49 protein-coding genes and 1 tRNA gene (2 of these 50 only partly in view) are annotated in these 57,671 nt (G+C 43.4%); 21 read left to right on the forward strand and 29 right to left on the reverse strand.

Annotated features, from left to right (window positions below; genetic code table 11):
- Positions 1 to 212, forward strand: partial view of a LysR family transcriptional regulator gene (locus tag SWOO_RS21150; protein ID WP_012326709.1) — the end only. It extends 700 nt beyond the left edge of the window; only the last 212 of its 912 coding nucleotides appear in the window; its start codon lies beyond the left edge, outside the window; its stop codon occupies positions 210 to 212.
- A 91-nt stretch (positions 213 to 303) separates the two neighbouring features.
- Here SWOO_RS21150 and SWOO_RS21155 read toward each other — a convergent pair whose 3' ends face one another.
- From SWOO_RS21155 to SWOO_RS21180, 6 genes are all read right to left on the reverse strand, one after another.
- Positions 304 to 1,614, reverse strand: a complete 1,311-nt coding sequence (locus SWOO_RS21155; RefSeq protein ID WP_012326710.1) for a transporter — start codon at positions 1,612 to 1,614, stop codon at positions 304 to 306.
- Between the two features lie 208 nt (positions 1,615 to 1,822).
- A complete protein-coding gene (locus SWOO_RS21160; protein WP_012326711.1) occupies positions 1,823 to 2,539 on the reverse strand; it encodes a hypothetical protein in 717 nt (238 codons plus the stop codon).
- Positions 2,540 to 2,547: 8 nt separating this feature from the next.
- Positions 2,548 to 3,255, reverse strand: a complete 708-nt coding sequence (locus tag SWOO_RS21165; RefSeq protein WP_012326712.1) for a C39 family peptidase — start codon at positions 3,253 to 3,255, stop codon at positions 2,548 to 2,550.
- 55 nt (positions 3,256 to 3,310) lie between these two features.
- The gene (locus tag SWOO_RS21170) at positions 3,311 to 4,375 is read right to left on the reverse strand and encodes a hypothetical protein (protein WP_012326713.1); all 1,065 of its coding nucleotides are present in this window, start codon (positions 4,373 to 4,375) and stop codon (positions 3,311 to 3,313) included.
- Between the two features lie 25 nt (positions 4,376 to 4,400).
- Complete coding sequence (locus tag SWOO_RS21175; RefSeq protein WP_012326714.1) at positions 4,401 to 4,985, reverse strand: hypothetical protein; 585 nt, start codon at positions 4,983 to 4,985, stop codon at positions 4,401 to 4,403.
- A gap of 165 nt (positions 4,986 to 5,150) precedes the next feature.
- Positions 5,151 to 6,491 carry a sigma-54 dependent transcriptional regulator gene (locus tag SWOO_RS21180; protein ID WP_012326715.1) on the reverse strand — a complete coding sequence of 447 codons (1,341 nt, stop codon included), beginning with the start codon at positions 6,489 to 6,491 and terminating at the stop codon, positions 5,151 to 5,153.
- A 451-nt stretch (positions 6,492 to 6,942) separates the two neighbouring features.
- On the opposite strand from SWOO_RS21180, the gene SWOO_RS21185 reads away from it, so the two are divergent.
- From SWOO_RS21185 to SWOO_RS21210, 6 genes are all read left to right on the forward strand, one after another.
- Complete coding sequence (locus tag SWOO_RS21185) at positions 6,943 to 8,109, forward strand: C15 family peptidase (protein ID WP_012326716.1); 1,167 nt, start codon at positions 6,943 to 6,945, stop codon at positions 8,107 to 8,109.
- 17 nt (positions 8,110 to 8,126) lie between these two features.
- Positions 8,127 to 8,765: a SprT family zinc-dependent metalloprotease gene (locus tag SWOO_RS21190; RefSeq protein WP_012326717.1), complete on the forward strand. Its 639-nt coding sequence runs from the start codon at positions 8,127 to 8,129 to the stop codon at positions 8,763 to 8,765.
- A 146-nt stretch (positions 8,766 to 8,911) separates the two neighbouring features.
- Positions 8,912 to 9,649, forward strand: a complete 738-nt coding sequence (locus SWOO_RS21195; RefSeq protein WP_049774500.1) for an endonuclease — start codon at positions 8,912 to 8,914, stop codon at positions 9,647 to 9,649.
- An 8-nt stretch (positions 9,650 to 9,657) separates the two neighbouring features.
- A complete protein-coding gene (gene rsmE, locus SWOO_RS21200) occupies positions 9,658 to 10,389 on the forward strand; it encodes a 16S rRNA (uracil(1498)-N(3))-methyltransferase (RefSeq protein ID WP_012326719.1) in 732 nt (243 codons plus the stop codon).
- A 66-nt stretch (positions 10,390 to 10,455) separates the two neighbouring features.
- Positions 10,456 to 11,406 (forward strand): glutathione synthase, encoded by a 951-nt coding sequence (gene gshB / locus SWOO_RS21205; protein ID WP_012326720.1) that lies wholly within the window; start codon positions 10,456 to 10,458, stop codon positions 11,404 to 11,406.
- Positions 11,407 to 11,417: 11 nt separating this feature from the next.
- A complete protein-coding gene (locus tag SWOO_RS21210; protein ID WP_012326721.1) occupies positions 11,418 to 12,848 on the forward strand; it encodes an alkaline phosphatase in 1,431 nt (476 codons plus the stop codon).
- Positions 12,849 to 12,925: 77 nt separating this feature from the next.
- Here the strand turns inward: SWOO_RS21210 and SWOO_RS21215 are convergent, their stop codons facing one another.
- The 3 genes from SWOO_RS21215 to SWOO_RS21225 are packed head-to-tail and all read right to left on the reverse strand — an operon-like array spanning position 12,926 to position 16,980.
- On the reverse strand, positions 12,926 to 15,352 hold the full coding sequence (locus SWOO_RS21215) for a putative bifunctional diguanylate cyclase/phosphodiesterase (protein WP_229377260.1): 2,427 nt from the start codon (positions 15,350 to 15,352) through the stop codon (positions 12,926 to 12,928).
- Between the two features lie 58 nt (positions 15,353 to 15,410).
- Positions 15,411 to 16,583: a hypothetical protein gene (locus tag SWOO_RS21220; protein ID WP_012326723.1), complete on the reverse strand. Its 1,173-nt coding sequence runs from the start codon at positions 16,581 to 16,583 to the stop codon at positions 15,411 to 15,413.
- Positions 16,567 to 16,980: a type 2 periplasmic-binding domain-containing protein gene (locus SWOO_RS21225; protein ID WP_012326724.1), complete on the reverse strand. Its 414-nt coding sequence runs from the start codon at positions 16,978 to 16,980 to the stop codon at positions 16,567 to 16,569. The genes SWOO_RS21220 and SWOO_RS21225 overlap by 17 nt, the downstream gene beginning before the upstream one ends.
- 472 nt (positions 16,981 to 17,452) lie before the next feature.
- On the opposite strand from SWOO_RS21225, the gene SWOO_RS21230 reads away from it, so the two are divergent.
- The 6 genes from SWOO_RS21230 to SWOO_RS21255 all read left to right on the forward strand — a co-directional run bounded on the left by SWOO_RS21230 (position 17,453) and on the right by SWOO_RS21255 (position 27,205).
- On the forward strand, positions 17,453 to 18,490 hold the full coding sequence (locus SWOO_RS21230; RefSeq protein ID WP_012326725.1) for a methyltransferase: 1,038 nt from the start codon (positions 17,453 to 17,455) through the stop codon (positions 18,488 to 18,490).
- Positions 18,491 to 18,696: 206 nt separating this feature from the next.
- Complete coding sequence (locus tag SWOO_RS21235; protein WP_012326726.1) at positions 18,697 to 20,367, forward strand: DUF342 domain-containing protein; 1,671 nt, start codon at positions 18,697 to 18,699, stop codon at positions 20,365 to 20,367.
- A gap of 127 nt (positions 20,368 to 20,494) precedes the next feature.
- A complete protein-coding gene (locus tag SWOO_RS21240; RefSeq protein WP_012326727.1) occupies positions 20,495 to 21,637 on the forward strand; it encodes a site-2 protease family protein in 1,143 nt (380 codons plus the stop codon).
- A gap of 380 nt (positions 21,638 to 22,017) precedes the next feature.
- On the forward strand, positions 22,018 to 23,049 hold the full coding sequence (locus SWOO_RS21245; RefSeq protein ID WP_012326728.1) for an efflux RND transporter periplasmic adaptor subunit: 1,032 nt from the start codon (positions 22,018 to 22,020) through the stop codon (positions 23,047 to 23,049).
- A complete protein-coding gene (locus SWOO_RS21250) occupies positions 23,046 to 24,143 on the forward strand; it encodes an efflux RND transporter periplasmic adaptor subunit (protein WP_012326729.1) in 1,098 nt (365 codons plus the stop codon). The genes SWOO_RS21245 and SWOO_RS21250 overlap by 4 nt, the downstream gene beginning before the upstream one ends.
- On the forward strand, positions 24,140 to 27,205 hold the full coding sequence (locus SWOO_RS21255) for an efflux RND transporter permease subunit (protein ID WP_012326730.1): 3,066 nt from the start codon (positions 24,140 to 24,142) through the stop codon (positions 27,203 to 27,205). The genes SWOO_RS21250 and SWOO_RS21255 overlap by 4 nt, the downstream gene beginning before the upstream one ends.
- Before the next feature lie 200 nt (positions 27,206 to 27,405).
- Here SWOO_RS21255 and SWOO_RS21260 read toward each other — a convergent pair.
- Positions 27,406 to 27,490 (reverse strand) — tRNA-Leu (locus SWOO_RS21260).
- A gap of 355 nt (positions 27,491 to 27,845) precedes the next feature.
- On the opposite strand from SWOO_RS21260, the gene SWOO_RS26130 reads away from it, so the two are divergent.
- The gene (locus tag SWOO_RS26130) at positions 27,846 to 27,974 is read left to right on the forward strand and encodes a DUF3149 domain-containing protein (protein WP_012326731.1); all 129 of its coding nucleotides are present in this window, start codon (positions 27,846 to 27,848) and stop codon (positions 27,972 to 27,974) included.
- A 108-nt stretch (positions 27,975 to 28,082) separates the two neighbouring features.
- Here the strand turns inward: SWOO_RS26130 and SWOO_RS21265 are convergent, their stop codons facing one another.
- Positions 28,083 to 28,694, reverse strand: a complete 612-nt coding sequence (locus tag SWOO_RS21265) for a superinfection exclusion B family protein (protein WP_012326732.1) — start codon at positions 28,692 to 28,694, stop codon at positions 28,083 to 28,085.
- A 235-nt stretch (positions 28,695 to 28,929) separates the two neighbouring features.
- On the opposite strand from SWOO_RS21265, the gene SWOO_RS21270 reads away from it, so the two are divergent.
- Positions 28,930 to 30,570 (forward strand): ATP-binding protein, encoded by a 1,641-nt coding sequence (locus tag SWOO_RS21270; protein WP_012326733.1) that lies wholly within the window; start codon positions 28,930 to 28,932, stop codon positions 30,568 to 30,570.
- A gap of 51 nt (positions 30,571 to 30,621) precedes the next feature.
- Here SWOO_RS21270 and pepT read toward each other — a convergent pair whose 3' ends face one another.
- The gene (pepT, locus tag SWOO_RS21275; RefSeq protein WP_012326734.1) at positions 30,622 to 31,854 is read right to left on the reverse strand and encodes a peptidase T; all 1,233 of its coding nucleotides are present in this window, start codon (positions 31,852 to 31,854) and stop codon (positions 30,622 to 30,624) included.
- 209 nt (positions 31,855 to 32,063) lie between these two features.
- Entirely contained in the window at positions 32,064 to 32,870 is an 807-nt protein-coding gene (gene tcdA / locus SWOO_RS21280) for a tRNA cyclic N6-threonylcarbamoyladenosine(37) synthase TcdA (protein WP_041418337.1), read from the reverse strand.
- 730 nt (positions 32,871 to 33,600) lie between these two features.
- Between tcdA and SWOO_RS21285 the strand changes: the two genes are divergently transcribed.
- The gene (locus SWOO_RS21285) at positions 33,601 to 34,647 is read left to right on the forward strand and encodes a porin (protein ID WP_012326736.1); all 1,047 of its coding nucleotides are present in this window, start codon (positions 33,601 to 33,603) and stop codon (positions 34,645 to 34,647) included.
- Positions 34,648 to 35,051: 404 nt separating this feature from the next.
- The gene (locus tag SWOO_RS21290; RefSeq protein WP_012326737.1) at positions 35,052 to 36,080 is read left to right on the forward strand and encodes a porin; all 1,029 of its coding nucleotides are present in this window, start codon (positions 35,052 to 35,054) and stop codon (positions 36,078 to 36,080) included.
- A 73-nt stretch (positions 36,081 to 36,153) separates the two neighbouring features.
- Here SWOO_RS21290 and SWOO_RS21295 read toward each other — a convergent pair whose 3' ends face one another.
- Both SWOO_RS21295 and SWOO_RS21300 read right to left on the reverse strand, forming a co-directional pair.
- Positions 36,154 to 36,825 carry a thiopurine S-methyltransferase gene (locus SWOO_RS21295; protein ID WP_012326738.1) on the reverse strand — a complete coding sequence of 224 codons (672 nt, stop codon included), beginning with the start codon at positions 36,823 to 36,825 and terminating at the stop codon, positions 36,154 to 36,156.
- 142 nt (positions 36,826 to 36,967) lie between these two features.
- Entirely contained in the window at positions 36,968 to 37,312 is a 345-nt protein-coding gene (locus SWOO_RS21300) for a hypothetical protein (RefSeq protein ID WP_012326739.1), read from the reverse strand.
- A gap of 322 nt (positions 37,313 to 37,634) precedes the next feature.
- Here SWOO_RS21300 and SWOO_RS21305 point away from each other — a divergent pair, with 322 nt between their 5' ends.
- Entirely contained in the window at positions 37,635 to 39,506 is a 1,872-nt protein-coding gene (locus SWOO_RS21305) for a serine/threonine protein kinase (protein ID WP_012326740.1), read from the forward strand.
- A gap of 40 nt (positions 39,507 to 39,546) precedes the next feature.
- On the opposite strand, the gene SWOO_RS21310 is transcribed toward SWOO_RS21305, so the two are convergent.
- Positions 39,547 to 40,110, reverse strand: coding sequence for an FxsA family protein (locus SWOO_RS21310; RefSeq protein ID WP_012326741.1), 564 nt, complete (start codon positions 40,108 to 40,110; stop codon positions 39,547 to 39,549).
- A gap of 273 nt (positions 40,111 to 40,383) precedes the next feature.
- Here SWOO_RS21310 and cutA point away from each other — a divergent pair, with 273 nt between their 5' ends.
- A complete protein-coding gene (cutA, locus tag SWOO_RS21315; protein ID WP_012326742.1) occupies positions 40,384 to 40,707 on the forward strand; it encodes a divalent-cation tolerance protein CutA in 324 nt (107 codons plus the stop codon).
- 91 nt (positions 40,708 to 40,798) lie between these two features.
- Positions 40,799 to 42,628, forward strand: coding sequence for a protein-disulfide reductase DsbD (locus tag SWOO_RS21320; protein ID WP_012326743.1), 1,830 nt, complete (start codon positions 40,799 to 40,801; stop codon positions 42,626 to 42,628).
- A 325-nt stretch (positions 42,629 to 42,953) separates the two neighbouring features.
- Here the strand turns inward: SWOO_RS21320 and SWOO_RS21325 are convergent, their stop codons facing one another.
- Together SWOO_RS21325 and SWOO_RS21330 are read right to left on the reverse strand one after the other, a co-directional pair.
- Positions 42,954 to 45,437, reverse strand: coding sequence for a S9 family peptidase (locus tag SWOO_RS21325; RefSeq protein WP_012326744.1), 2,484 nt, complete (start codon positions 45,435 to 45,437; stop codon positions 42,954 to 42,956).
- Positions 45,438 to 45,623: 186 nt separating this feature from the next.
- The gene (locus tag SWOO_RS21330) at positions 45,624 to 46,196 is read right to left on the reverse strand and encodes an anthranilate synthase component II (RefSeq protein ID WP_012326745.1); all 573 of its coding nucleotides are present in this window, start codon (positions 46,194 to 46,196) and stop codon (positions 45,624 to 45,626) included.
- A 131-nt stretch (positions 46,197 to 46,327) separates the two neighbouring features.
- Here SWOO_RS21330 and SWOO_RS25640 point away from each other — a divergent pair, with 131 nt between their 5' ends.
- Positions 46,328 to 47,428, forward strand: coding sequence for a GGDEF domain-containing protein (locus tag SWOO_RS25640; protein ID WP_012326746.1), 1,101 nt, complete (start codon positions 46,328 to 46,330; stop codon positions 47,426 to 47,428).
- Positions 47,429 to 47,474: 46 nt separating this feature from the next.
- Here SWOO_RS25640 and SWOO_RS21340 read toward each other — a convergent pair whose 3' ends face one another.
- The 11 genes from SWOO_RS21340 to mutL form a co-directional block, all read right to left on the reverse strand.
- On the reverse strand, positions 47,475 to 47,939 hold the full coding sequence (locus tag SWOO_RS21340) for a ClpXP protease specificity-enhancing factor (RefSeq protein ID WP_012326747.1): 465 nt from the start codon (positions 47,937 to 47,939) through the stop codon (positions 47,475 to 47,477).
- Positions 47,940 to 48,569 carry a stringent starvation protein SspA gene (gene sspA, locus SWOO_RS21345; protein ID WP_012326748.1) on the reverse strand — a complete coding sequence of 210 codons (630 nt, stop codon included), beginning with the start codon at positions 48,567 to 48,569 and terminating at the stop codon, positions 47,940 to 47,942.
- Between the two features lie 108 nt (positions 48,570 to 48,677).
- Positions 48,678 to 49,379, reverse strand: a complete 702-nt coding sequence (locus tag SWOO_RS21350; protein WP_012326749.1) for a cytochrome c1 — start codon at positions 49,377 to 49,379, stop codon at positions 48,678 to 48,680.
- Positions 49,379 to 50,593 (reverse strand): cytochrome b, encoded by a 1,215-nt coding sequence (locus tag SWOO_RS21355; protein WP_012326750.1) that lies wholly within the window; start codon positions 50,591 to 50,593, stop codon positions 49,379 to 49,381. The genes SWOO_RS21350 and SWOO_RS21355 overlap by 1 nt, the downstream gene beginning before the upstream one ends.
- Complete coding sequence (gene petA, locus SWOO_RS21360; RefSeq protein ID WP_012326751.1) at positions 50,593 to 51,183, reverse strand: ubiquinol-cytochrome c reductase iron-sulfur subunit; 591 nt, start codon at positions 51,181 to 51,183, stop codon at positions 50,593 to 50,595. Before petA ends, SWOO_RS21355 begins: the two co-directional genes overlap by 1 nt.
- Positions 51,184 to 51,506: 323 nt before the next feature.
- A complete protein-coding gene (hflC, locus tag SWOO_RS21365) occupies positions 51,507 to 52,385 on the reverse strand; it encodes a protease modulator HflC (RefSeq protein WP_012326752.1) in 879 nt (292 codons plus the stop codon).
- A gap of 2 nt (positions 52,386 to 52,387) precedes the next feature.
- On the reverse strand, positions 52,388 to 53,527 hold the full coding sequence (hflK, locus tag SWOO_RS21370; protein WP_012326753.1) for an FtsH protease activity modulator HflK: 1,140 nt from the start codon (positions 53,525 to 53,527) through the stop codon (positions 52,388 to 52,390).
- A 43-nt stretch (positions 53,528 to 53,570) separates the two neighbouring features.
- Complete coding sequence (hflX, locus tag SWOO_RS21375) at positions 53,571 to 54,869, reverse strand: ribosome rescue GTPase HflX (protein WP_012326754.1); 1,299 nt, start codon at positions 54,867 to 54,869, stop codon at positions 53,571 to 53,573.
- 22 nt (positions 54,870 to 54,891) lie between these two features.
- A complete protein-coding gene (hfq, locus tag SWOO_RS21380; protein WP_012326755.1) occupies positions 54,892 to 55,176 on the reverse strand; it encodes an RNA chaperone Hfq in 285 nt (94 codons plus the stop codon).
- Positions 55,177 to 55,269: 93 nt separating this feature from the next.
- A complete protein-coding gene (gene miaA, locus SWOO_RS21385; protein WP_012326756.1) occupies positions 55,270 to 56,160 on the reverse strand; it encodes a tRNA (adenosine(37)-N6)-dimethylallyltransferase MiaA in 891 nt (296 codons plus the stop codon).
- A 31-nt stretch (positions 56,161 to 56,191) separates the two neighbouring features.
- Positions 56,192 to 57,671, reverse strand: the 3' portion of a protein-coding gene (gene mutL, locus SWOO_RS21390) for a DNA mismatch repair endonuclease MutL (RefSeq protein WP_012326757.1). It continues 365 nt past the right edge of the window; only the last 1,480 of its 1,845 coding nucleotides appear in the window; the start codon falls outside the window, past its right edge; the stop codon is at positions 56,192 to 56,194.

A 57,671-nucleotide genomic window follows, 5' to 3' on the forward strand; every position in this document is an offset into this window, starting at 1 on the left:
TTGGCATCGCCATGCTATCTAATTCTGTGTGTAAAAATGAGCTAGCCAGTGGCTCACTGGTTCCCCTATTGCAAGAGTGGCCAATTGAGCCAATTAAGGTCTATGGAGTCTATTCCAGCAGGCGACAGCTGGCTGCTAATATCAGTGTTTTTCTCGACTTTTTTACCAAACGTTTCAATAGCCATGAGTCACTGCAGTCGTTAATGATGTAATACTGCTCCTATAAACATAGCTATCCCATAGATAGCAGATACAAAAAAGACGCAACAAACTAGTGCGCCTGAGACGAAAATGCCAAAGTCTCTAAAAACGATATGGGAAGCGTAAACTCACCTGATAATCGGGAGAGTCTTCAGTTAAACCAGCACCAATATTAGTCACCATTGAGAGTGAGTCACTCAATGCCAGTGTCGCCCCGATACCTAAGGTCGCAGTATTCGTATCTGAGCGCGGAATATCTTCCCAAGCAAATCCTTGCGTCCTCTGTTTTGTTTTAGAGTAAAACCTTTGATTAAAACTCATGCCTAAACTCATCTTCTCCGACACGGCAAAGGCTAGACCTACGCTGTAGTCGATATAATCCCCCAGATCTATCTCACCGGGAGAGTTCCCCTCAAGTCCTGACAGATCACCAAACTCACCCGGCAGAGACCAACCGTAATTGAGGTTGAAGAAGACGATGGCAGGATCATAGGTCTTAGCAATACTAAACCCTGTGGAGATCCCCCACACTCCTGACCCTGTAGCTATCTCAGTTGGATAAGTTAAATTGGCTGTTGGAGATGACGCTAGCGGAATACCAAAAGGGTGTTTCCCAGTAGGCGCCTTAACCCTGACATTCCACACCAAATCTGGCCAGCCACTCCCCTCTTTGACTAAACGATAGTAAGCCGCAACGCTCATATCACCAATCTCACCACCATCAGTTTCTGCGGTCTCGTAGCGCTGACTTGAGTTCCCCTCGCCAACAGAGTCATATTGATTCCAGCGATACATAACGGGAATATTCATCTCAAACTGCCAACGATCTGTTGCGCTATAACGAGTCACCAGATCCATCTGTATCGTATTGGAACGGATCCTGTCTAAATTAAGGTTGCCAAGAAAGATCGCATCTAGCGCCAGAAATCCCCTTAATACCAGATCTTTTCGGCTGTAGTAACTGTAAGTAAATGAGGTCTCAACAGTGAGAGGACGGTCAAACACATTATGGGCCTCCTGAAGTACATCCTCTGTACTACGCCCCCTGTCTGGTGCTTTTTTCTTGGTAGAACTTTGACTGGAAACTGTTTCAGCTCCAGTGCTAACTTGTGCTTTGGCTACAGGCTGGCGTTGAATACTTGCATCTCTACTACCCACTGGCTTTTGATTGGCATCACCACTTTTCAAGTTAGCCTCTTTGGTCAAAACCTGTCTGGCAATATGGTTTATCGCTTGTTGTTGCTGTTTTAGCTGCTTATTAAGCATGATGAGTTGACGTTTTAACTGAGCTATCTCTTGCTCTTCTGTCACTGTTTTTTGTACTTCAACACCCTGTGCAAAACTCAAGTTAGTGAGTAAGCATAGAGGTGAAAAAGTAACTAAAATCCCGGCATTTATCCTTGTAAGTTTCATCAGACTATTCCTTTAGCTATGCTTCTAGTATCCCTGAAGTAGCCTTTTTAATATTTCATGGCATTTTCTAAAGCCTATATGCAGTCAGTTATTTATATATTTATTAGCTGATTAAGCACTAGGCTGTGCATTGTTAATTTTTTCCTTTTAATTTCATTAAACCTCCTACCGATGTGCTTTCTCTAACCTGAGTTAACCCTTGAAATGCCTACAACCCCAAAACAATAAGATCGTTAATATGCTGCGCCATCAATTGATTATGTTGGCTCGCAATATCCACTCCCTGATAACGGATCATCGCTTGATTGCTCACCCCATGAAAAGCGCCGCCAATATTGATAGATTGTATTAACTGCCCATTGCCATTATTGATAACAACTCCCTGAGTCGCACTTCCGCCAGGCAACGACACTTGGTAGCCCAATCCTCCAGGCTGAGTTGAGAACACCACATGGCCATCACCGCTGATCAAGGTTTGACCTATGTCAAACTGAGCTCCTCCAAGGGCTTGCAACCTACCTTCACCGATATCCATATCATTGAGTGCTCTGTTTTGATCGCCCGCGATCTGAATTTTCTGCTGCAGGCCTGTCTGTTGACCAAGGCTGGTTAACGATACTGAAGATCCATCAGACACAGTCACAGGCTCCTCTATACTCACTACCACAGCGGGTGAATCCCCCAGCAGACTTAACTCCACCTGCATCTGTACCTGCCTTGAGACCCCTTGAGCGGTTAGATATTGAGTTCGCATCTGCAGGCCAAAATAGTAGTCTTGTCCACTTTGTGTGTACTTACCTCTCATCGTCGCCAACACTTCGTCCGGCAACTCAAGCTTATTGTTAGTAAAGTCGAGGTTTAACTCTGACGCTTCAAGCGGCACCGCCACTGCCGTACATAAGCAAGCCATCCATAGATATTTCATCCTTCCTCCTAAAGCATGTCTGAATACGCGAACCCAAACTCCATTAGCTCCGCATCGGTTAATGGCTTATGGGTAGATAAAGCCCGATAAGTGAGTCTGGCCCGAGGTTGCAGCAGCTTGTTCTGCTTGTCGTACTCTTTACCAATGACCACAAATACAACCCGATTCCACTTCTGAACAAACTCATCCAGTGCCATTATCCTATTTCCTAACGCAGGATCTCCCAGATAGACCAGTCCATCCTCTACACGCCTTAACACCACAAAATGGTGATAACCAGAGTCGTTTAACAGTACAATCGCAGGGATCTTCAGTAGCAGTAGCTCCTCATCACTTATGTTGTAGCCTCGCCCTCTGAATTCACGGGCAGTAAGGTATCGCTTCATATCCAGCAGAGAAAACCCCTGCTGTTTAACCACATCAATATCGGCTGATTCCAACATGCCAAGCAATACACTCTGCTCAGTTATCTCATCATTGCCATAAGCGTACTTAAGTATGCTCGCAAGGCTCGCGGCCCCACATGAAAAGTCTGTTTTCTGCTCTATCACATACTCAAAACGACGCTCACGTATACTCTGTATCTCTTTGCTATAACTCCCCATGCCTTTGACTAAACCGTCAAGTACCATCTCAGCGGCAACCAAAGAAAAAATGGGAATAGATAACAGAGACACAAGTACGACAATTAATGTGTATTGCAAAAAGATATTCATCTGAATCATTGACCTTAAAAAGGGGGAGTAAACTCCCCCAAAATTAACCTGAGTATTATTCAGAAATAATAGTGCCAGCCGCCGAGATAGCAGTTAAAGCCAAGCTGTTTGCTTGAAGGTTACTGGTACCTGACGCCATATTCACCCCAATATTACCGCTAGCACCGGCAAACGCTGTTCCGGATATAGAAGCTGTATTGTTGGTCTTTTGAGTCACAGTTTGAATAAAGAAAGGTAGTTGACCGCTGACAGTACCACCGAGCGCTAGATCTCCCTCTTCAGCAAAGGTCAAACGCTCATCACCAGTTGCATTATCGCCATCAATATCGATATGACCCCAAGGTTCAGTACCTGGACCGTCATGTTCAATATTACCGGTCCAGATCTCAGGGTAGTATGCACCGGTATGGGTTGCTGTACCTTCATAGGTACCTGATGCATCAAGTGCGAGATTGACATCAATATACTCCACAGAGTCCTGTACAACCCCCATGTTGTAAGTGCCATTCGCCATCGCCATCTGCACGTTAGAGACTGAAGCTTCCCCTAGGTTTCCGCTGTAAGATGACAGGGCCATATTGTTAGCCTGTACATTGTTATTGCCCGATGCCACATTCACACCGATATTACCTGAGGCTCCCTCAAATGCAGCGCCAGAAACCGATGCAGTATTGGTTGAACCATAATTGAACACGCCGTTATAAACGCTGGACTGCTGACTAAATACCTCTGCGTCACCTGAGCCGAAAGCAAAATCGGCATCAATAGAAGCTAATGCAGCTGAGTTAGCCTGAACGTTGTTATCACCAGCTGCTACGTTTACTCCAATATTACCCGTAGCTTCACTAAATGCATTTTCCCCAATGGAACTATCATTATCGTGATAACTGTTGTCTGTCATGTTTCCACTGGAACTCTGGTTATTTTCAACCACAGCCATTCCTAAACCATTAGCCTCAATCTGACCACTGATCCTGACAACACCTTTATATTTTAAGTCTTTCTCAACATTGACAGTTTTGGTCAGAGTGACGTCACTGTCTGAATATTCATCTGCATTTACAAAGGTTGAACCACTAATTGCGGCAGCTATACTAAGCACCAAAGTGAGTTTTTTCATCTTTTCTATCTCCATTTATGATGATTTAATTCCCACTGGACAACTGCAGTGAGAATCGGTTTATGGCGGTGTTGCCATCGCCAGAAATTTGATTAAGTTGGACGATCCCTTGGACTTCAGAGAAACTATCAAGAGCGATATCTGTTGAATTTGAGGCCTGCTGTCCGACAGAAATCGGACTTGGTGAGCTCGATACTTGAGTCAAAGCGCTATCACTTAATCCAAGCGCACTTAACCCAAGTCCATTTACGGTTGCCAGTTCAATTGTGCCTAAGTTTGCTTGGGTATTACCTCTACCACTAACTTGGTTAATACCAATTAAACCTTGGGCGCCGACAAAAGCCTGGCTTTCAATAACGCTGGAGTTAATGGACTCATATTCATCGAGGATTGGATCGTTGAACAAACTTTCCTGAATGGATAACAAGGTGACGCTAGGGCCAATGCTGTGAGCATTGGCTTGTACATTTTGATCCCCCGCAGCGATATTAACCGCGGTGCGCCCCTGTACATTTTGAAACGATCCTGAGCCTATACTGCTCGTTTGATCTGTGTAAGCCGAGTGGGAGAGTCCCATCATAGACAGGGCTACAAAGTATCGAATATCCATATTTCACTCAAATCCATGTGTGTAGACTTAAGTAAGTAGCAATTGCGATGCCAAAAAAATAAACCTTATATTTCAATATATTAGTTAGAATCGGATTTCTTACCGTCTTATTTTTGAGATCGCAATTTTATAAGTTATTGTTTTTTAATAATCTTATTTTTTATCTTAATTCTTATTTTTTAGACACAGCTCCTCTGACTGGTCAATATCGTGTTTTTCCAATAGTCGGTACAAGGTAGCTCTAGAGATCTGAAGGTGCACGGCAGCCTGCTCTGCGTGGCCATTACTAAACTGCATTGCATTAATAATTGCCGTTCGCTCAACTTGATTTTTCAACACCTTTAATGGCAACAGCTCTACCTCTTTAATGCTAAGTAGATCCAATGCAGCTGCATTTACCCTACCTTTATCGCTTAATACCACAGCACGTCTCACTCGGTTTATCAGTTCACGCACATTACCAGGCCAATCATGCCTTTGAAGTGCACGGCATGCATCATCGGTCAGATGACAACCTGGAAAATCAAACTCCCTAGCAAACACATCAACAAATTGTCTGGCTAAAGGGAGGATATCTTCACTGCGCTGTTGCAAAGTCGGAGTATTGAGCGTAACGCCATTAAGACGATAGTAGAGATCTAACCTAAACTCCCCTTTCGAGATCGCAACATCGAGATCAATATGAGTCGCAGCCAAAATACGAACATTAGCTTTACAAGCACCAGTGCCTCCTACTTTGTCGAACACACCTTCTTGCAGAAAGCGTAGCAAATTAGCTTGCTGATCCAACGGAAGGTCGCCAATTTCATCAAGAAAGAGTGTGCCAGTATCTGCTAACTCAATTTTTCCTTTTCGCTCAGCCACAGCGCCAGTAAAAGCCCCCCTAGCATGACCAAAAAGTTCAGATTGCACTAACCCCGATACCATAGAGCCACAATTCACGGCAACAAAAGGCCCTGAAGAACGACGTGACTCTTGGTGAATGTTAAGTGCGACCAACTCTTTACCAGTGCCACTTTCGCCACGGATCAAAACTGGAATATCGGTCGGTGCGACACGACTAATCTGCTCATCCAGAGCCTGCATAACAGGAGAGTGGATCAACATAGATTCATTTTCTGATTTTAAACTTGATTGGCTTATTCGTTTCAGAGTAGAAAGACCGGAGGCATGACCTAACATCCTAAAAAATCTTCCGTGATCTATAGGCTCAGTATGGTAATCCCAAGCGTACTTACCTATTACTCTTTTGATATCTGTATTTTTAAGCTGTTGGCGATTGACGATAATTACAATTAGCATGTGGGAGTGGATCCCATCGAGTAAACGCTCGATCAATATAAGATCGCTACAACCTCTTAGATCTATGACTCCCAGATGTTGATTGCTTTCACAAATCCCTTCCAACTCTTTAAAATCACAATGAGTGATCTGATATCCATCTCTTTTGATACTCTGATACAAGCAATCATCATAGTGTTGACTGACTAACAGAAGGTTCTTCATTGATCCCCCTAAAAATCTTATTTATAGGTCCAGCCATCCCATTACTACCCTGTTAAGATGACTTGTATGGTACTCTCTCTACTGTCCCCCTGAGATCAAGTACCAACGAAAACGCCTTACTAAAATACGCCTCAACAACAGATTTTTCTACTTAAATACAGCTAAATCCCATTCACAACCAAAAGCAAAAGCAAAACTTTACAGTCACCAGTTCGGTAAACATCTAAATAAAAAGCATATAACGCTGAAAGATTTAGTTACAATTGTAACTGGATATCTCTTAAGCAATGAGACTGCCACTGAAAGAATAGTGACTATTAAGCTCAATCACTTAGCGTCGACTTTTCATACTAAGCTTGCTGTTGCATACTGTTCATTAGAATACTGAATAAGCGCACTGTGATGACTTCCCCTAAAAGTAATCACCAAATAACTCACGAATGGACCATCTATGAACAGAGTAAGTACTGCACTCCTCTTCAGCGGCCTATTAAGCCTGCTTCCTAATGCTAATGCTAATGCTCAAATTGATCTCGATATTGAAGAGTCCAGAATTGAAAGTGCCACAGCAACACTTCCTGAGGTAACGGCTCGATATCAAGGCATAATTGATAGTTTGAGCTCACAATATCGTCAGGATACGGATGAACTTAGTGTCACCAAGATGGCTGCTAGGCAAGGAGAGCGACTGTGGCAGCAGGCAGTAAGAGATGTTCAATCTGGCAATATAGATGACAGACCCCTATATTGGAGTCGTCTTACTATGCTAAAAGAGTTAAAAACGGCTAAGTCTGGGTTCAATATTGCCCCATGGCAAAGAGAGATACTGCTTAATGCCGTGGAAAAATCCTCCCGCGGTTTCAGTAATATTAAATTTGATGATGACGCACAAATCAAAATTTTATTAAGTGGTTTCGATCCCTTTTTCCTCGATCGTAATATAGGCCAAAGCAACCCATCAGGCGTGACTGCCTTAGCCTTAGATGGATACCTATTTACGGTTGCAGGCAAAAAAGCTCAGATTGAAACTGTGATGATCCCAGTCCGCTTTGCCGATTTTGATGAAGGCCTCATAGAGTCACTACTTACCCCTGTATATCGCGAAAATAGTGTCGATATGATATTTACGGTGAGTATGGGCCGGGATGATTTTGACTTAGAGCGTTTTCCAGGGCGTAACAGAAGTGCTGCAGCACCAGATAACCTAAACGTACTCACAGGTGCCAACAAGCAAAATCCTTTGGCACCTCTCTTTGAAGGAAAAAACTTAAATGGTCCCGAATTTGTTGAGTTCTCACTTCCTGTTAAAGCGATGCAATCAGCACAAGGAAAGTGGAAAGTGAACGATAACCACAGTGTCACTACGCTAGCGAAAGGCGCATTCGATGCCAGCTCATTAGCAGAGCTAGAGAGTGCGACATCGGTTGAAGGCTCTGGCGGTGGTTACCTCTCAAATGAGATCTCTTATCGCGCAGTCCTGCTCGGTCAGCAGCTAAACAGTCAGATCCCTGTCGGCCACATACATACTCCTAGAGTCTCAGGCTATGATGCAGAGACGGAAGCTGAGATCTTAGCCCAAGTAAAAGCGATGGTCATTGCAGCTGCTGCAAGTTTATAATCAAGGTGAACCCAAAGGTGCTCGGTTTTTCCGAGCATCGATTAATAGATGAGCCAGTGGTATTGATGTTTAACTTATTCCGCCCCTCTAATACTAAAACATTAAGTAAAAAAAACTTAAGAGCGAAATCTAGCACCAATCAAGCTGAGTATTTCAACCTAACACACACATTTTCCTCTGCACTTCATAACCAAGTGGCTCTAAGGGTTCTTGAGTGCTATGACATAGCAGAAAAACAGCTAAAACAGGTTTTTCCGAGACCCGAGATCAACTTTAAACTCAGAGGAAAAAGTGCGGGTACCGCACACCTACAACAAAACCAACTCAGGTTTAACTCCACCTTGCTGACTGAAAACCAAGATGCCTTCTTTGAGCAAGTGATCCCCCATGAAATTTGCCACTTACTTGCTCATCAACTCTACGGTAGAGTTAAGCCCCACGGTCGGGAGTGGCAAGCACTAATGGTCACCTTATTTAAATTACATCCCAGCACAACCCACAGTATGAATACCCAATCGGTGGAGGGTAAACAGTTCTCTTATCGGTGCGACTGTGGACCCGTTAACCTCAGTGTCAGACGCCACAACAAGGTTGTCAGAGGCGAAACCCAATACCGATGCAGACGCTGTAAGAGAGAGTTAGTGGCTGACTTATAATACCAATCGGTAGAATGAGGCTCTTTGCTTTACTGCGTTCATCCCGTAAAATCCCGCTCAAGACAGACAAAGCTCTGCCAACAGCAGTTGGAGCCATGGTGCCACCATCGCTCCTTTAGGGATCAAAATTGAAATCGTTAACTAAAATCGGCCCAGCCTTCTTAATAGGTTTAGGGCTATCTTTGCTATTTTCTGCGCCAACTTTTGCCTCAGGCTCTCACCCAAGCAGCTTTTACCAAGCGAAGAAACGTGCAAAAGAGATCTATGCTCGCTCGCTTCCGGCAACCAGCTTTTACTGTGGCTGTGATATCAAAATCAATGGAAAGAAATGGCAAACAGATTTTGAAACTTGTGGCTATCAAGTCAGAAAGCAGGAAAAACGTGCAGCCAGAATCGAATGGGAACATATCGTACCCGCGTGGGAGTTCGGCCACCAGCGTCAATGTTGGCAGGAGGGAGGACGTAAAAACTGCGGTAAAAAAGATCAACAGTTCAAAAAGATGGAGTCAGATCTTCATAACTTAGTTCCAGCTATCGGTGAGGTCAACGGCGACAGAAGTAATTATCGATTCAGCCAATGGAACGCCTCACCTGAGCAGTATGGTCAATGTGCTATGGTGGTTGATTTTAAATCGAGAAAAGCTGAGCCCCCCAGCTATACACGAGGCCAAATAGCGAGAACCTATCTTTATATGCAACAAGCATATGGTTTAAAAATTGCGAAAAGCCAATTAAAGCTATTTAAGGCATGGGATAAAACCTATCCAGTTGATACTATTGAGTGCAAAAGAGACAGAGAGATAGCTCGCACTCAGGGGAATCATAACCCCTTTGTAAAAAACCTTTGTGACGCACAAGCAAGAACTCAATCTCTTGCGGAGTAGGAATATAGATGAGAATCCCAAGAATATATCAGGCATCGCCATTACAAATAGGCAATCAAGTCGAGCTTGATGATGAGCCAGCCTCTCATATCGGCCGAGTACTACGTATGAATGCGGGCGAGCAGATCAGCTTGTTTAATGGTGATGGCCATGAATACCTGTCAGAGATCATCTCTGCCAGTAAGAAAAATGTCTCTGTTAAGGTCCTATCTTCAACGCTTAATGAAAGCGAGTCACCACTCCACCTTCACTTAGGACAGGTGATCTCTCGCGGAGATCGCATGGATTTCACCATACAGAAATCTGTTGAACTTGGTGTAAATACTATTACGCCACTGTTTTCTGAACGCTGTGGCGTGAAGCTCTCAGGCGAACGTTTAGAGAAAAAAATACAGCAGTGGCAGAAAATAGTAATAGGGGCTTGTGAGCAGTCTGGTCGTAGTCAGGTACCGGAAATAAGGCCGGCAATGACAATTGAAGCCTGGAGCGCCGAGCAAACTGATGCAACAAAATTGAATCTACACCCAAGAGCCGCCCACGGCATCGGTGGTTTATCGCTAACATCGCCTAAAGTAAGGCTACTTATTGGTCCTGAAGGCGGACTATCTGAAGCTGAGATTATGATGACAGAGCAGTATCAGTTTACAGATGTTCTGCTTGGCCCAAGAGTATTAAGAACAGAAACTGCAGCACTCACAGCCATTAGCGCCCTGCAATTAAGATTTGGAGATTTGGGTTAACGTCCCCATATCATAATCACCCCAATTTATATCCATCGAATCTCGATGGCAGAAGGAAGTATACAGATGATCAAACTCGGCATAGTGATGGATCCCATCAGTGAGATCAATATTAAGAAAGACTCTAGTTTTGCCATGTTACTCGCAGCGCAAAGCCGTGGCTATGAGCTCTTCTATATGGAGATGAAAGATCTCGCTATGGTTAATGGTAAAGCCATGGCAACCATGCGAAGTTTGAGTGTTCAGCAAGATGAAAACAACTGGTTTGAACTGGGCGAATCTGTCGATACTCCACTCGCCGACCTTGATGTGATCTTGATGCGCAAGGATCCCCCTTTCGATACCGAGTTTATCTATGCAACCTATATGCTTGAACGAGCTGAAGAGGCAGGCGTACTTATTGTCAATAAGCCCCAAAGCCTGCGTGATGCCAATGAAAAACTCTTTACAGCTTGGTTCTCAGAGTTTACCCCTGAAACCATAGTGACTCGAGACGAGAAGCGGATCCGTCAGTTCTATCAAGAGAAGAAGGACATCATCATCAAGCCGTTAGATGGCATGGGTGGCAGTTCAATATTTAGAGTAAAAGAAAAGGATCCTAACTTAGGTGTGATTATTGAAACCTTAACTAACCATGGTCAGCAATACACTATGGTGCAGGGTTTTATTCCCGATATCACCTCAGGTGACAAACGTATTTTAGTGGTTGATGGTGAGCCAGTGCCTTACTCACTTGCACGTATTCCACAAAAAGGTGAGACCCGTGGTAATTTAGCTGCTGGCGGACGCGGCGTTGCACAGCCTCTATCTGAGAGCGACTGGAAAATAGCACGCACTATCGGCCCAGAGCTAAAGAAACGTGGACTCATATTTGTTGGGTTAGATGTGATAGGTGACAAGCTTACCGAGATAAATGTCACTAGCCCAACCTGTATCAAAGAGATACAAGCAGCGTTCGATGTCGATATTACAGGCATGCTAATGGATGCTATCGAAGCTCGCATTAAATCGGCATAAAGGCACATTCAATGACACTAACACGTTCCCTTTTTACCGGTTTGGCTCTCCTATCTAGTGCCCTATTGGGTATTGCCCACGCTAATGACGATAGTCCAGGCCTAACCATGATGGGAACGACACCTAGTGTTCCTAAGAATATTGTTATTATGATTGGCGATGGTATGGGCCCTGCCTATACCAGTGCTTACCGCTACTACAAAAATAACCCTGATACAGAAGAGATTGAACAGACTGTCTTCGATAGATTACTCGTCGGCAGCGCCAGTACATATCCGGCTAAAATCAGCGGTTATGTAACAGATTCAGCAGCAGCGGCAACCGCACTGGCGACAGGAATTAAATCATATAATGGTGCCGTATCTGTCGATATCCATAAGCGGCCAATAACAACCATTATGGAGCAAGCCAAAAAGCGAGGACTTGCAACAGGTATTGCGGTCACATCACAGATTAATCATGCAACGCCAGCGGCTTTCCTTACTCATAATGAGAGCCGTCGAAATTATGATGAGATAGCAAAAAGCCTATTAAATACTGATACTGATGTGATGCTAGGTGGAGGGAAAAGGTATTTCCCAGCTAAGCTAATTCAGCAGTTCGAAGCTAAAGGCTATCAGTATCTTTCTGATTTTTCCCAACTAGAAACAGCGAGTTCACCTAAGGTAATCGGCCTGTTTGCTGACGTACAGCTACCTTGGGCTATCAATGAAAGAGGCGCCCACAAGCTGAGTAAGATGACCAGTAAGGCACTGGAGCTCTTATCTAAAAACCAAGATGGATTTGTACTGCTGGTTGAAGGCAGCCTTATCGATTGGGCTGGGCATAATAATGATATTGTGACAGCAATGGCTGAGATGGATGAATTTGCTAATGCCATTGAGGTTGTTGAGCAGTATGCCCGCCAACATAACGATACCTTAATGTTAGTGACTGCCGATCATAATACCGGCGGCTTAAGCATAGGAGCGGAAGGGGAATATATTTGGAAAACAGATATCATCAATGGTGTGTCAACTAGCCCAGATGTGATAGCTACGCGCGCGCTCAAATACGATGATTGGCAAACAAAAGTCAGTGATGCTCTAGGCTTTAAGTTAAGTCAGAATGAAGAGACTCAACTCTCGCTAGCTCGCATGCAGGGAGTAGAAGTAATGACTACCGCTATTAAAAATTTGATAGATACACGTTCATTTACAGGCTGGACAACTGGAGGGCACACTGGAGTTGATGTACAAATATTTGCGTCAGGTCCCGCTTCAACTCTCTTCAGTGGTTTTCAAGACAACACAGATATCGCCAATAAGCTGATGAGCCTACTCCCCAAAGAAGCTAAAGTGGTGAATCAAGTCAAACAATCATCAACTATCGATAAGAGGGTTGAAGTTAATGACATTGAAGTAAACGAGCCTGTCGTTGATACACCTACGCTCAATAACTAACACAATTAAAAGCTAACACTGTCAATCAACTGGGGACTAGGGCTTTACTATACACAATAGTAAAGCCGAAACATTCACTAGCTCCCCAGCTTACCTAGTTGCGGGATCTGCTCTGCAGGCCACACCCGACTCGTCTCAATCCTGTTCAAAATCTGAAAAATCTTATCTTCATCCAAAGGTTTAGAGTAGAGATACCCCTGTGCTAATTCACAGCCCATCTCAGCTAGGCAATCAGCCTGCTCCTGTACCTCTATCCCCTCAGCAACCACAGTCCTTCCTAAGTTATGGGCGAGATCGATTACCGTACTCACAATATGTGAATCCACACTTTCATTGAGTACTTCTGAGGTGAAGCACCTATCTATCTTTAAAACATCGAAGGGAAGTTGTTTCAGATAGCTCAAAGATGAGTAACCAGTACCAAAATCGTCAATCGCGATACGCACGCCTAACTGCTTCAGAGACTTCATCGATGACATAGCCAGATCCACCTGCTCAATCACACTCTCCTCCGTCACTTCCAGTAGCAGACTTTGTGGAGGAAGTTCGTACTTGGCCAAAATATGCTGAACCAAGGGGATTAAACCTGGATCCATATAGTGCTTAGCAGAAAGGTTCACCGCAAGGTAAAGATCATTCCACCCCTGTTTTCGTAGGCGGGATAACATAGCCCCCCCCTCCTCCAACACATAGTTTCCCACTTGGATGATCGCCTCACTATTTTCAATGTTCGGTATAAAATCTCCCGGCATAATTAAGCCCCGCTGAGGGTGGAACCAACGAATAAGAGCTTCAAAACCTTTAAGCTTTGCATCAGGAAGTCCAACAATAGGTTGCAGAAACAGAGATAACTGTCTCTCCTCAATAGCCGCACCTATATCTTGTTCAATCATAAGTTTGTTGTTCGCTTTAAGCAGCATATCTTCAGTAAAGACACGATAATTACTACGTCCAGCGTCTTTAGCCTGATACATGGCTAAATCAGCATACTTAATAAGTTCGTCCGCCCTAACATTCATACTCTTGCAATAAGCAACACCGATACTGGTCGTCACGATTAACTTATGATTCCCTAAGGCGACTGGCTGCTGCAATGCAGAAAATATCTTATGGATCACCTTGCGAACATCTTGATCTGAACGTATCCCTCTAAGCAAGATAAGGAACTCATCCCCTCCTTGCCTAAATACCGTGTCCATCGCTCTGACACTATTGTTGAGCCTAGTTGCCACTATTTTTAATAACTCATCACCTTGTGTATGACCTAAGGTGTCATTAATACGTTTAAACTCATCTAAATCTAGATACATCAAAGCAACTTGATCATGAATACGGCCCACACAGGCGATGGTTTTATTAAGCTCATGCATCAACATCGCTTTATTAGGAAGGCCTGTCAGGGCATCTAGCATCGCCAGTCTCTCTAACTCGGCTGTGTACTCATCAACTTCTAACTCAAGATGCTGAAGTCTATCCGCAAGTTGATGAGTTGCGCTGTTTATCTGATCCACCTCATCAATAAAGAATGATGCTCTTTTAGGAGATTGTTGCTTCAAAATCTCAAAATCATGTTCTGCAAGCAGTGGCAACATGCTGGCATGTCGACTTAAACTAACCACTGGGCTCCAGGCCACTAATATGACTAAAAAACCAGATAAGAGCAGCGATATCAGCAAGGTGCCTAACATACTCTCTTGAAATTCATTCAGGAGTAGCTGCCAACTGTTGATATTATTGATCACCAGTATCGAGGGGGAATTAGGGGTCTGGGCTAACGGAAATATCCAGATAGCGGAATACTCATTATTAACTTCATAAACCCCACCTTTATTGGCAATGTGTTCCCATGAGAAATATTCAGCCGCTTGCTCTAATAGGGGAAGGCTAGTACGTTTATTACTTAAGCTATATAGCTCTCTAGCCCAATAATTACGACCTACGGGAACATCTAACTTGGGGCCTAACACAGCTAGCTCAAAGGTTTCATTAACCCTAAATATTGACAAAATATCCGTGAGTTCTAACTCCAAAAATAGCAAGAAGGGATCGCCATTAATTAAATTTGGCACTAATACTTGAATAACACATTCATGATGACAAACTATCCGCCAATGTGGCTCGACACTAACAGGACTTGTCTCAAACCATTGAAGGTCTTCGGAATCAATCACTTTTCCTGCATGGGCTAACACCTCTCCAGAGGGAGACATTAGACGCATAGAGCCTAACTCCCAATAGAGCTGAATATCAGGCCATCGATTATCCAGCATCTTCTGATATTGGCTTATATCCGTTGTTACGCTCCTCTCTTCACTTATCAATAAGGCTATCTGCTGTGCTGCTATCAGTGAATTATCGACGGTAAGAGAGATAGCACTATCAAGGTTTTGAGATAATTGATTTCTTTGAGTTTCAAGAAGGTAACTCTGCTGGTTGAGCAGTTGGCGGAAGGTAAATGCCCCTAATATGCCTCCCAAGATGGTAAACATCATTAAGACAGCCACCAAAAGCTTCCATTTTAGACTAACAAAAAAAGTTCTACCGTCGGGCGCAGTCATCGACTTACCACTGGAATCGATATGATACTTGCAGAGCAAACATAGACCAATTTTTTGCCTGCACAGAAGGGTTGGGGTATACCACAGGAGTGACCCAAGAGGCTCCTTCAACTTGGTGATACTCTACCGCTAAAAGCCAATCATGACTGGGAAACCAACGTGCTCCTATGGTCCAGTCATTGGAATAAGCAAAATAGGCAGGAATACCTGTACTATTCTCATAATCCTGCCCATCTTTATCATCAGCATTATCAATATGTTTATCGAATCGAATAAATAGCTCTACCTCATGGGGCAGATAGGTACGAAAATCTAGGTAATAACCTAAACTCGGCTCCTTAAGCTCACCAAACTGTTCAGGAAAAACCAAGCCATTAATAATCCTATCACCAGTTAAGTACTCACCGGTTAACTCAAAGTTCTGATATCTAAACTGTCCGGAGAACACCCAATTGATCAACTGAATATCTCCAGGAAAGTAATTGCCACTCATTGGAGCGGCGTAACTCACCTCTGCATCATAATAGGTTACCCCCAGACGCATATAGTTATTTTGAAACTCTATATCGGCAGCATAATAATGCTCAGAATCGAACTCCCCTAATTCAGTTCCCCCCATAACATTACGTTCTAAATCTTCAGTAACATCCACTTTCCCAAAAGCAAGGTGCCAATCCAGTGTCCCATCAAAGATTTGATGTACACCAAATAGATCGCCTCCCTCTATGTGCAGTTGAGCATCCCTGAAATAGTCACTATATATTGACTGAGGCAACATGATACTGGGGCGAGTAAAGGGCACATCACGGGTACTAGAGTAAAAGCCCGCTTCATTTTTAAATAAACCTCCGCGAACCCCCAAAGTTTCATCACCAAAATGATAGGTATATTCAGCGAATAGATAGTCAAACTTCACCTTTGAATCGTAGAGCTCCCCCCACTGCCTAAAACTAAGTGCACTGGCAACTCTAAAGTGCTCCATTGGCTTCCATGAAACACCAAAAGCTGCTTCAGTAATATCGAAAGCATGATCATCACTCCCCACTATAAACTGGGTATCATCGGCAACCATAGCTCCTTGTCCTATAAAGCCATTAAACTGCAGTTCCGATGCAGAGGCTATTGACCATGTACTGAGTAAAATAAGTGAGGCAAAGAACCTAACGAGTATAGACATACAAAACTCCCGTTACTGATGCCGTATTACTGATGTAACCGATAGCACCTGGAGTTTGTAAAATTAACTGTTTCATCTCAGCCTCAGATCTTAAAATTTGCGGTCTCTCCCCTGTGCCGGAAAAGACCAAACGGTCCCAGCGCCTTTGCAACATATAGGGCATCATATCCAGCTGCTGAAAGCAGAACTCCTTATGTAGCTCTGAACTTGGATGAAGGATGAAAACATGGATCTTATTACCATCTGGCCAATAAGTTTTCTGCATAGAAAAGATGAGCCTTAGCTCTTTTGCGGGAAGGGGAAAATCAACTGCAGAATCGTTCACTATCACTTGTGCCGCAATCGAGTGGGCACAGAAAAGGTAAAACAGTAACATCCATGTAGCCAATAGGCGCATTCAAGGGTCTCCTACATTAATACGTTCGCCATAAACTCCATGGCCTTACCTAATACCAACACATACTTTAGCCAGTTCTTAATCGCTCTCAACTAAAGCTTAGGCAAAGAAATCCTATGTCGCTTGAATATTTACATAATCTATTTTAGTTTTTATCTCATTCAATCATATTCAAAACTCTTCAACTTCCTTCAACCTATAAAAAGGTAATAAGACCTTCAGCTAAAAAGCGATTAAAAGATTTACCTCTTCGCTATCAGCCCAGTAACCACTTGGGCTATACCAAGTAATCACCATATTGTGATATTACAGCTGTCAGTTAAAGAGACGAGCTACCACTTAAATTCTCCCTCCACAAAATCACACAAACAGTAACAATTACGTTTGAAATACAGAGCCATTTAAATCTATTACTATCGCTATCCATTTTTGCGATATAATTGCCGACAAACTTAATCAAACGTGATCGTCAGTGCTAACTAATCCATCTCAACTTATTCTTAAGAATAGCGACCTTTTTACCAGCCAAAATGTATTAGTTCTCAATTGTGAAGGCGATCTGTTACCTAAACAACTGCTTGAGAGCGCCTCTTGTGTGACGACCCTCTCATTGGACTTCCATCACCACTTAGTAATGAGTCAGCACAGCTCACCTAATTTGACCCTGCATTTTGGTCATCAACTCCCCAACGCCGATCAAACATTCGATAGTGTGATCATCTACTACCCCAAAGCTAAAGCCTTGGCTGGATACTTACTTAATCTTGCAGGGCAACACCTAAAAGCAGAGGGCGAATTAATCGTTGTAGGAGAGAATAAAGGTGGAGTGAAATCAATTGTTAAACAGATACCTGACTACTTCGACACACCTTTTAAACGCGATAATGCCAGACACTGTCTACTTTTTACTAGCCAACTCACTCAAAAAGCACCAAGTATTAAGCTAAGTGACTGGGTAAACAGCTATCAACTTGATACTCCTCAAGGCGAACTCACCATCTGTAATTTAGTCGGGGTATTCAGTGAGAAACGACTCGATGAAGGAACAAAGCTACTGCTCTCTCACCTACCAAGATTATCGAGAAGGGTGTTAGATTTCGGTTGTGGAGCAGGTGTCATTGCAGCGGCGCTGCTTAAGGCCCAACCAGAGCTAGAGATAGAGTGTGTGGATATCAATGCTATGGCACTAAAGTCCTGCGAACTAACACTCGAGGCGAATAACTTTACAGCGAAAGTCTACGCATCGGATGGTTTGTCCCAGACTCAAGGACATTTTGACGACATTATCTCTAACCCTCCTTTTCATGATGGGTTAAAAAGCACCACAGATATCGCCAAAAGCTTTGTAAAGGAAAGTGCACAAAAGTTAAAAAGTGGTGGAGGCTGGCATATTGTTGCAAATCGTCACTTACCCTACAGCGACACAATTAATGAATTTTTCGGCCAGGTGAATGTGCTAGCAGAAAACAACAAATACAAGATTTATTCAAACAAAATAAACCAAAAATAGACGAACGAACTATAATTTCGAGTGGCAGCAAAATCCAGTGCCACTCTGGCTTTTCTCCTGCTTTTCTAAAATCACTTCTATTATAAAATAAACAAGTTAGATTGGATCACTTTTCAGCTTGTTAAGCCTTCTAAGGCTAAACTTTATACTGTTATACTCGGATCAGAAATAATAAAAATAACAGATCACCACAAACGGAATTATATATGTTGGCTCCAGAACTCATTGAATTAAGTGTTGATAATAAATTTGCTGAATTTAAGGTGATCCCCAATACTCATGGCCCTATTTCAGAAAGTGCCGTTATGGCTCTTTTAGCCTTACCTGAATTCAGTCAGCTGCATCCATTAGAGAATATTATTGAAAAAGCGATCACTCAGGTTAATCAGCTATGCGAACAGGAAGATGGCCAATTCGAGCAGTTTTTCAAGATAGCAGAACGTATCGATGGGCAGATAAACGTAAAAATTGCCGAAGATAAAATGTCGGCAAAAATGGAGCTAACAGCGCCTTGGGGTGGAGAGAAGGTCACTATTCAAGGGATCCTTCAAGCATTAAAGGCCAGCAACGTCTGCATGGGTTTGAGTAAAATAAAGATACAAGCATTACTCAAAGAGCTATCAAGAAAGCAAGCTGGCGAAACCTGTGAATGTGTTATTGCGACAGGAAAGCAGAGCATCAATGGAGACAACGCCTCGATAGAGAGAAAGGTCCCTCTTGCCAGAGAAAGACTACTACAACCGCAAGAGAGAGAGGATGGCACTGTCGATATGCACAATTTAGGCTCTGTCATCATGGTCGATCCCCAAGATCTGCTTATTGTTAAACACCCAGCGACAGAGGGAACAAGCGGTTACAATATCCATGGAGAGATTTTAGAGCCTGTTCCTGGAAAAGATCTCCAGCTTATCCCTGGCAATGGAACTGAACTTTCAAGCAGCAATCCCAACCATCTTATCGCCAGTGTTTCTGGTCAGCCTGTTGAGACAAAAACAGGTATGCAAGTCGATGATGTGCTGAATATTAAGGATGTTGATGTCGGCTATGGAAATGTTGACTTTAAGGGCAGTATTCTCGTCACAGGCGATGTCCATGAAGGCATGGTAGTAAAAAGCACTGGTGACATTACCGTAATGGGTTTCGCTGATTCAGCAACACTCATTGCTGATGGAGATGTCATTGTCAGTAAAGGGATTATAGGCAGACAGCTCAAAGAGAAAGAGCTATCAACCAAAATTAGAGCGAAAGGACAGATCTGCGCACAATTCATTCAATATTCAGATCTCGAGGCTGAGGGAGAGATCTTAGTTACCAAACAGCTACTCCACAGCTATACCAAGACTAAACAAACGCTCACAGTCAGCGATCCAAATGGGCGACGAGGCGATCTGGTTGGCGGTATTGCTAAGGCTGATAAATCGGTGATTGCCGTGACCATAGGTGCTACAGCAGGAACTAAAACTGAGATATTCTGCGCCATGAGACAAAACGAGCTTAAGGAGAGATCAAAAGAGTTAGATCAGAGCATTAAAGCTATGGTCGTGACGAGCCTAGATCTCGAAGCAAGGATGCGCAAACTTCCACCAAAGAGTGAATGGCAAGGCGATGAGATGATGGTTGAGCAGGTACAGATGATGCTGGAAGAAAAAGCAGAGCTTGCCACTCGCCGTGTGAGGGAAGAAGCAGAATTTGGGCAACTACAAGGTGAAATAGAGAATTACTACCGTGAATGCCATGTTGAAGCCCATAAACATATCTTTGCCAACGTAGAGCTGCATATCGGACAAGCCTTTAATCGTACCCAACGTGAACACGGCACTTGCATGGTTTTTAACCAAGGCAAAGAACTCACATTTGATTACGAAACCAAGCATTAACCCTTATTACGAAACTAAACATTAAACCCTTAAGTGCGGATACAAACGTGTGTCCGCTCGCATCCCCCCAAGTTTCCATGCATAATCTGCTGCTATATCTCAACTCATATCATGCTAAGAGAACATAGTGGAACTATTAAGAATCGATTGTTTAGGAAAGGAGCTAAGGTTAGAGGGCTCGATGGCTGGCTGGCAACAGCTCTTTTGGGGTGGTGAGCTAGTATCAGTTAAACAAGCATCGGCTGATAATGAAGGTCTGAAAAATCATCAATTTGAACTCAGATCGCAACCAGCTGAAATCGACTCGAATCAAGCAGTATCTGCCGACTCTATTACATCAACAGAGCAAGTAAAAACGATCCTTGTTAACCTTGAAATCGATCTCCAATGGCAACCTTTTAATCTCGACTATCGTTTAATTGTTGACGATAACATTGTCACCACAGGAACAAGAAACAGTAAAGACATTGAGCGCCAAACGCCTGTAAATCCCATTGAAGTGAAGCGTCAATTTAGTCTTGTAGGCCTAGCTTCCTTAGGGTTTAAGCTGCTTAAAAGTGCAAAAGTTATTAAGGTTGTACTGGCAGGTGCCAGTGTCGCAGCATACTCCTGGCTATTCTCTTTCCAATTTGCACTAGCCCTTATCGCCTGTCTTGTTTTTCATGAATATGGCCATATTCGAGCCATGAAATATTTCGGCATGAAAACCAAAGGGATCTACCTTATCCCCTTTATGGGAGGTCTAGCGCTCAGCGATGAAAAGATCAACACCCGCTGGCAAGATGTGGTGATATCCATCATGGGACCCACCTTTGGTCTCTTGATGTCAGTGATGGCCTTAGTGGCTTTCTGGATAACAGATAATCCCTTTTTTGCTGGTTTAGCCGCCTTCAATGCGCTACTCAACCTCTTTAACTTGCTACCGATTTTGCCATTGGATGGCGGCCATATATTAAAGAGTGTTAGTTTCTCCATGAACAGTATTATGGGGTTAGCAGCCTGTGTTGCTGGCGCAGCTATTGGGGTTTACATCAGCTACACCTTAGGATTAGCCCTGTTAGGTTTCTTACTATTAATCGGCAGTGCAGAGATTGTTTTTGAGTGGAAGACTCGCCATCAGAGCCACCTACTTCCACTAGACAGATATGGCCAAATATTCTCAACCATTTGGTACCTACTAACTGTTGGCTCCTTGATTGGCATTATCTGGTACTTAGCTGGAACCGGTGACGATATGCTGAGCTTGCCGTTACAGATATTACAGAGTTAAGTCTAAATAATATTAGCGCCCTTCGGGGCGTTTTATTTAGCTAATAAAGCAATAAAATCACACAAGTCACCTCCCCTAAAACCCCTCTTACTGAAATTTTTCAACCAGCTCCTCATAGCCAACTAATATTAAAGCCACAACAGCTAAATTGTTTTATCCCAATGAAACATCTATAGATTTAACCTAAATAATCATTTATGTTAAAAAATAAACAGATCAGGATATAAAACCAATAAGAAAGGGATAGCCAGAATAATAGTGCGAACCAACGGCTATATTCCGACACCTCCCCTTAATATCCCGGAAATGGCCAACATAAGGTCACCAAGTACTTATTTTCCCTGATCCACATATAACCAATCATTACCGGAGAGATGATAATGCGAAATTCAATCTTAATCGGATGCGGTGTTCTTGTTGCTGCATGCGGTGACAAAGCTCCCGACATCCCCCCTCCTGAATCTCGGCCAGCAAAATTAATGACGGTAACAGTCAGTGGTGAAGCCGAAAAACGTAGCTTTCCTGCCTTGGTCGTCGCCGACGACAGTGCCGTACTGACCTTCAGAGTTCCTGGGCAGTTAAAACAGATGCAGGTAAAAGCTGGTATGCAGGTAACAGCAGGCCAAACCTTAGCGGTGCTAGATCAGCAGGAGCTCAAACTGCAACTCGCCCAAGCTCAAGCCAGCTATGATCTGGCTAAAGTTCAATTTGAGCGTACTGCTGGTTTACGCAAAGATTTTGTCGTTTCTGAGCAAGATTATGAGCAAGCTGAATCTAAACTCAATGAGGCGATCGCTAACCGAGATCAAGCCTTTGCAAACCTTGGCTATGCCACCTTACATGCTCCCTATGACGGTGCAATCTCATTAAGACATAAAGAGAACCACGAGTATGTTGCAGCTAATGAACCTGTAATGAACATACAGACCAGTGACATAGTCAACGTCTCTTTCCAACTGCCAGAGCGGCTAGCAGGGCAGATAAATCGTAAGCAACAAACCGCCATTGCCGATATTGTTTTTGATACCTATCCGGATAAGACCTTCAGCGCCATGCTTAAGCAGATAGATACTGAGGCCGATCGAAAAACTGGTAGCTATAAGGTCACACTCACACTAAAACGTCCTGAAAATGTGAATGTCCTCCCTGGCATGTCCACAACCGTTATTGTGCCTATCAAAGCTGCAGTTAGCTCTCTCATCCCTAAATCGGCTCTACTCAAAGGAAATACCGATCAACATAGAGTATGGCAAGTAGGTGAAGATGGACGAGTTAGCGAGTCATTAATCACCTTGAATGACGACCGCTTAATAGGCGGATTACAAGATGGTGATGTGATCGTACTTTCAGGTGTTGAGTACCTCAATGAGGGCGATAAAGTCACTCCTTGGGTTAAGGAGCGAGGACTATGAAGCATTCCCAATATCTTACACTCAAGCTGCTCTTTGCAACCTTGCTACTTTCCGCTTGTAACAATCAGCCAAAGCTCAACACAATTGCCGACCCTGTTGTCACTATGATGACAATCAACGAAGTCGCCCCGTCCCCCCGAATGCAGTTTCCCGCCGTTGCGGCAGCTGCAGACAGATCTGAGCTGGCCTTTAGAGTCTCTGGGGAGATAACCCAAATTAACGTCAAACCCGGAGATATGGTTAAGAAAGATCAAGTGCTGGCATCTTTAGATACAACCGATTACCAACTCTCACTCGATGATGCAAAAACCCGTTATAAACTAGCTCAAAGTCAATTCAGCCGCGCCGCTAAATTAGTAAAAACAGGCTCATTGGCAAAATCACAATATGATGAGCTAAAAGCTCAGCGAGATATTGCCAAGGCAGATCATGATCTAGCCGCCCTTAAATTGAGCTATACCAAACTGTTAGCTCCATTCGACGGCGTAGTATCTCGAGTCCCAGCCTTAGCTTTCGAAGTCGTTGGAGTAGGCCAAAGCATCATGAATATTCACAACATCTCCGATGTGGATATCAAGATTCAGGCAGCAGATATCATCTATGTTAATCACAGTAACCGAGAGTCAGAGGAAACCTTAGCGGAGGTCGACCCCCGTGTCGTACTAGATGATGGCAAAGAGTACCGTCTAACAATGAAGGAGTTCACCGTAGAGCCAGATCCCGTATCTGGTGCATTTATGGTGACGTTAACCATGCCAATGCCCAAAGACAGAATCATTCTTGATGGCATGAGCGTAGATGTGAACGCCAGTGGTGAAGGTTTACTTGCCTACAACGCAGGAGCGATGGAGATCCCAATTGAAGCAGTATTTAATGCCGACGGTGATTCTCTCGATGCAAGTGAGCAATATGTCTGGCTCTTAGATGATGAGAATAGAGTTCATAAACAAAAAATAGAGGTAGAGAAACTGACACCAACAGGCATTAGAGTCACCAATGGGATCGCCAAGGGCGAGCGTTTGGTTACCTCTGGAGTCAACAAACTGGTCGATGGACAGCTGGTTATCATCAAGGGCGAGGAAAATAGATCATGAAACAGAATATCGCCACATACTTCATAAAAAACAGCGTAATAAGCTGGATGATGACACTGATTTTTCTTATTGGTGGCACAGTCTCATTCTTTGGCCTCGGAAGGTTGGAAGATCCCGCTTTTACCATTAAAGATGTCATGATCGTCACCGCTTATCCCGGGGCGACACCTCAACAGGTCGAAGAGGAGGTAAGCTACCCTCTAGAAAAAGCAGTCCAACAACTGGTCTATGTCGACAAGGTACAGTCGATCTCAAGCCGAGGCCTGTCGCAAATAACCGTTAGCATGAAAAACAATTATGGCCCAGACGATCTCCCTCAGATCAAAGATGAGATGCGCCGTAAAGTCAATGACATCAAAGAGACTCTACCACCTGGGGTCAATACACCTCAGGTTTTAGATGATTTTGGTGATGTTTATGGCGTCCTACTTGCCGTCACTGGTGATGGTTACGCTTACTCAGAGCTCAAAGATTATGTCGACTACTTAAGGCGAGAACTTGAGCTCGTAGATGGCGTGGGCAAAGTACAGGTATCAGGCGTTCAACAGGAGCAGGTCTTTATCGAAATTTCGATGCAGCGGCTCAGTAACTTAGGGATCTCTCCTCAAACACTGTTTCAACTGCTCGAAACCCAGAATACTGTCACCAACGCCGGTGCAATCCGCATCGGTAGTGAATATATCCATATTCAAACCACAGGGGAGTTCCAGTCGGTACAGGAACTTGGCAACCTTATCATCAACAACTCAGGTACTGAGGGGTTAATATACTTAAGAGATGTTGCTGATATTAAGAGAGGTTATCAGGAGGTCCCCTCTAATCTAGTGACCTACAACAACAGACTCGCGCTCAACCTAGGGATCTCCTTTGCAAATGGAGTCAATGTTGTTGAGATAGGAAAAAGTGTCGATCGAAGGCTAGATGAGCTGAGAGAATTTCAGCCCATAGGTATCGATATTGGCCGAGTTTACAATCAACCTTCTGAGGTCGATGGCTCTGTACAAGGCTTTGTCGTCAGTCTAGGTGAAGCCGTTGCGATCGTTATCGTAGTGCTTTTACTGTTTATGGGCTTAAGATCTGGCCTGTTGATCGGTTTAATTCTTCTATTAACCGTATTAGCCACCTTTATCTTTATGCGGTATTTCAATATTGACCTGCAAAGGATCTCCCTTGGGGCACTGGTGATCGCATTGGGAATGCTGGTAGATAACGCCATTGTCGTCGTCGAAGGTATCTTAGTCGGCCTTAAAAAAGGTCGCACACGCTTAGAAGCTGCTTCCGATATCGTTACCCAAACACGTTGGCCTCTTCTGGGCGCAACCGTAATAGCCGTGACAGCTTTTGCGCCTATTGGTCTATCGGATGATGCCACCGGTGAGTACTGTGGCACCTTATTCTCTGTGCTATTAATCTCACTAATGATGAGCTGGTTTACCGCCATTACTCTGACGCCATTTTTCGCCAACCTATTTTTCAAAGAGGAGCCAGCAAGCGATAATGATCAAGAGTACGATCCCTATCAAGGTGTCATATTTGTCATCTATAAGCGCTTTTTAGAGCTCTGTATTCGCCGAGCTTATCTCACCTGTGCAGTGCTCATTGTCGCATTAGTCAGCTCAATCTATGGCTTTAGCTTTATCAAACAGGCTTTCTTCCCCTCCTCCACCACTCCAATGTTTATTGTCGATATCTGGATGCCAGAAGGCACAGATATCCATGCGACATCGGAGAAACTGGCTGAGCTAGAAAACTGGATGCTAAAGCAAGATGAGATCGAATATGTCACCACCAGCTCTGGTGCGGGTAATCAGCGATTTATGCTGACCTATACGCCGGAAAAAAGTTACTCGGCCTACGGTGAGCTTATTGTCCGCACAGACAGTTATCAGAGTGTCTTACCTAACATGGAAAAGATACGTACAGAAATGAACAAGAACCATCCAGAGATTCAATACAAACTCAAACGGGTGGAATTAGGTCCATCAGCGGGCTCTAAAATTGAAGCGAGAATTATTGGTTCAGATCCACAAGTTTTACGCACCATAGCGGCGCAATATGCCGCCGTGATCAAAGCCGATCCTCAAGCTGTTAATATTCGTCATGACTGGCGTGAGCGTACTAAGTTAATTGAGCCTCAATTTAACGAGAGTCAAGCCAGACGTTACGGCATTACTAAGCAAGATGTCGATAACCTGCTAGAGATGACCTTTTCTGGGCGCTCAGTAGGGCTATATCGAGACGGTACCTTGCTAATGCCTATTGTTGCTAGGCTACCTCAAGAGGAGAGAGTCGATGTAAATACTATCGAGGGAATTAAGATCTGGAGCCCATCGCTGCAACAGTATGTTCCTCTGCAACAGGTCACACTAGGTTACACCATGGCCTGGGAAGATCCCATCATAGTGCGTAAAAACAGAAAACGTATGTTAACAGTAGCCGCAGATCCCGATCCTCTTGGCGACGAGACCGCCGCCAGCTTACAGGCAAGGATCCAGCCTCTGATCGAGCAGATAGAGCTTCCAAAGGGATACTCTCTGGAGTGGGGCGGTGAATATGAGTCTTCAGGAGATGCACAAGCATCTCTATTCAGCTCGCTGCCTATGGGTTATCTGTTTATGTTTTTAGTCACCATATTGCTATTTAACTCGGTCAAAGACTCGTTAATTGTCTGGATGACTGTCCCATTGGCGATTATCGGTGGTACTGCTGGCCTTCTGGCACTCAATACACCATTTGGGTTTATGGCGCTGCTGGGATTCCTTAGCCTAACAGGGATGTTGATTAAAAACGGCATAGTCTTAGTCGATCAGATCAATATCGAGCTCAAAGAGGGTAAAGACGCCTATCAAGCTGTTGTCGATGCAGCGGTGAGCCGTGTTAGACCAGTGTGTATGGCAGCCATCACTACCATACTGGGTTTGCTGCCACTGCTCCCTGATGTGTTTTTCCGTCCCATGGCGGTCACCATCATGTTCGGTCTTGGCTTCGCAACGGTCCTAACATTGATCGCCGTCCCGGTGTTTTATCGCTTAGTTTACAGGGTGGAATGCCCAACGAACTAATCACAATAAGCTTTGGCCTAGGCTGGCACGAATATCTCGCTTCCCGAATATTTGTGCTGGCCTTTTGTGACTCAGTAACAGACATTGAGCATTTCGATAAGACAGGGAAAACCCAATACGAGGGAGAGGAGAAATAGAAAAAATTGATCATCATTCAGGCATAAAAAAACCTGCTCGAGGGCAGGCTTTTCTATTTTAATTGGTACCGGAGGACGGACTTGAACCGTCACGCTCGAAAGCAACGGATTTTGAATCCGTCGTGTCTACCAATTCCACCACACCGGCATCATTAAATAGACTTACTAATATCCTGAGGAGCTCAGTAAGTGATGGCGATTATACCTTTGCCGCCGATAATGGCAAGCCTTTAAAAGCCATAAATATACTAACTGAGTACTTTTCACTCTTATAACTTGCCGTTTGCTTATAACATAAGCTCAATGCTTATCTGGCATACCTAAAAAGCAAAACGCTAACATCAGCTATCTGTAACAACTCAAACACGATCAAGCTCAAACTTTTAGCAATAACCACCCAAGCCATTAACTATTCCATTGGTTTTATTGATCGAGATCAGCTTACACAGGCTTAAACAAAGCTAATTTAGAGAAAAGCGAATATTTTGAAAGAGGACTTCACCATGGCTTTCTGGCTAGATCTAATGTTTGGTAATCCCATAGGGCTTCTATCTATGATAGTTATCTTCTGCACTATAGGGATAATGTCATATTTGATGTGGATGTTTATTCAAAAGTCCAAACCTGAATAGTTTTCGATGAAAAAGCGTAGCCAATTCGCTTTTTCTAATGCAAAGGGGCCCTGCAATTAGCAAGAGCCCCTATTTTTATGTCAGTTTTACTTCAAAGCTTCATCAATATTAAGCAGCGTGCTTACGCGGGCTAACCATATTGTTTGCAAAAGTAGGTCTGGCCTTTATCAAGTTTTGCATCTCCTCCTGACTAGGCTCGCCCACTGGCAGTCTCAATACCTGACGATTCAGGTAGGTTCTAGCCCGCATAGAGATCTTATAGTCTGCTGTAGGGCCTTGAATGGCGTAATGCTTCTGATTACCTAAGCTTTCAATGATATTCGCTGCCAAGAGGCTTTTAACTGCAGGCTCACCTTGAGGTAAGGTTAATATGGTTTCACCTTGAAGAAAAAACTCCCTTAATAGCGCACGTTCTGCTGGATCTAACAATCTCACTTTCTCTTCAATCACTTCAATGATACGTTTACCTTTAAGGTATGTAATTGCTTCATCAAGAAAGTAGTTCAATACCTGAGTTAGCAGGTATGCGACACCGATAATGAGGCCCAAACCAATAAAGTGTGCATTAGCCGTCACTGCAGTATCGAGATTTAGCATCTGCAATAGAGATTTCGGCATAAAAAGAAGCGCACCACTCACTATCGCCAACCATAACATTAGATTAAAGCTCAGCTGTTTAGAGCTTAATTGCTTAACATTTTTAGATTTAAGTACCTGCATATACAGACCTAGTGTCAATAAACTGAACAGGCCTAAATCCAAGCAATATTGGTGCCATAAATATCAATTAATATAAGATTGACAATATTTCTACTTTTTTATTTGTTTATAACAGATTGAAAGCAACGTTAAGCGAATTATCCGTCTATGCTTATAACAATAAAAATTCGCACATTCTAAGCAGTTGTGAAATATTGAGCTAAGAGATCTCTTTCAAAGCGCAAGAAAAGGATTAATGCAGAAATTCACTGGCCAGCTAATTCATAGCCCTATGGGTTTTAAGCTAACGCTATCAATTATTATTTTTAGCTCGTTAATCACCATATTAACAACTGGCTTTCAACTCGTAAGTGACTATAAAAGCGATGTCGATAGGATCGACCGACAATTTGACAACATAGAGAAAGTGAACCTAGATGTGTTAGCTGCTAGCATCTGGGTGATAGATGAGCGTCTTATCAACACTCAACTTCATGGCCTTATTCAGCTTCCCGACATCACCTATATCTCAATCAATGATGATAGCGGTCAGGAATGGATTGAAGGAGAGCCATCACTGGAAAATACGATAGAGAGAACCTTTGATCTCTCGTACCGCTCTGGAAATGAGCAGATCCCTGTAGGTACTCTTCTTATTCAAGCAGACCTCAAAGCTGTGTATGACAAGCTGTTAGATCGCGCCATTATTATCTTACTCACTAATGCGATAAAAACCTCTATTGTCGCTGGATTCATACTCTTCCTTATCTGGTATATGGTTACCCGTCATCTGCACCGTTTAAGCCAGTACTGTCAAAATATCGACCTTGATTCCCCTTTCGAACCATTAAGTTTCGAGCAAAGCGAAAATAAGAATGATGAGTTTCGTCAAGTTTCCCTCGCCATTAACACCATGCAGCAACAGTTAAGGGCCTCCTTCTCCGATATCAAGCGTTCTAAACAGGAGCTGCAAGATGCCCTCACAGATAGAGAAAGGTTATTAGCACTGGAAACCAGCTATAAAGAGGAGCTTTCTAGTCAGGTTAAGGAAAAAACTCAAGAACTTGAGCAATCGGTTTTAGTTTTAAAACGCGCACAAGAGGTGTTAGTTGAGCAGGAGAAGATGGCGGCGCTCGGTGGCCTAGTCTCCGGAGTTGCTCATGAGATAAACACTCCCATAGGAATATGCTTAACGGCCGCCAGCTCACAACTTAATCATATCGATGAACTGATAAAAGTCATTCACAGTGAACATGCCACCTTAGAGGAGTTAAACTCTATTCTAGAGGAGCATCAGGTAAGTTGTGAGCTCATTGTCAACAACATTACCCGTGCTAGCAGCCTCATTCAAAAATTCAAAACAGTGGCGGCTCAACAGAGTCAGGAGGAGAAGCGCAGCTTTAATCTCCAACAAGAACTGGTAGATAGCCATGAATCAGTCAAAGTGCTGTTTCCCGAAATTAAGGTAGAGCTCCAACTGGATCTGAACCCAGCTCTCTGCATTAAAACGAACCATAACCTGCTAAAGCAGATCATCACCAATGTTCTTTCTAATGCTTACTCGCATGCCTTTAAGCATGTTGACACGCCTGTGATTAATATTAAGGCCCAACTGGATGATCAGCAGCTTAATATCTTTATTCAGGACAATGGCTCTGGTATCAATGAAGAGGATTCAACTCGTATTTTTGAACCTTTCTTTACCACATCACGACATAAAGGTGGGACAGGCTTGGGTCTGTCCGCAGCCTTTAATGCAACCACTTTACTTAAAGGTGGCATTAAATTGGTCAAGAACTCTGAATTAGGCGGAGCCTGTTTCCATATTGATTTCCCCGTGGATGAGGGAGAAGAGGAACAAGTTGACTCAGATATCTTTTTCGAAAACTTAGATTAGTACCAAACACAAGCCCTACTCATAGCATTAAAGTAGGGCTTAACAAGATGACTAACGATTCAAATACTTTTCACAAGTTAATGAGCAGATAGCTAAGATAACCCCAGCCGCCTTCTCCATAGATTCAACACAAATATATTCATGTTTCCCATGAAAGTTATGCCCACCGGTAAAGATGTTCGGACAAGGTAGCGCCATATAGGAAAGCCTAGCTCCATCGGTACCGCCTCTGATAGGCTTAACTAACGGCGTGATACCTTGTGAGGTTATCGCCTCTTTAGCAATATCGACAACATGCGGGTGAGGGATAATCTGCTCCTTCATATTAAAATAACTGTCTGTTATCTCAATCTCTAAGCTGCCCACCACCAGATCAGCGTTATAACTGTTTACCCGCTCTGTTAGCCAGCGCTTTCTTTGTTCGAAAATATCGATATCGAAATCCCGAATAAGGTAAGTTAATTCAGCTTCCTCTGTTTGTCCTTGCATATTCACAAGATGGAAGAAACCATCATAGTCCTTACTGCCTTCTGGTGTATCTTGCAGAGGCATTTTAGCGTGAAAACGCGCCGCCATGGTCTGCGCATTCACCATCACACCGTAGGCTGTCCCTGGGTGACAGTTATTACCTTTAGCCCGGATCACTGCCGTTGCAGCATTAAAATTCTCGTACTCAAGCTCCCCTAACTCCCCACCATCTATGGTATATGCCCACTGTGCACCAAAGCCCGGAACATCAAAGTGACCGGCTCCTCGACCTATCTCTTCATCCGGTGTAAAACAGAGTCGAATCTCTCCGTGAGGGATCTCAGGATGCTCAATAAGATGAGCTAGGGCTGTAATAATTTCGGCTATTCCAGCCTTATCATCGCCACCTAACAGAGTGGTTCCATCTGTAGTGATAAGGGTTTGGCCAACATAATTAAGCAGACTTGGAAACTGCTCAGTACTCAGTAGATCACTGTCACCCAGCAGAATATCTTCCCCGTCGTAGTTTTCAATAATTTGCGGAGTTATATTAGCGCCGCAGAAGTCAGGAGCTGTATCAAGGTGAGCGATAAAGCCAATACAGGGCACGCCATCAACTGTTTTTGGAACACTCGCAGTCAAATAACCTAAATGGCTTAACTCAACGCGCTCAAACCCAAGCTGTTCAAGTTCCTGCTTTAAAATAACAGCAAATTCAAGCTGCGAGTCACTGCTCGGAGAGCGAGTATTACTAGCCTTAGACTGAGTATCAATCTTTATATAACGTAGAAAACGCGTTAATAATGCTTGTCTCATAACGGGGTGACCTAAAGTAAAAAGTGGCCAGATTCTAACAAGGCAGTCATCACAATCATTAGACCTAAATCAAAGTTTGCAGGATTTAAAGTGTGAGCGGAGTAAAAAGGATTAAGGTTCCCCCCTAAATAAAGAGGTAAATAATGAGGTAAATAAGCTAGCGTAACCCAAACAATAAATTACGCTATTACCTTGATTGGTGTTAATTATCAGTCAGCTTTTTTAGCTAATTTTATCAGTACTCTACTAGCAGCAATAAAACCGAAAGTACCTGTAACAACGGTCACCGCACCAAAACCAGAAGCACAATCCATGCGCATACTTCCTTCAGCATCGGCTTTAGTGTTACATACACTGCCATCCGCCTGAGGGTAAACCAGTTGCTCAGTTGAAAACACCGCTTCAATGCTAAAACGTCGCTGTAGATTTTTAGAAAAATTATACTCACGTCTTAATATATTACGCACTTTTGCCAACAAAGGATCTTGGTAGGTCTTAGCAAGATCAGTGATCTGTATTTGAGTCGGGTCAACCTGCCCACCAGCTCCTCCAACGGTAACAATAGGCAGTTTCTGCCGCTTACACCAAGCGATCAAAGCCGCCTTAGGTTTGACAGCATCGATACAATCGACCACAAAATCTAAGTCCCCTTCCTGTTTTCTACCAATAAAGTAGTCACCTAGATTTTCCGGCGTAATAAAATCTTCAACCTGATTAACCTTACAGTCTGGATTGATCTGTAAAATACGCTCAGCCATCACCTCAACTTTAGACTCGCCTATTGTCGTTTTTAGAGCATGGATTTGACGGTTAGTATTTGTCACACAGATGTCATCGAGATCAATCAAGGTGATCTCGCCGATGCCACTTCTGGCTAAAGACTCTGCAACCCAAGTTCCCACACCACCTATGCCAACCACAGCAACATGAGATTGAGCAAATCGATTCAGGGCTTTTTGGCCATATAAACGACCAATACCAGCAAAACGATTAATATAGGCTTCAGAAAGCACCATCTTTTCCAACACAAACTCCAAAAACAATATTCTAACGGCCTAATCACGCCCCACTTTACAGCACGGTGAAAGTCAGCAAACATAAAAGTTGAGCAATTTTATCTTATTTCAGTCTTAATAACTAAAACTTGTTTTGCCCACACTAAAACACACACATGTTAAGTCATCTTTAAATAACAACTCACTAATAAGCAGTTGAAGATCTTCAGTTAAGTTTTAATGACTATTAATAAAAACTTTTGTAAATCAGCGTAGTAACCATCACATAAGTTGAACTTATTGTGATTGATATCACAAAGTCCAATCCACTATTTATGACAAAATTCAGTCCGATAGCTCGGTGAATTCAGAGTCTATCTGCAATATCGTCGTACTCAATGAGTTACCAACTTTCAAGCTTTACCCAATGAGCAATAGCTAAACCATTATTTTATAAAGCTGATACGCAAAAACGTCGCATCACTGCTACAATTTTAGCGATTGCTTATGTAATAAAAATGACACAAACCTGCATACTCGGTTTTTAAGTGCTGAATATGAATCTGTCACAAAAACAGGAGCTAAGCGGCTACAGAAGGTAAAAGTTTGATCTAGTCCACAATCTTATTGACATAAATCTGTAAACTTCGGCCTCATGTTTGTTACAAGGTTGGATGCTTGCAACAAGTCTAAACCATAAATAACCATTAAAAAATGGAGAAGAACTTAGGTTCTTGGGAGCACGTAAAACATGAAAAAAACACTAATCTCTGCATCAGTAGCATCTGTACTTACACTGGCTTCATTCGGCGCGCTAGCCGATGGTCCTAACTTCTATGGTCGTCTAGATCTTTCTGTGACTAACTCTGATAAGAGCAGCACACTTCAAAGTGGTACTAACGGTGCAGAAGTAGGCGAAAGCGGTACATACCTAGAAAACAACTTCTCACACGTGGGTGTTAAGGGCAGCGAAAGCCTAACTAGCAACATCGACGTGATCTACCAGATGGAGTTCCAAGTCGAGAACACTTCTGGCTCTGGTGACGTATTTAAGGCTCGTAACACTTTCCTAGGTCTTAAATCTACAGCAGGTACCGTACTTGTTGGTCGTAACGATACAGTATTTAAGCAAGCTGAAGGTGGCGTAGATATTTTCGGTAACACTAACGCCGATATCGATCGTCTAATTGGTGGCCAAACACGTTCTTCTGACGGTATCTGGTACTACTCTCCAAAGATCGCTGATTTAGTGACATTAAACGCAACTTACCTGATGGAAGATAACCAGACGGATAAAGCGGGTAACCGAATTGACGAAAACCAATATGCACTTAGTGCAACTATCGGTGACAAGAAGCTTAAAGCACAAAACTACTATGTAGCTGCCGCATACAACACTGTAGGCGGTATTGATGCTTACCGTGGTGTTGCTCAAGTCAAACTTGGTGATTTCAAAATCGGTGGTCTATTCCAGAATACTGAAAGCCAAACAGACTCAGCTCAGGAAGGTAACTCTTACTTCGTAAACGTGGCATACAACCTAAACGGCGTTAACCTAAAAGCTGAATACGGTAAAGATGAAGCTGGTTTCGGTAAGTACTACAAAAACATCACTGATGTTGAAGGCACTGACGTAAACGTTCAGTCAATCACTGTAGGTGCTGACTACAAGGTATCTAAATCAACTATGGTTTACGGTCACTACGCTATGTATGAAGGCGACCACAAAACTGCAGCTGGTAAAGTTAACCTAGAAGATGACAACGTATTCACAGTTGGTGTACGTTACAACTTCTAATCTTTAATTCAGAAGAACCTATCTAAATGAGGTTTCTGATATAAGATTTAAAGGCGACTTTTAGTCGCCTTTAATTTTTCAATAAACGCTTAAAAAGCCCAATATAAATGGGTGAATAACCACACATCCCCTTCACTGTCTTGAGTCAAATTTCACTCATATAAATTATTAACTCTTTCTTAAATTAAAGTATCTCTTTAATAAGTAATACCTTAACTAAAAAATAATACCTTGGCCTATTATTTGCCTTTATTACTCATGCTCCATGGGGATTATTCCGTATATCATCGATATAAAGCGTAAAAATTCGTTTCATTGATGAGAAAATGAAAATAATCAACTGAGCAATATGGATGGAGCAAAATAAGAATAATAGTTAACACTCAGTTCAAGGGAATATAGAAATGAACAAGACATTAATCTCTACAACACTTGCCTCAATGTTCACATTAACCTCATTCGGTGCGCTAGCCGATGGACCTAACTTCTATGGTCGACTAGACCTTGCAGTGACAAACTCAGATACTGGCGCGACAACGCAAGAGAAGAAAGATGGCACTGTAATTGAAAACAACTTCTCCCATATCGGTGTAAAAGGCAGTGAAACCTTAACTAAGGGTTTCGATGTTATCTACCAGATGGAGTTTCAAGTAGAAAATACCTCAAGCAATAAAGATGTTTTCAAGGCTAGAAATACCTACCTAGGCCTGAAAACAGTAGCGGGAACGTTACTTGTTGGTCGTAACGATACGGTATTTAAACAATCTGAAGGTGGTATCGATCTATTTGGTAACTCAAATGCTGATATCGATCGCTTAGTTGGTGGGCAAACTCGCTCTGCTGATGGGATATGGTACTACTCGCCAAAAATTGCCAATGCAATATCCATTAATGCGACATACCTGATGGAGGACAACCATCGTGACGCCAATGGTAATGTTATTGACGAAACTCAATACGCAATAAGTGCCATTATGGGTGATAAGAAGCTCAAGAACCAAAATTACTATCTGGCAGCCGCATACAATACTATCGGTGGAATAGATGCGTATCGGGGTGTTGCTCAAGTCAAACTTGGTGATTTCAAAATCGGTGGTCTATTCCAGAATACTGAAAGCCAAACTGACTCAACTCAAGAAGGTAACTCTTACTTCGTAAACGTGGCATACAACCTAAACGGCATCAATCTTAAAGCTGAATACGGTAAGGATGAGGCCGGTTTCGGTAAATACTACAAGAACATCACAGCCGACGTCAGGGGAACTGAAATCGATGTACAGGTTATCACCCTTGGTGCTGATTATAAGCTCACTAAATCGACACTGATTTATGGCCACTATGCCATGTATGAGGGTGACCATAATACATTAGCGGGTAAAGTGAGCTTAGAAGACGATAACATCTTCACCATAGGTGCACGTTACAACTTCTGATCCTATTGGCTTAAAGATAAAGCGACCAAATGGTCGCTTTTATGCCTGTATAGAAGCTGTCAGATAGGGAAGTCTAGCCTCTTCTTTTAAGCTGATAAACAGACTCTGTTAGCCAAGGTACCTGCTTATTTACAAAGCGTGGGTTCTCGTTTAACACATCTTCACTGCTAAGGAGCTCAAGCTCAAAATAATCGGCCATATTAGCCATTACCCAATCATTAGAAACGGCAAAGGGTGGCCCTTTTAGCGCTTCTTGTGGATAATCCAAAGTAACAAGCAGACCCATACTTTTTGGGGGTAGTAGCTCAATAAGCTTTTCGACATAGGCTAAACGCATCGACTCTGGCCAAGCAATCAAAGCGGCTCTATCATAAAAGGCATCCACTCCAGATAGCTCTTCGGGCGTTAAAGAGAAAAGATCTCCTTGATACAGTGTAATGTCGCTGGCATCAAATCGATTAAGCTCACTAATGGATTCTTTAGCGGGGGTCATCAAGTGGGGTAAACTGTTCTCAGCAAAAAACTGCTCTACAGCTGTTTGATTGAGCTCACACCCCACTACTTTATGGCCTAACTCAGCCAGATAGCAAAGATCCAAACTTTTACCGCATAGTGGAACAAATACCTGACTATTCGGCGCTAAATCAAGCGCGGGCCAGTATTTAATCAGCAAAGGATTCACTTCATTTAAATGAAAGCCTATCTGTTCTGCATTCCACTTACTGTGCCAAAAATCGGGTTCCATACATCTGTCCTATTCAAGTATCCTAGAGAAAGCGTCTCGCTGACTCAGCTTATATCCCGCTACTCTATAGGAACAGATCTTGGAAGCAAAGTGCTTCTCTACTGATTAGCGCTCTCCCTGATTATCAACTTGCCTAAAGCTGTTACTCGATAGCTAACACTTTTTGTGTTTTCCTCAGCCAAACACAGTTCTCACAGCCACAATTTCTTCTAGAGAGATGATGTGGTGTCAGGCTCGAATCGATAAAGTCGACAGCAATCAGAAGTTGCTGTTTAAGCTCAGCAACCGACTTTTCCTCAACTGCAACTAACTCATCGTTGTGATTCATCCACACACATTCCATCCCCTGATGGCAATTAAGACACTGCTCATCACTGGTATTAAAAAAACCTGCGTGGGGGCAAAACTTCAACTCCATAGATTGAACAATGCGTTTTCTTGGATAATCAAGTAGCTCAATTAATAGGGCTTTATCTACTTCAGTCATATGCCCTCCTTTACTTTTAATTCAGAGATCTAACGAAGTATTTATCGTTATATTAGTATCTGACTAAGAGATTACCTGCCAAAGTTTGTTGCTGAATTGATGTAGGTCAAGGTGTGTTCCGAAAAGGTTCGATAGAGAGGGGTATTTACTCTAACCCTGCAGTTAGATTCAGTTTTTACTAGAATATAACTCACGACAAAAATGCGGTTCAAGTATAAAGACTTAGAAAGTGATGGCAGAGTTTTATCGAAAGAGATTGGCATAGACTCAGCTTATTGATTTAATGGACTAGCGTCCCTAACACGAGTGTAGATAGTCAAATATGCCGAACTCCCAACCTCCCGCGAAACAGACTCATTCAACCACTCAACCTTCAACAAAGAAACCTGAGCCGCAACTGCAACATTTTTACATATCAGAAGAGCAATCTATCTACCTGCTCAAAGCTAACGATGCCCGTAAACACAGAGCCTGGATTCGACTCTGTAAACAGCAACTAGCAAAACTGGGTTATGTCGATCTGGACTTAGTCGGTAAAGGCGCTTACGGCTTTGTCTTTTCCGGTATCGATCCCAATGGTGAGGCCCATGTATTTAAGTTCTCACGGGTCACCTTACCTCAGCATGTACAAGACCGTCTCGAAGAGGAGGCCTTCATGCTATCTCAGGTTAAGCACCCTAACGTGCCTCCAGCAATTAAGTTTGCCCATGGAGGCAAACAGGGGATTTTAGTTATGGCACGCGCCCCCGGCGAAGATCTTGAGCAGCTATGTTTAAAAAGAGGCGCGCTTCCTGCCCATATGGTGATGAGTATCGCTAGGCAGCTGGCCAATATACTGCAGTATCTGCACCACGGTCGCCCTTTAGTTCATGGAGATATTAAACCCTCTAATCTGGTTTACGATGTTCAAACAGATCACCTCTCGCTTATAGACTGGGGCTCAGCCGTATTCGCTCAACGCGATGCAAAGGGGGAGCCCGTTAATGGCAACGTGATGGATCTACTTTCCAGCGACCACCAACACACCAATGCGAGGATGGGTGATGTTTATTTTATCGGAGAGGAGCAACTTAACGGTGAGCTATCCAGCACTCGATTCGATGAGCAAGGTGCCGCAGCCACTCTGTATGCCATCGCTTCAGGTCAAGCGAGTCGTTTTGGTAGCAAGGTGATAAAACCCACCAGCATTGGACTGCCAGTAGAGCTGGCTAGAACTCTAGACGGTATGCTTAGCGACAATCCAAAACAGCGACAACTGGCAGGTGATTACTTCCTAAAAAGCATGCTCCACAGTCATAGGATGCACCTACCAGCTTTAAATACGCCTCCCTTAGTAGAGGATATTCCTGTTTGGGAGTTGACTCGTGAACGTGACGTTGAGACCGTTATCTATAGCTCCCGTAAATCTTTCCTTAAAGAGCACACAGGAGAAGATCCCATAGAGAAAATGGACGATCTGCAACTGGAAAAGTATTACCGCAACTTTATGGCTGGAATGGGAGACACAGAGAAGGGCTTTATTGCTGCCGTAGGCCGATTAAGTCAATACTCTATCGTCGGAGGGTTAGCGATCCATTGGCAAGAAACCGGGGTGTTTATTGATTCAAACCTAGCGCTTTACAGCCGTGAGGAGCGAGAACCTCTTATCTTAGCCGTGAATAACATGGTCACCCTTGCCAGAGGGATCAAACGTATAGGGGTGTTTAAAGCCTGCTTTTTTAACGCGCGTGACACCTTGCATTTAGAGCGTGATAATACAGATAAGCCCTTCTTAATCGACCCCAATCAACAGCTCCCCTTCGAGGTTGGTAGAGTCCCCTCTTTAGAAGATAAATCTCGCCTGCACTCCTATTTTGAAGATGGACGAGATCCCGATGAAAACCTTGAACTTCCCAGTGAGATCATGACCGAACTGAGTTGGATCAATAAGATCCACCATACAGGGTGTATTATTTTCGAGGTGCTGCCTAAACATATGAAGGTACACAGTTACTTAAGGCTGCTTAACCCAAGGAAGCAGGCGGCATTCAGAGCCAGTTTGGACAGAATATTGAGTCATGTGGATAAGATACAGGGCAAAGGTGTCTCAGGCTTTATGAAGCTGCCATACAAGAATACCCGCAGGTTTAGTCATATCGACAGTAAAGAGGAGTGGTTTTACCCAAAAAACCCCAAAATGGGTACTAAGGGCTAACCGTTAAGAGGAAGGTAAACTGGCCTCCCTCTTTTCCAATCTAACTCTTAGGATCTTCTTTGCTATCCTCTTTATGCTCAACCCTATGTTCATTTGGATCGCGCTTATGCTCAAAATCACCATCAAAAGTATCACCACCTTCGGGATTTTGACTATCTCGCTTAAATGGGTCATTCCCAAAAGGACTGCCACCGCGTGAAAAACCACCAGGACCAAAACCGCCCTGAAAACCACCATTAGCTGCCACTTTGACTTGCATACGCTTATAAAGAAAACCAGCAACAGGGATACGGGTAAATGGCGTCAGCAAGACTAGGCCGATAAAGTCGGTCACAAAACCTGGGATCAAAAGCAGTAATCCGGCCACAGCCAACATCATACCTTCAACAATCTCCTGACCTGGCGCTTCGCCACGAGCCAGTTTTTGCTGAACCTGCATCAAGGTGCTAATTCCTTGACTGCGAACTAACGATACACCAACAATCGCTGTGAAAAAAACCAAACCAACAGTGGTCCAGCTACCTAAAGACTCACCAACTTTAATGAGAACATTGAGTTCAACTACAGGAACCAAAATAAAGATGACTATAAAAACAAAAAACACATCGACCTCACAAAATCTGGCAGAGAAAAAACAATTGTACCCAATATGAAAATTAAATGGGGGTTTACGGGTCTATTTTCAAGTAAAGCGTCTCCTTCAGCCCTTTTTCAAGTAATGAAGATAGGGATAAGCTCACTATTTTAGTGATGCATTAATGCAAGGAAATATGAAAACGCGTAAAGTAGTTTTCAAATTAGATATGTTAAGTTTAGCGACTTTAGCTTAAACCAGTTTTAACCACGCAAGCTAAAGAACAGATGAGATAACCATACTATGCAAGATGAGTTTCTACTGGTCATGACCAGCTGCCCAACCTCTGAACTGGCGACCAAAATTGCTCAGGTGTTAGTGGGGAGTAAGCTGGCTGCTTGTATACAGGTATCAGCTCCTGTTACCTCAATATATGAGTGGCAAGGAGAGATATGTGAAGAGACAGAATTCAACCTGCAGATAAAATGTTTAGCGCTGAACTATTCAGAGATAGAGACTCAAATAAAACAGCTGCATCCCTACGAGGTACCAGAAATCATCGCTGTCCCTATCAGTCATGGTTTACCTGACTACCTTAAGTGGATACATGATGTGAGTAAGAGATAAAAGTTAACAGCGAATCTATCATCTTGCCCATTTTAACCGTAACATCTGGGCCAGCCACCGATTTTTGATTGGATAACAGAACAAGATAAGCATGAAAAAAATAATCACTCTGGCACTTTCATTGGTGCTCACAAGCTCCCTACTACTGCTTACCCCTTTAGCTCATAGTGAAGGGGTTTTCAGTAACAGCAAGTTCAGCTTTCTTAAGGATGAACCTAAATTAATGCCTGTTGACGAAGCCTTTGTCTTCGATTTTAAGCAGGAAGGAGAACAACTTAAAATAAGCTGGGTTATCGCTGACGGTTACTACATGTATCGCGATAAACTCAAGTTTGAAGCAGAGGGTGCATTACTTGGTGAGATAGCTCTACCAAAAGGTAAAGAGCACAACGATGAATATTTTGGCGAACAAGAGGTTTACTACTCCTTCGTTGAGTTCCCCATCGCGATAAAAGAAGCTAGTGATCAGTCTAATGTCACCATCACCTTTATGGGCTGCGCCGAAGGAAAACTCTGCTTCCCTCCAACCAAAAAACAGGCACTGTTATCGGCAGTCCCCCTCAATGACGGCCTATTAAAAGATAAAGTTCAAGAGCTATCCACTCCAGAGGCTAGTAGTAAAACCGTAACAGAGCCTATAACACAGCAAGATAGCTTAAGTCAGATGCTATCAGGTGATAGCCTTCTGTGGACTTTAGTGATCTTTTTTGGATTAGGTATTGGCCTTGCGCTAACCCCGTGTGTTTTCCCAATGTATCCAATTCTATCTGGCATCATAGTCGGCCAAGGGAAGAAGTTATCGACAGCTAAGGCCTTTAGCCTCTCTATGGTCTATGTCCAAGGCATGGCGATCACCTACTCCTTGTTAGGACTCGTAGTGGCATCGGCAGGCATGAAGTATCAAGCGGCTCTGCAACATCCAGCTGTACTCATCGTATTAGCCATACTTTTCTTTGTCTTAAGCCTCTCTATGTTTGGCCTATACGAATTAAAGCTACCTTCAAGTTGGCAAGAGAAGATGAACAGCTTCTCCAACAACCAGAAGGGAGGCAATGTTATTGGTGTCTTCTTAATGGGGATCATCTCAGGCTTAGTCGCCTCACCTTGTACCACTGCTCCGCTCTCTGGTGCGCTGGTCTATGTTGCTCAAACTGGCGACCTATTGCAGGGATTTTTGGCACTATATGTATTGAGTATGGGCATGGGACTACCACTGCTTATCATAGGTACTTCAGGTGGTAAGCTACTGCCAAGAGCAGGTAGCTGGATGGATATCATCAAGACCATATTTGGCTTCCTTCTCATCGCTGTGTCTGTTGTGATGATCGGCAGAATCTGGCCAGGCCTTATCTCTGATATCCTATGGTCTATCTGGGGTGTCGCGCTAATTGGTTACCTGATGCACCAGAATAAGCTCACTGAGTTTAACTGGAAGCAATCGACTCGTTCAGTTCTACTGACTTTAGGCCTGTTAGCTAGCTTCTCCTATGGTTTCCAAGCGGTAATGAGTGAGCTCGGACTGCAAAACCATAGCCAAGGTGAACAAACACAACTTCATGGCCATAAACCCATTAAATCCATCGCTGACTTAGAGGCAGAAGTGAGCGCCGCGGCAGCACAGGGCAAGCCAGTTATGTTAGATCTTTATGCCGACTGGTGCGTTGCCTGCAAAGAGTTTGAAGCTATCACCTTTAAAGATCCAGAGGTGCAGAAACGTCTATCTCAAATAGTCTTCCTGCAGGCTGATGTGACTAAAAATGATATGACTGATATCGAACTGCTCGAACACTATGACGTACTTGGATTGCCGACACTGTTAATGTTTGACAGCTCTGGTGAGTTAAGTGATGAACTAAGAGTCACAGGCTTTATGAAGCCTGAAGCGTTTGCTAAACACTTAGATCTATTACTGGCTAAATAATACCAATCAGTATAAAGATTTGATCGCTCAGCGAGAGTTTAGCGGTCATGAGGCAAGTCAACGAGTGAAGAGCATAGTTATTCTACGGTTTAGCTCGTTAACGCAGTATCAGAACCACTAAAACTCGCCTGTAAGGAGTGTTTTTGGCTGCCTACTTCTGCGTTGAATGAATTCATAAGGGAACAACCATTCTATCATCCATTCGCCTTGAATTAGTTTGCCAAAACACACTCTGAGTAGATCAACTTCTTATACTGATTGGTATAATACCTCTCAGTAAAATACCCCATAAAAAAGCCTCCAGATGGAGGCTTTTTATTGAGTATTACTTCAACTCTTGTTCAAAGAGTTTATAGATACGTCTGTACTCATCTAACCAGCTCGATGGCTCCTTGAAACCATGTGGCTCAACTGGGTAGATAGCAGTTTCAAACATCGGCTTTTCAAGCTCAATCAAGCGTTGAACCAAACGCACACTATCTTGGAAGAAAACATTATCGTCTAATACTCCACTCATGATCAGCAGAGGCTTTTGTAACCCCTGTGCGTGCTCAATTGGCGAGCTACGCTCATAAGCGATTGGATCAACATCCGGTGTATTAAGGATATTTGAGGTATAAGGTGCATTATAGTGTGCCCAGTCAGTCACTGGACGCAGGGCTGCACCCGCTTGGAATAGCTCAGGCTCATTAAAGAGTGCCATAAAGGTCAGGAAGCCACCGTATGAGCCACCATAGGTGCCGACTCTGTTAGCATCAACATTAGCATTAGCTGCCATCCAGTTTACGCCATCTTCAAGATCTTCCACCTCTGGCGTGCCCATTTGACGATACACAGCTGTGCGCCAGTCACGTCCATATCCTTTCGAACCACGGTAATCCATATCCATCACCACATAACCTTGCTGGGTGAGTAGATTATGGAACATAAACTCGCGGAAATAGCCTGAGAAGCCATAATGAGCATTTTGCAGATAACCAGCACCATGATTAAAGATCACCGCAGGATACTTCTCTGCTTGGCTCTTATCATATCCTTGCGGCAGGTAAACTCTGGCATAAACTTCACCAGCGCCGTGACTTGATGGAACTGCAACCACCTCTGGTGCTTGCCATGCATAGTCCTTAAAAGCATCACTGGTGTATGAAGTCATCTTCTTAAGCTCACCACCGATCGGCTGCAGATAAAGCTCGCTTGGTTCTGTTCGACGAGAAGCGTTAAGCAGCAGGCTCTTCCCGTCCGGGCTTAAGCTGTAATCGAGTTGACCATCCCACTGGGTTAACTGCTCATCTTTACCTGTACTAACTTCAACACGGTACACGTTATCGATACCTGGATGGCGCTTATTTGCCTTGTAGTAGATAAACTGCGCTTTCGGGCCTAAGGTGATATCACTGACAACATATTTACCTTGAGTCAGCGGTTCAACCGGCTCGCCGGCACGTTTAAGGTAGATATGGGAATACCCAGTCTCCTCAGACAAATAATAGAGATCATCACTCTTTGGTAACCAACCAAACTGGTTAAAGTTATAGTTTACCCAAGCTTCATCATGCAGTCTGTGTTCAGTTGTTAATGAGCCTTTTTTCAGATCCAGTGTTGCTATCCAGCGATCTTTATTATCGATAGCTTCAAGCATGATAGCGACTTTATTCTCTGTCTCCTGCCACTGAATTGCGCTTTGCTCCCAACCCCAATCTTGCATTAGCTGAATTTTACGTGGTGTTCGCTCGCTCTTATATGACTCCCCTTTAGCCTTAGCATTTTCAGACTTAACCTTAGCCAGCACATCCTCATCAAAGCCCTCTAGCCCTTCGATAGTGATCGCTTTTTCTGTATGAGTATCAAGATCGAGCAGTACTAAACGCTCACCTGGGTTCTTATCTTCCGCAACGCGTGCTCTAGCAGGTACTGCATCAACATAACCCTCTTTACCTAAGTAGTTAGGCATAATGTCGTGCTCGCCGCGCCAGCTATACTTTTTATCGATGAGTGATAACAATACAAAGCGCCCGTCAGGTGAAAGAGATAGATTAGTCACCCTCTCCCCCTCTCCTAAATACCATACCTTGCTGGCCATTGTAGGATCCGCTTTTGTTAGCTCTTTCTTGTACTGCTCTTTTTGCTTCTCTTTATCATGTTGCTGCGCAACATATTGGATCAACCTGTGCTGCTGCTTAGCAATATAACTCGATGGATCTTCAACACCTTTAGGTTTAGCTGTCATCTTGATGCTAGCTATCTGCTCATGTAGGCCTGTGCTGTTGTGAATTTGGAAGATATCATCTCCCTGCCAGTAAGCGATATCACCGTTGTTAAGGAAGCGTACACCATTAACTGGCGTATTTTGTCTAGTCAACTGCGATACCTGACCGGAGCTCAACTGTTTTACAAATATGTTCCCTTGATAGATATACGCTTTTTTGCTTTTTTCGCTATTAAGCACACCGTATTGTTGGGAAGCATTGTGCAGTTCATTGAGAGATAGTTGAGTTGCAGTGGTCTCACCGACCCCTTGCTTAAAATAGTTTCTCACAGGATTGCCATGGGCTTGTCTTGCAAAATAGATAGACTGACTGTCATCCCCCCAATACGCCCCTTTAGCCAAAACTCCCATCCAATCTGGATTGGCCATTATCTGTTTTAAGGTAAGCGCTTCATTAACCTTAGGCGGGGTGGCGAGTAATACCTGATTTTGTAATGGAGTTAACTGTTCAGTTGCAGTTTGATCATTGGATGTTGCCGCACAGCCACTTAAGATGGCAATAGCCAGAACACTCAGTCCTGAATGTCTTATCAGACTTGTCATTACGCTTCCTTTTTATTTTTCAATGATCCTGACCATCAGATACAGAGAGTCATACAGCGTCATTGATATTATTTTGCGATATTTATATCACAAAATTGAGTAACTTTAGTCAGGAATATAAAGGAATCTTGTAACAAGCTGAGAAATTGAAGCGATAAAAAACAGCAAGGCTAAGAAGTTGTACAACTAACTTAAACTAAGGAAGTTTTGCAATAGCTCATGCCCTTGCTCAGTGAGCACTGACTCGGGGTGAAACTGAACCCCATAAATAGGAAGATGCTTATGGCTCATGGCCATGATCTCGCGACCACAATGTTCATCATCGAACCAGGCATCGAGAATGAAGTCTTTAGGCAGAGAGCCGACCAAAAGTGAATGATAGCGGGTCACAGTAAGTGGATCTTTCAGCTCTTTAAAGAGTCGCTTACCAAGATGGTTAATACAGCTGGTTTTACCGTGCATCACACGTTTAGCGCGGATCACTTGTGCCCCAAACACCTGAGCGATGGCCTGATGACCTAAGCAGACGCCTAAGATCGGCAATTTACCCGCAAAATGTTCAATCGCCGCTAACGATATCCCCGCCTCATTAGGACTACGGGGACCTGGTGAAATAATAATATGGCTTGGTGCTAGCTTCTCTATATCTACTAAAGTGATCTCATCATTACGCTTAACCACGACCTCTTGACCTAGCTGCTGGAAATATTGCACTAAGTTAAAAGTAAATGAGTCGTAATTGTCGATCATTAAAAGCATAAAACGGTCCGAAATATAAAACACTGCACTCTACCAATTGGGCGCAGATGCTACCACAGAGTCCCTTTAGGGTCACCACACATAACACAAAAACGGCTATGCTTAAGCCTAGATAAATAAGAGCGATTAAAATGCCGAACCTAGCCTCTCTTTTTCTTAAGCTATTGACCTTAGGCTGCCAACATAGCAGTAGTAAAACCTTAGAGCGTAAGGTAATACAGGTGAACCTTGGTGTGATGGTCAGCGCGACGACCATACTCACCTTTGATTTTCTGTTTTACCTTACAGGAAATGGAGCACTCATCTACTCCGGGCTGATACAGACTCCATTCCTGCTTTTGCTACCAACAGTCTGGTGGCTTAATCATACTGGCCGGCTATTTTTGGCAAGATGGGCTATCTTTATCATCGTCATATCTGATACAACTTCCACCCTGCTTTTAGCACAAGGAACCCAGCTACTAATCCATTACTACTTCCTGCTATTTGCCATCATTCCTGCTGCATTCTTCGAGATATCTCAATGGCGCTCATCGGCAATCTTATTTATAACCAACCTAAGCCTCTATTTTTTCTTCCAACTAAACGGCTGGGAGGCACTTCCTGAAATATATGAACTACAGGCGCAGCAACTCAATCTTCTTAGAGTTATCATGGTTGGATCCAGTGTGTTCACCATTATCTTACTGCTATTGATAAGTGAGCGTTACTCAGAAAGGAATGAGATTTTTCTAGAAAAACTTGCCAATACCGATCCCCTAACCTCCCTCAATAACCGTCGCCACTTTATCGATAATGTTCAGCAACAACTGGCAAAAAAGTTAGATCAAAACCTGGCTCTTGCCATCATAGATATAGACCACTTTAAACAAATTAATGACACTGGTGGTCACGATGCAGGAGATGAAGCACTCAAGCATATTAGCCAGATACTTAGTAAGCATGTTGGGGAAAAGGAGCTGCTGGCAAGGATTGGAGGTGAGGAGTTCGCGATCCTCTACATAGAGTCCACTGCAGAGTTAGCGACGAAAAAAGGCGATGCACTTCTTAGGCAGTTTGAAAACACTCCTTTTTACTATTTCGAAAAGGAGTACAAGATCACCGCCTCAATCGGTTTATGCTTATTTACAGGCCAGCAAGATCTAGATCAAGTGATGAGGGAGGCAGATGAGGCGCTTTATCAGGCTAAAGAGGGGGGAAGAAACCGACAAAAGATCAAAAAAATTGCATAAAAAAGCCAGTCGTCTGACTGGCTCTTCTTATCTAACTCGCTAAGTCTTACTTAACCAGCGTCAGGTGACCTCGTCGCTTTGGCTCTGATGTTTTAGGAGTTTCATCCACAGCCTCAATGACAACGTCTTCATCTTCTGCTTCTTCAACTACAGATAAACCAGACTCAAACTCATCATCTTCAAGTTGATAGGCTTCCTCTACATCAAAAACAGTACCTGCACCATTTTCTCTGGCGTAGATAGCAACAATTGATGCCATAGGAAGAACAACCTGCTGAGGTACACCACCAAAACGTGCATTGAACTCAATATACTCATGACCAATCTGTAGATTACCTACAGCTGAAGAGGTGATATTAAGTACAATCTGACCATCTTTAACATATTGCTGTGGAACTTGAGTACCCGGAACAAAGGCGTCAACAACGACATGTGGGGTCAACTCATTATCCATTAACCAGTCATAATATGCCTGTAATAAATATGGACGATTCGGGGTCATAGGTTTCATTTAAGCACCCATGCGCATTTCGCGCTCAGCCTCAGTTAAAGACGCTTTAAATGATTCACGATCGAATAGACGTGTCATATAGGCTTTAACTTCTTTCGCTGTACGGATATCAAGTTCGATACCAAGTACAGGTAGACGCCACAACAGTGGGCCAAGGTAACAATCAGCTAAACCAAACTCTTCAGCCATAAAATATGGCATCTCACTAAATACTGGTGCGATAGCCGTTAAACCTTCTTGCAGCTCCTTACGAGCAGCGTCAGCACGGTCACCAGTTCTAATACGCTCAACCAGCGTGTACCAATCATGTTGGATACGGTGCATCATTAAACGTGTGCGTCCGCGTGAAACTGGGTACACAGGCATTAGAGGTGGATGTGGGAAACGCTCATCCAAGTACTCCATAATGATACGAGAGTTGTAAAGCACTAGCTCACGATCAACCAAAGTTGGCACTGTGTTGTAAGGGTTCAATTCGATTAAATCTTCAGGCATTTCACTTGGTTCAACCTGAAGTACATCAACTGTAACTCCTTTTTCAGCTAAGACGATACGAACTTGATGACTATAGAGATCGTCAGCACCTGAATACAGGGTCATGATTGAGCGTTTATTGGCAGCAACAGCCATTGATACCCTCCGAGATTTAAAGGAAAAAGCAAAAAAACAAAAAGCAAAACGAGGGGCAAAGCCCCCCGTTTACAGTATGCGAATAATGCATTCTAACCTTTCTAAAGGTTAGTGTACATCTTTCCAGTACTCTTTCTTCAGGAAGTAAGCAATGATGAAGAAGATAAACAGGAAGCCCATTACCCACCAACCTAAGCTTTCACGCTCAAGTTTAACAGGATCACCCGAGTAAACGAGGAATCCGGTGATATCACGAACCACTTGATCATACTCTTCAGCATTTAGCTTGCCACCAGTAGAAACTATTGTGCCATCCTCTTGCTTAACTGGAAGGCCTTGTAGCTCCTGCATTACATGAGGCATACCTACAGATGGGAATACAGTATTATTCACACCGAATGGACGGCTCTCATCATGGTAGAAACCTTTCAGATAAGAGTAGATCCAATCTTCACCACGTACTCGTGCAACTAAGGTCAGATCTGGTGGAGTAGCACCAAACCACTTAGCAGCATCTTTAGATGGAATGGAGTTTTCCATCAAGCTACCGATCTTAATGCTATCGTCAAATATATACTTAGCACGCATATCATCAACAGAGATGCCTAAGTCATCGGCAACACGGCCATAACGCTGATATTGAGTACTATGACAGCCAGCACAGTAGTGCTGAAAACTATCTAAACCACGTTGTAGTGACTCTTTATCATGGAGATCAATATTTGCACTCTCTAAAGGTACATGTGATCCACCAGCAGCAAATGCTAGAGACGGAATTAAGGTAACTAATGCAATAATTAATTTTTTCATTAGTGAGTCAACCTCTCTGGTACAGGTTTAGTCTTCTCATTCTTACTGTAGATCCACAGCGCTAAGAAGAAGCCGAAGTAAGTCAGAGTAAAGATACGAGCAGCGATAGTCAGAGCTGGAGTAGCAGGAACCGCACCTAGGTAACCTAGAACGATAAATGACACTGCAAACTGACTGATGTTCAACTTATGAACCATGCTGCGGTAACGTATCGACTTAACCTTACAGCGGTCTAACCAAGGCAATACAAACAGTACTGCAATAGCAAGCCCCATACCCACAACACCTAATAATTTATCAGGGATTGCACGCAAAATTGCATAGAAAGGTGTGAAGTACCAAACCGGTGCAATATGCTCAGGGGTCTTCATCGGGTTAGCAGCCTCGAAGTTAGGTTTCTCAAGGAAGTAACCACCACCTTCAGGCATAAAGAAGAGCACATAACAGAAGATTATCAGGAAGCCTGCGACACCCATGATATCTTTAACTGTGTAGTAAGGGTGGAACGGAATACCATCAACTGGCCAGCCATTCTCATCTTTATTCTTCTTAATCTCGATACCGTCTGGGTTATTCGATCCCACTTCATGCAGCGCAATCAAGTGAAGGAAAACAAGAACAACTAATACCAGAGGTAGTGCGATAACATGGAGTGCAAAGAAACGGTTAAGCGTTGCACCAGAGACGACAAAGTCACCACGGATCCACAAGGTAAGATCATCACCAATAACAGGAATAGCCCCAAACAATGAGATAATAACCTGTGCTCCCCAGTAGGACATCTGTCCCCATGGAAGCAGGTAACCCATAAAGGCTTCAGCCATTAACACTAGGAAGATCAGCATACCGAAGAGCCAGAGTAGTTCTCTAGGCTTCTGGTATGAACCGTAAATTAAACCACGGAACATATGCAGGTATATCACCACAAAAAATGCCGAAGCACCTGTGGAGTGCATATAACGTAGTAACCAACCATACTCAACATCACGCATGATGTATTCGATTGAAGCAAATGCGCCTTCAGCCGTAGGTACATAGTTCATCGTCAACCAGATCCCTGTTAGTAACTGATTAACCAGAACTAACATGGCTAGTGAGCCAAAAAAGTACCAAAAGTTAAAGTTAGTCGGTGTCGCATATTGACCAACATGACGGTTGTAGGTGGCCGTCATTGGTATACGAGCATCAATCCAATCAACTATATTCTTAACCATTACGCATCCCCCTGGTCTACACCGATGATGACATTGTTATCGTCGATATACTGATGAGGTGGAACTACTAAGTTCAACGGAGCGGGTACACCTTGGAATACACGACCAGCCATATCAAACTTAGAACCATGACATGGACAGAAGAAACCAGAAGGCACGCCTTCAACCTGCTCACCAAATGTATCTGGTAAGTAGGTAGGAGAACAACCTAAGTGAGTACATAGGCCCACTGCGATAAAGAACTCAGGGTTGATTGAACGTCCAGCATTCTGCGCGTAAGCAGGCTGCTGTTCTTCAACTGATGCAGGATCACGAAGTTGATCATCAAGAGTTGCAAGATTCTCAAGAATCTCCTCAGTACGGCGTACAACCCATACAGGCTTTCCACGCCACTCAACACGGATCAATTGACCCGGCTCTACTTTACTTATGTTTACTTCAACCGGCGCACCTGCAGCTTTCGCTTTGGCACTCGGATTCCATGACTTTATAAAAGGAACCGCTACAGCGACGGCACCTGCACCACCTACTACGGCGGTTGCTGCGGTCAGAAATCTGCGACGTCCGGTATCGACTGGCGCATTGCTCATCCACTTATCTCCAGAGAGTGTTGGAATTTTTGTTGTTAATTTTTCAGAATTTGGTGTTTACCTCAAAACGTAAAAACGAAACTTGAGGTGGTGCTCATTATAGCCAAAAATCAGAAGCAGATCATAGTAAAACAGATAACAAAGTTAACTATGTTAGGAAAATACTCTGCTTAGCTTAAAAAACACACGTTATAACTAAGGTTTTAAAGGGAAGGCAACAAAAAGATAGGAGAAAAACAAATAGCATCTTTTTCTAAATTAGAGAGTTAGATGCGGGAAATAAAAAAAGCTCGGACTAAGCCGAGCTTTTAATTCAAACAGATTTATTTCAACTGAGAGTTATTCATATACTTGAAAAACTCACTATCAGGCTCTAAAACCATCACATTAGATCCGTCTGAAAAACTCTCTTTATACGCTTCTAAGCTACGAAGAAAACTATAGAACTCAGGATCTTGAGAGTATGCATCAGAATAAATCTTTGCTGAAGTTGCATCACCTTCACCTCTGATCTCTAACGCTTTACGTTCTGCATCAGCGATTTGAACAGTTACTGAAGCATCTGTTTTAGCACGGATAATCTCAGACTGTTCCATACCTTGAGCTCTATGCTCTTTAGCAACAGCGGTACGCTCTGCGCGCATACGCTGATAGATACTTGAACTGACGTTTGCAGGTAAGTTGATCTGTTTAACCCTAACATCAACCACTTCGATACCAAGATCTTCAGCACTTTCTGCAGCATTAGTTAACGCATCTTGCTGAAGTTCATCACGGCTACCAGAAACAATCTCCTTAATCGTACGTCGACCAAACTCCGTACGAAGGTCATTGTTAATCTTACGCTGTAATAGAGACTCCGCATTGGCTTTAATACCGCCACCAGTTGATAGGTAGTATTTCTCGAAATCAGAAATTCTCCACTTCACATAAGAGTCAACCATAAGGTCTTTCTTCTCTGAAGTAACAAATCTGTCAGCTGCGCCATCCATTGTCTGGATACGCGAATCAAGAAACCTAATCTTATCTATCATAGGCAGTTTAAGGTGAAGACCTGGCTCATAGATACGAGTCACACCTTCATCTTTTAAAATCTTGCCAAAGCGTGAAACAATTGCTCTTTCGCCCTCATTAACAACCAAGATTGAGGACAAGAGTACGGCGACAAGCACCGCTGCAATAATTGCGACTAATCTTCCCATTCTTAGTTTCTCCCCTGACGTTCGCCGCGTGATGGGCGTGAGTCAATTGGCATGCTGTTCTGGCCCATAGTACTGCTCGATGAATTAAGCGAAGCAGCTGAATTCACTTTTTGAGGCTTAGCACCAGACTGATTCTTTTGCATCAGTTTATCCAGAGGTAAATACATCATGTTATTACTACTCTTAGAGTCTACAAGCACTTTACTTGTTCCAGACATAACCGTTTGCATTGCATCTAGATACAAACGCTCACGTGTCACTTCTGGTGCAGCCTTATATTGAGGAAGTAAAAGCTCAAAGCGAGCAACCTTACCTCTAGCCTCTAGGATTTCACGCTCTTTATAAGCGTTAGCTTGTTGCTCCATACGCTGAACTTGACCACGAGCTTTTGGTTCAATGGCTCTGGCGTATGCTTCCGCTTCACGAATAAAGCGCTGTTCATCTTCTTGAGCAGAGATAGCGTCATCGAAAGCATCTTTAACCTCTTCCGGCGGACGAGCCGGTAGGAAGTTAACATCTTCAATCGCTATACCAAGCTTATAAGGCTCAATAATACGCTCAACTTCAGCCCAAGTATCACGACGGATCTGATCACGACCAGTAGTTAAGATGTCATCCATCTTGTTGTGACCAACAACATAGCGCAAGGCACTATCCGTTGCTTCACGTAAACTGGCATTAGCATCAACGGCGCTGAATAGGAAACGGTATGCATCAACCACTCGATACTGAACGTCAAGCTCAACTAAGACGACGTTTTCATCGGCTGTCAACATACTTCCAGACGCAGGAATTGAACGAACTGTATTCACGTTAACAGGGAATACTTCATCAATGAATGTAGCCTTCCATTGTAAACCTGGCTCTACTTCACCAACATACTGACCAAATCTCAGCGCCACGCCTTTTTCAGCTTCTTTAACTGTATAGAAACCTGATAGCCCCCACACAACAATAGCAATGCCTAAAACGATGATTAGGCTAAATGAGCTAAAGCTCGAGCCAGAACCATTGCCTTTGCCACCGCCAAAGCGTTTAGAGATGTTACGAAACACCTCATCTAGATCTGGTGGTCCCTTATCGTTACCATTCTTATTCCCCCAAGGGTCTTTACCCTTGTTACCGGGCTCATTCCAAGCCATTTAGCACTCCACTGGTGTATGAAATAAATGAGATCACTAAAAACTACTCAACTGCCGAATGTTCGACAACAAAAGTCTCTAACTCTCCTTCGCTCTGCTTCACAAGTCGACGCCAATCGGCCTCTAAAATGCGAACAGACAAGATACAGTTCCCCAGATCGTCATATTCTTTCTGCTGTATCACATCGAGTCGGTATAACTGACCAAGATAATGTCCGGCTGTTGCCGGAATCTCTAGGTTTAATGATAAAGTTGTCTTACCAACAATACTGTTGATAGCTTCCTTTAATAACACTAAACCTTGCTGCTTCTGAGCCGAAACCCAGACTCTAATTGGTACACCCTCATCATCGTAGTCGATCTTTGGGTTTACCTCATCCAACAAGTCAATTTTATTGCAAACAATAAGTTGCGGGATATCTTCTGCACCAATCTCCTTGAGCACTAACTGGACTTGCTCAAAGTTGTCCCCCATATTCTCATCATGACAGTCGACAATATGAAGTAACAGATCAGCTTCTCGTGTTTCCTGCAGTGTCGCCTTAAACGCCGCCACCAAGTCATGTGGCAAATGGCGAATAAAACCAACAGTATCAGCCAAAATAATACTGCCATCGTCAAGATCTAACTTTCTTAAGGTTGGATCTAGTGTGGCAAAGAGCTGATCAGCTGCATAAACATCTGATGTTGTAAGAGAGTTGAATAGAGTCGATTTACCTGCGTTGGTATAACCAACTAATGACACAGTAGCTAAATCACTACGGCGCCTTGCTCTTCGGCTCTGTTCACGTTGCTTATCTACTTTTGCTAAGCGCTTATTGATGTTGCTTATCCGTCCCCGGAGTAAACGTCTATCGGTTTCGAGCTGGGTTTCCCCAGGACCTCGCATACCGATACCACCCTTTTGGCGCTCCAGATGCGTCCAACCTCGTATCAGGCGAGTTGACATATGGCGTAACTGCGCTAGCTCTACCTGTAACTTACCTTCGTACGTTCGCGCCCTCTGGGCAAAAATATCTAAAATGAGTGTAGTACGGTCTAATACCCGACATTGGCACACCATCTCAAGATTTCTCTCTTGAGCTGGGCTCAGTGCGTGATTAAAAATCACCACATTCGCCTCTGTCGCGGCAACCATAGCCGCTAACTCATCGGCCTTCCCCGAACCAACAAAAAACTTTCGGTCAGGCGAACGACGGCTTCCTGTTATCACTCCAACAGACTGGGCCCCAGCCGACTCTACCAATAGTTGTAGTTCGACTAAATCTTCCCTACTATCCTCATCGGAGAAGTCGATATGGACAAGAACCGCGTTTTCTCCCGCCTCATAACGATCAAACAAAAAGCAAACTCCTTAAAAAATATTACTCACTAGTCTCATCATTCTGACCATTAAAGCCACCAGCTGGTGTTGGCGCAGGTGATGAATGATGTGCACTTACGTTAAATGGACGAGCTGGCACAACCGTTGAAATTGCGTGCTTGTAAACCATCTGACTAACCGTGTTTTTAAGCAAAATAACAAATTGATCAAATGACTCAACCTGTCCTTGTAGTTTGATGCCATTAACAAGATAAATAGAAACAGGAACGCGCTCACGGCGAAGTGCGTTCAAAAACGGGTCTTGTAAAGATTGCCCCTTAGCCATTTTGTAATTTCCTTTTTATTAAAAATAAGTAGTAAAACTAATACAACATAACTTTTTCTTTGGTTTTAGTATTATATAGCAAGGACTAATTTGCTAGCGACAATGTCGCAATACAGTGGTTAGATTTGAATCACTCCCACTTTCCAGCCAATTTAACTCAGGCCATCCTCTCAACCATGTTAATTGACGTTTAGCTAATTGCCTAGTAGCAACGACTGCTTTTTCGACCATAGTATCATAGTCATAGTCGCCATTTAGGTATTGCCAGCATTGCCTATAACCAACACATCTCATCGAAGGCAGGTCAATATGCAGTTCACTTCGCTCCCTAAGTGACCGCACTTCCTCAACGAATCCTTGATTTAACATCAATTTGAATCTTTCTTCTATAGAAAGATGTAACTGTTTTCGATCTTTTGGCGAAATCGCAAACTGAACAACATCATAAGGCAGAGGTTCAGACTTAATTTTGGTGAGTTCTGTCAGCGATTTTCCGCTAATCCTGTATACTTCAATCGCCCTAGATAATCGCTGTGGATCATTAGGGTGTATACGTTCAGCAGAAACAGGATCTATCTGCTTAAGCTCATCATGTAAATGATTCCAACCATAGGTATCGGCTTCAATCTGGATCTGTTTACGTATTTCATCATCTGCAGCAGGAAGTGGTGAAAGCCCCTCTAACAAAGCTTTGAAGTACATCATGGTTCCACCAACTAACAAGGGAGTTTTCCCTTTAGCAAGTATCTCTTCTATTGCTTGCAATGCATCAGTTCTAAAGTCTGCTGCGGAGTAACTTTCCGCGGGATCACGAATGTCAATCAATCTGTGAGGCGCTTTTCCCAGCTCTTCGGCGTTGGGTTTTGCACTACCAACATCCATCCCCCGGTATATAAGTGCTGAATCTACAGAGATAATTTCACAGTTATGCTGCTCAACCAATGCAATAGCGAGGGCTGTTTTCCCCGAAGCCGTTGGGCCCATTAACGTTATTATCTGAGGTAATACACTATCTTCAGTCACTCAACTGCTCTTCTAACCATGACTGCCAAGGTAATACCTTAGCCTTCTGTGCTAATTCTTGCTGGATCTCATCATCCAACTGACTAAATGCTGACCAAGTTGCTACTGCAGATTCAAACTTTCCATCATCTTGCTTTGCTAACCACAACGCTAGCGCTTCATGGGTCGGCTCTTCAAACCTTACCCATTGCAACAATTCAGGAATAACAGTAACTAACTGGCTCTGTCTTAAATATGGGGGCACTTTCTTTATAATCAACTGCCCAAGACGAATAGTTATCTCAATCCCTAATTGCCTTAACAGTTGCTCCCTCTCATCGATAGTATTGAGCCAATCTTCATCAACCTTTATTGAAACAGGCATAAGGAGAGGCTGGCTGACTAAACCATTATCAATTTTTGCTAAAATATCACGCTTCACGAGCCACTTTGCGACGATATCAATCGGCAGCAAAGAAAGCTCATCACCAGCATAGACCCAATATTGGCCTGCTAACACTGGCGGCATAGGAGTCTTTAAGTCACTATTAACTAATTTAGATGCTTGTGCCGTCTGAGGTGTTTTTAATAGTTGAGTATAAGAGGCTATCTCACTCGCCGAAGGCAGTTCAGGCTGAGAACGGGCGCTATACTCCCCGCCCCTTGAGTAGGATGATGGAGCAGAAATTGAACTCGATTGCCCCTGTGAACCACTCTCTCTTGGCTTTTCATCAAACTTAGACTGTGTTGCGTAGTTTGATGGATCGGCTTCGCTAACACGCCCAGTTGATAAAGGCTTACTATGCCAATCATCTTCGACAAACTCGACCAGCTTCTCTTCTGGAAGAGAGATTGAGGCTCTAGCTACCTGCATCAATGCAGACTGTAAAGCCTGGAGTATGTAATCATGTACATAACGGCTTTGGTGGAACCTCACCTCGTGCTTTGCTGGGTGAACATTAACATCAACCTGATGAGGAGCAATCTCTAACATCAGCACATAGCTAGCTAACTCCCCTGTTCCATGTTCCGAAAATGCCTGTCTCACCGCATGATTCACTAATCTGTCACGAATTAACCTACCGTTGACGTAGAAAAATTGTGTGTCGCTAGCTGGAGAGGTAAAAAATGGGGATTGTATATAGCCACTTAACGTTAAGCCTTCATGTTGACAATCTATCTCAATGGCTTGCTCAGCAAAGTTTTTGCCGCAGATCTGTGCTAAACGCATCAAGTATTGATCTTGATTATTTGCAGGACGATAGTTACGAACCTGCTTACCATTGTGTTTTAAGGTGAAATGGATCTCAGGTTTAACTAAAGCAATACGTTTAAGCCATTCATCAATATGGGTAAACTCTGTTTTATCACTTTTGAGAAATCGCCTTCTGGCTGGAGTATTAAAAAATAGATCAACCGCTTCTATCGTCGTTCCGACAGGATGAGCGGCAGGGATCACTTTCACAGCCATATCTGAACCTTCGGCATAAGCT

The organism is Shewanella woodyi ATCC 51908 (assembly GCF_000019525.1).
GTDB classification, from domain to species: Bacteria; Pseudomonadota; Gammaproteobacteria; order Enterobacterales; family Shewanellaceae; genus Shewanella; species Shewanella woodyi.

Excerpts from the sequence above, each read along its gene's own strand:
- SWOO_RS21325 (WP_012326744.1), bottom strand. The coding sequence starts at position 45,437 with ATGACAAGTCTGATAAGACATTCAGGACTGAGTGTTCTGGCTATTGCC.
- hfq (WP_012326755.1), bottom strand. The coding sequence starts at position 55,176 with ATGGCTAAGGGGCAATCTTTACAAGACCCGTTTTTGAACGCACTTCGC.
- rsmE (WP_012326719.1), top strand. The coding sequence starts at position 9,658 with ATGAGAATCCCAAGAATATATCAGGCATCGCCATTACAAATAGGCAAT.
- sspA (WP_012326748.1), bottom strand. The coding sequence starts at position 48,569 with ATGGCTGTTGCTGCCAATAAACGCTCAATCATGACCCTGTATTCAGGT.
- SWOO_RS21355 (WP_012326750.1), bottom strand. The coding sequence starts at position 50,593 with ATGGTTAAGAATATAGTTGATTGGATTGATGCTCGTATACCAATGACG.
- SWOO_RS21160 (WP_012326711.1), bottom strand. The coding sequence starts at position 2,539 with ATGAAATATCTATGGATGGCTTGCTTATGTACGGCAGTGGCGGTGCCG.
- SWOO_RS21165 (WP_012326712.1), bottom strand. The coding sequence starts at position 3,255 with ATGAATATCTTTTTGCAATACACATTAATTGTCGTACTTGTGTCTCTG.
- SWOO_RS21320 (WP_012326743.1), top strand. The coding sequence starts at position 40,799 with ATGAAAAAAATAATCACTCTGGCACTTTCATTGGTGCTCACAAGCTCC.
- petA (WP_012326751.1), bottom strand. The coding sequence starts at position 51,183 with ATGAGCAATGCGCCAGTCGATACCGGACGTCGCAGATTTCTGACCGCA.
- SWOO_RS21295 (WP_012326738.1), bottom strand. The coding sequence starts at position 36,825 with ATGGAACCCGATTTTTGGCACAGTAAGTGGAATGCAGAACAGATAGGC.
- SWOO_RS21185 (WP_012326716.1), top strand. The coding sequence starts at position 6,943 with ATGAACAGAGTAAGTACTGCACTCCTCTTCAGCGGCCTATTAAGCCTG.
- SWOO_RS21305 (WP_012326740.1), top strand. The coding sequence starts at position 37,635 with ATGCCGAACTCCCAACCTCCCGCGAAACAGACTCATTCAACCACTCAA.
- SWOO_RS21170 (WP_012326713.1), bottom strand. The coding sequence starts at position 4,375 with ATGAAAAAACTCACTTTGGTGCTTAGTATAGCTGCCGCAATTAGTGGT.
- pepT (WP_012326734.1), bottom strand. The coding sequence starts at position 31,854 with ATGAGACAAGCATTATTAACGCGTTTTCTACGTTATATAAAGATTGAT.
- SWOO_RS21330 (WP_012326745.1), bottom strand. The coding sequence starts at position 46,196 with ATGCTTTTAATGATCGACAATTACGACTCATTTACTTTTAACTTAGTG.
- SWOO_RS25640 (WP_012326746.1), top strand. The coding sequence starts at position 46,328 with ATGCCGAACCTAGCCTCTCTTTTTCTTAAGCTATTGACCTTAGGCTGC.
- SWOO_RS21245 (WP_012326728.1), top strand. The coding sequence starts at position 22,018 with ATGCGAAATTCAATCTTAATCGGATGCGGTGTTCTTGTTGCTGCATGC.
- SWOO_RS21300 (WP_012326739.1), bottom strand. The coding sequence starts at position 37,312 with ATGACTGAAGTAGATAAAGCCCTATTAATTGAGCTACTTGATTATCCA.
- SWOO_RS21250 (WP_012326729.1), top strand. The coding sequence starts at position 23,046 with ATGAAGCATTCCCAATATCTTACACTCAAGCTGCTCTTTGCAACCTTG.
- SWOO_RS21235 (WP_012326726.1), top strand. The coding sequence starts at position 18,697 with ATGTTGGCTCCAGAACTCATTGAATTAAGTGTTGATAATAAATTTGCT.
- SWOO_RS21225 (WP_012326724.1), bottom strand. The coding sequence starts at position 16,980 with ATGCGCCTATTGGCTACATGGATGTTACTGTTTTACCTTTTCTGTGCC.
- tcdA (WP_041418337.1), bottom strand. The coding sequence starts at position 32,870 with ATGGTGCTTTCTGAAGCCTATATTAATCGTTTTGCTGGTATTGGTCGT.
- SWOO_RS21285 (WP_012326736.1), top strand. The coding sequence starts at position 33,601 with ATGAAAAAAACACTAATCTCTGCATCAGTAGCATCTGTACTTACACTG.
- SWOO_RS21175 (WP_012326714.1), bottom strand. The coding sequence starts at position 4,985 with ATGGATATTCGATACTTTGTAGCCCTGTCTATGATGGGACTCTCCCAC.
- SWOO_RS21340 (WP_012326747.1), bottom strand. The coding sequence starts at position 47,939 with ATGAAACCTATGACCCCGAATCGTCCATATTTATTACAGGCATATTAT.
- SWOO_RS21155 (WP_012326710.1), bottom strand. The coding sequence starts at position 1,614 with ATGAAACTTACAAGGATAAATGCCGGGATTTTAGTTACTTTTTCACCT.
- hflC (WP_012326752.1), bottom strand. The coding sequence starts at position 52,385 with ATGGGAAGATTAGTCGCAATTATTGCAGCGGTGCTTGTCGCCGTACTC.
- miaA (WP_012326756.1), bottom strand. The coding sequence starts at position 56,160 with ATGGGCCCAACGGCTTCGGGGAAAACAGCCCTCGCTATTGCATTGGTT.
- hflK (WP_012326753.1), bottom strand. The coding sequence starts at position 53,527 with ATGGCTTGGAATGAGCCCGGTAACAAGGGTAAAGACCCTTGGGGGAAT.
- SWOO_RS21255 (WP_012326730.1), top strand. The coding sequence starts at position 24,140 with ATGAAACAGAATATCGCCACATACTTCATAAAAAACAGCGTAATAAGC.
- SWOO_RS21265 (WP_012326732.1), bottom strand. The coding sequence starts at position 28,694 with ATGCAGGTACTTAAATCTAAAAATGTTAAGCAATTAAGCTCTAAACAG.
- SWOO_RS21210 (WP_012326721.1), top strand. The coding sequence starts at position 11,418 with ATGACACTAACACGTTCCCTTTTTACCGGTTTGGCTCTCCTATCTAGT.
- SWOO_RS21180 (WP_012326715.1), bottom strand. The coding sequence starts at position 6,491 with ATGAAGAACCTTCTGTTAGTCAGTCAACACTATGATGATTGCTTGTAT.
- cutA (WP_012326742.1), top strand. The coding sequence starts at position 40,384 with ATGCAAGATGAGTTTCTACTGGTCATGACCAGCTGCCCAACCTCTGAA.
- SWOO_RS21290 (WP_012326737.1), top strand. The coding sequence starts at position 35,052 with ATGAACAAGACATTAATCTCTACAACACTTGCCTCAATGTTCACATTA.
- SWOO_RS21350 (WP_012326749.1), bottom strand. The coding sequence starts at position 49,379 with ATGAAAAAATTAATTATTGCATTAGTTACCTTAATTCCGTCTCTAGCA.
- SWOO_RS21220 (WP_012326723.1), bottom strand. The coding sequence starts at position 16,583 with ATGTCTATACTCGTTAGGTTCTTTGCCTCACTTATTTTACTCAGTACA.
- gshB (WP_012326720.1), top strand. The coding sequence starts at position 10,456 with ATGATCAAACTCGGCATAGTGATGGATCCCATCAGTGAGATCAATATT.
- SWOO_RS26130 (WP_012326731.1), top strand. The coding sequence starts at position 27,846 with ATGGCTTTCTGGCTAGATCTAATGTTTGGTAATCCCATAGGGCTTCTA.
- SWOO_RS21270 (WP_012326733.1), top strand. The coding sequence starts at position 28,930 with ATGCAGAAATTCACTGGCCAGCTAATTCATAGCCCTATGGGTTTTAAG.